A 45,385-nucleotide genomic window follows, 5' to 3' on the forward strand; every position below is an offset into this window, starting at 1 on the left:
CGGTCTTGTAAAGACGATTCACCATCCGCGAATCGTACCTCAACTTCCCGAAATCCGCGAAATTCTTGCCCAGCCTGTTCGCTCCATCCGGGCTACGGAGCTATTTCGATTGTCATACGCGGGCTTGACCCGCGTATCCATCGATCTTCGCAAAGGCGCTTTGTTCAAAGATGGATTGCCGGGTCAAGCCCGGCAATGACGAAGACGGCCTCACGCCCCGTTGAGGAATTGCAGCGGGTCGACCGGGGATGATCCCTTGCGGATCTCGAAGTGAAGCTGCGGCGAAGTCACCTCTCCCGACTGGCCCGACTTGGCAATCACCTGACCGCGCTTGATCGTATCGCCGCGCTTCACGAGCAGCTCACTCGCATGGGCATATGCGGTGACGTAGCCGTTGGAGTGCCGCACCAGGACCAGATTGCCATACCCCTTCAGTTCGTTGCCGGAATAGGCGACCACACCATCCTCGGCCGCCTTCACCGGCGTGCCCTCGGGCACTGCAAGGTTGATGCCGTCATTGGACTTGCCGTTGGTCTTGGCGCCATAGCCGGTGATCACCTTGCCGCGGGCCGGCCAGCGGAAGGTCGGCAACGAGCTGGTGGTCTCGCTCGGCTTGACCGCCACCGGTTCGGCGACCGGAGCAGGCTGTTCGACATTCGCCGCGGGCTGGACCAGCCGGGCGCTTTGCGGCTGCGCGGTCGCAACCACCTTCGGTGCCGGAGCAGCCGGCACGGGAGCCGGTGCCAATGCGGGTGCCGGCGCTGCGGGCGCAGCCGCGGCCGTCTTGGCGCCCGGGACGGTCAATTTCATGCCAAGGCTGAGCCTGGCCGACTGATCGAGATGGTTGGCCTTCGCAAGCTCGGCCGGCGAGACGTGATGCTGGCGCGCGATGCTGTGCAGCGTGTCGCCCTTGTTGACGTAATGGACGCCTCCGGCCGTGGCTGCGACGGCGACCGGCTTGCTCACCGGCGGCGCGACAGCAGGTGCTGGCGCTGCCGCCACCGCAGCCGGGCGCGGGATGACAAGCTGCTGGCCGGGCGACAGCGCGCGCGGCCCCTTGTAGCCGTTGGCGCGCAGGATTTCGGCGGTCGAGACGTTGTAGCGCTTCGACAACACTTCCAGCGTATCGCTGGTGCCGACGATGATCGTGGTGCCGCCGTGGCCTGCGGGCGCGCGCGCCACCGACTGCGGCACGGTCCCCGTGGCCTCAAGGCGCGGCGGTTGTTGTGGCGGCGCATAGGATGCCACGCCCCGCCCGCCTCCTGACACGCCGGAGTTGGAGACCGGATAGGATTGCGGCGCAGCAACCGGCGGCGGCAGCGGCTGGGATTGATAGGACTGCGACTGCGAATACGGCGATTGCGGCCGCGCATATTGCGGCAGCTCACGCCGCTCGACCGGCTGCTGCGGCACCGAGCCGGTCGCCTGAGGCTCGAAGGCGAAGGGATTGTTGGAATAGGAGTTTTGCGAGAAGCGCGTCGACATGTCGCCGCTGCACCCGGCAAAACCGACCGACATCAGCGCCAGCACCGCCACCTGCGGGACGCGGCGCGAGCGAAGCAACTCGACGACAGCGGACATGGTTACACACTCGTACGCAACAAAATACTGTTTTGAGTAAACACGTACCGAGTAAACAAGCGCTTAACCTTCGGAATAAGGTATTGGCGCGAGGCAGCAATCCCCAGACTCTACAGTTCCCGCGCCACCCCCGGCAGGGCCGGCACGAAGCGCACGTCGACCAATTCCTTGCGCTCGAAGCCGGTCTCGGTCCTGATCACCCGGACCAGCGTCTGGGTACCATGGTGTGGGCCGACCGGCGCGATCAGGATGCCGCCGACCTCGAGCCGCTGCAAAAGCTTCTCCGGAATCTGCTCCATCGCGGCGGTGACGATGATGCGGTCGAAATCGCCGGCGCCGGCGGGCACGTCGAAGCCATCGCCGAGCATGACCTCGATATTGTAATAGTCGAGCTTCTCCAGCCGCTGGCGGGCGGTATCGGCCAATGTCCGGTACCGCTCGATCGTCAGCACATGCTTGCACAGCCGCGAGAGGACCGCGGCATGGTAGCCGGAGCCGGTGCCGATCTCGAGCACCCGGTGCTCCCGGTTGAGCTGGAGCTGTTCGGTCATGTAGGCGACGACGAAGGGCTGGCTGATGGTCTGCCCGCAGGCGATGCCGAGCGCGCTGTCGCGGTAGGCATGGTCGCGGTCATTGGCCGCGACAAAGCGCTCGCGCGGCACCTCCTCCATCGCACGAAGCACCGACTGGTCGCTGATGCCGCGCCGCCTCAGCGCGAGCTGAAACATCATTTTCTCGGGCGGCTCAGATGTGCTGGCCATAGCGGGTCTCGTAAGCTTGCTGCGCGGCACGGTTGCCGAGCACGATCCTAGCCGATTAATGCCACACCAACTCGAAATCCCGCGTTGAGGAAAATTTCCCTCACGATCGCGTTCCCTCCCCGGAACCATAGCCATGACGCGGCGTTGGCGAGCAAGTATTTTATTCCCCATATGATCGGCGACGACGCACGATCGAGGCTCTGTGAGGCGAGCATGAGCGCGAACGTTTACGTTGCGCCTGCGGGAGATATTTGCGAACGTGGCGCGGGGACAGGCAAGGATTCCGACATGACTACCGCACGGCCTGAGGGCTGTTCTGTGTTTCTCGTCGAAGACGAGGTCATGATCCGGATGATGGTCGCCGACATGCTGGAAGAGCTGGGTCACAGCGTGGCGGCCGAGGCCGGGGAAATCTCAGAAGCGGTCAAGCTCGCGCAGTCGACCGAGTTCGACCTCGCGATCCTTGATGTCAATGTCAACGGCAAGGTGATCACACCCGTCGCCGAACTGATCAACGCGCGCAACCGTCCCTTCATTTTCGCGACCGGCTATGGCTCTTCGGGCCTGCCGGAGGAATATCGCGATCGCCCCGCGCTGCAGAAGCCATTCCAGCTTGAAACGCTCGCCCAACTGATCGACAGCACGCTCAAGAGCGCACCGGTCTAGCATTCACAAGGCAAATCCGTAGCCCGGATGGAGCTATTTCAGCGTCGACGTCAGCGCTTCCGAGAATGCCTCATCGGTGCGGTCGAGCCGCAGCGGCGTGACCGACACGTAGCGCGCCGCAAGCGCCGCGAGATCGGTGCCTTCCGCCGGCGTGTCCATCATCGCCGTGCGCTCAAAACCGATCCAGAAATAGGGATTGCCGCGGCCATCGCGGCGCTCATCGATCTTCAGGAAACCGAGATTGCGCTTGCCCTGCCGGGTGACGCGGATGCCCTTGACGTCCTCCGGCACGCAGGCCGGGAAATTGACATTGATCACCGTGTTCTTGGGAATGCCGGCATCCATCACCTTGCGCACGATGTCGGGACCGAATTGCAGCGCGGTGTCCCAGAGCGGCTTTTCACGGGTCTCGAGGCTGAATTCCTGCGACAGCGCAAATGACGGCAGGCCCAGTATGGTGCCCTCGAGTGCGCCGGCGATGGTGCCGGAATAGACCACGTCCTCGGCGACGTTGCGGCCCTTGTTGACGCCCGACAGCACGAGATCCGGCAGTTTGGGACCGAGGATATGGCGTGCGCCCATGATCACGCAGTCCGTCGGCGTCCCCCGGACGGCAAAGTGGCGCGGACCGATCTCGCGCAGCCGCAAGGGATCGTTCAGCGACAGCGAATGCGACACGCCGGACTGGTCGAGCTCCGGAGCCACGATCCAGACGTCGTCGGACAAACTGCGCGCGATCTGCTCGACGACCTTCAACCCCGGCGCGTGGATGCCGTCATCATTGGTGCAGAGAATTCGCATCCGTTCAAAATGCCCTGTTCGATCGCCTGTCTTGCCAAAGGTCTTAACCGGCAAACGCCGCAGAGGCAAACCCCGGCGATTTGCGGGTTGTTACCGCTTCATCCGGACACGCCAGGGACGCAGGAATTTGGCGCTGCCGGCGATCCGAAGCTGAAATCCTGTGGTTTTCTGCGGTGGCGGCTCACCGGCTCCAGTGGTCGCTACCTCCACTTTCCCGGCGACCGGCGGCGGCTCGGCCGCCGAATCGACCTCAGCGGTTACAGGCGGTTTCGTGTGGCGCTGCCGCGCGACCCAAAGCCCTTTGCCAAAATCGACCGGATCGAACCATGTCTGCGCGCCCAGATCGCCCGCGAGCCCCTCGTCCCAGAGCCGTGCGATCTCGATATCGAACTTTCCGCCGTGCCGTTGATCGATCAGTTGCATCCCGAAACCGGTGACGGCCCACTGCCGTCCGATCCAGTAGATGTCGCGATGCAGCGCCATCTTGCAGGTTCACTTCACTTGTCGTGCTCGATCACTTTCAAGCCGCCCATATAGGGCTGCAGCACGTCGGGAACGGCAATCGAGCCGTCCTGCTGCTGATAGTTTTCCATCACGGCGATCAGCGCTCGGCCGACCGCGGTGCCGGAGCCGTTCAGCGTGTGCACGAAGCGTGGCTTGCCGTCACTGGGGCGGTAGCGCGCATCCATTCGCCGGGCCTGGAAATCGCCGCAGACCGAGCAGCTCGAGATCTCACGATAGGCGCCGCCATCGCCCTGACTTGAGAATTGTCCTGGCATCCACACTTCGATGTCGTAGGTCTTCTGCGCGGAGAAGCCCATGTCGCCGGCGCACAGCGTCATCACGCGATAATGCAGGTCGAGCTGGCGCAGCACTTCCTCGGCGCAAGCCAGCATGCGCTCATGCTCGTCGCGACTGGTCTCAGGCGTCGTGATCGAGACCAGCTCGACCTTCGTGAACTGGTGCTGGCGGATCATGCCGCGCGTGTCGCGGCCGGCGGCGCCCGCTTCGGCGCGGAAGCAGGGCGTGAGCGCGGTCAACCGCATCGGCAGCTCTTTTTCGTCGACGATGGATTCGCGGACGAGATTGGTCAGCGAGACCTCGGCGGTCGGGATCAGTCCGAGACGCTCGCTCTTCAGCCGCTCTTCACCGGCAGTCAGCAATTCGCCCTTGATCGCCCAGAACTGGTCGTCCTCGAATTTCGGCAATTGCCCGGTGCCGAACATCACCTCGTTGCGCACCAGGAGCGGCGGATTGATTTCGGTGTAGCCGTGCTCATTGGTGTGCAGGTCGAGCATGAATTGCCCGATCGCCCGCTCCAGCCGCGCCAATCCCTTCTTCAGCACGACGAAGCGCGCGCCCGACAATTTCGCGGCCGCTTCGAAATCCATGTAGCCGAGAGCGCCGCCGAGATCGTCATGCGGCTTCGGCGCAAAACCGTACTGTCGCGGCGCGCCGAAGAGGTGGTGCTGCACGTTGCCGTGCTCGTCGACGCCATCAGGCACATCGTCCGCGGGCAAGTTCGGAAGCGCGGCGAGTTGCGTGTTCAATTCCTCATCGGCCACCTTCGCGGCGGCCTCGAGCTCCGGCAGCGAGGTCTTGAGCTCCGCGACTTCAGCCATCAGCTTCGCCGCGCGCGCCTCGTCCTTGGCTTTCTTGGCTTCGCCGATCTCCTTGGACGCCGCATTGCGCCGTGCCTGCGCCTGCTCGGACGTCAGAATTGCCGCGCGGCGTTTCTCGTCGATCGCAAGCAACGACGGCGACAGGGGCGCAAACCCGCGCCGTTTCATTCCGACGTCGAAAGCCTCGGGATTGTCGCGGATCGCTTTGATGTCGTGCATGACCACATTCCTACGTCATGGCCGGGCTTGTCCCGGCCATCCACGCCTCGATTGCAAGGTCTGTAAAAGACGTGGATGCCCTGGACAAGCCCGGGCATGACGAATAACGCCCTACTCGGCCGGATTGGTGGCGCTGGGTGTGCCGCCGGCCGAGGTTCGGGCGGCGGCTGCCTTCTTCTCCACCACGCGCACGGCGATGATGGCGCCCTCGTAGAGCGCCAGCAAGGGGATCGCGAGCGAGGCCTGGCTCAGCACGTCCGGCGGGGTCAGGACCGCGGCAATGATGAAAGCGATGACGATGAAATAGCGCCGCTTCTCGCGCAGCATCTGCGAGGTCACGATGCCGATGCGGCCAAGCAGCGTCAGGATCACCGGGAGCTGGAAGGCGATGCCGAAGGCGAAGATCAGCGACATCATCAGCGACAGATATTCGCCGACCTTCGGCAGAAGCTGGATCTGCGCGGTCTCCGCGCCGCCCATCTGCTGCATGCCCAGCGAGAACCGCACCAGCATCGGCAGCACCACGAAATAGACCAGCATCGCGCCGGCCACGAAGAACACGGGAGTGGCGATCAGATATGGCAGGAACGCGTTGCGCTCGTGCCGATAAAGCCCGGGCGCCACGAACTTGTAGATCTGGGTTGCGACGATCGGGAACGAGATGAAGCCGGCGCCGAACAGCGCAAGCTTGAGCTGGGTGATGAAATATTCCAGCAGCGCGGTGTAGATGAATTTCGAGTTCTCAGGCCCGGCGACCCAGACGAACGGCCACACCAGCACGTTGTAGATCTGCTTGGCGAAGAAGAAGCAGAAGATGAAGGCCACGCCGAATCCAAGCAGCGCCTTGATCAGCCGCGAGCGCAGCTCGATCAAGTGGTCCATCAACGGCGCCTTGCTGGCTTCGATGTCTTCGGCGCTCATGACGCTTTGGCGCTCTTTTGCACGTCGGGCACCTCAGGCGTGTCCTGCGGCGTTGCCGGCTGCGGCTCAGCCTCTTTGACAATCGCGAGCGGCTCGTTCGCCGCCGCGTGCGCTTCGGCTTCCACAAAGGTCTCCGGCGTAGGTGCGGCCGGCGTCGTTGGAATTACCGGCGTATCACCCGGCGATGCCGGCGGCAGAGCGGCCGGCGCATCCGCAGGCTTGGCCTCCGCGGGCTTCTCGATGTCGCCGATCTGCAGGGCGTCGTTCACGTCCTTCTGCAGTGACGTCATGACATTCCCGCTGGTAATGCCCGTGGCGGCTTCCCTGACGTCGTCAAAGCCCTTCTTGAGCTCGGCCATCTCGGCCTCGCGCATGGCTTCCTGGAACTGGCCCTGGAATTCAGCAGCCATCCGGCGTGCCTTGCCCATCCACTGGCCCACCATCCGGAGCACGCCGGGGAGTTCTTTCGGGCCGATGGCGATCAGCGCGACGACCGCGATGACGACCAGTTCACTCCACCCGATGTCGAACATGAAAGATTCCGCTCACGCGCGCAAACAACCCCGGCCCTTGTAACAGGATTTGGGGTCGCACGTGTTTTTTCTCAACGAACGTCCATAGCGTTTTCAGGCGACGTGGTCACCGGTTCGCGTGAAGAAAACGCGTCAGACAAGCCTTAGACAGCCTTGCTGCCGACGTCCGACCGTGCTGCCGACGGCGCCGCATTGTGATCAATGGACTTCACCGGCTCGGCGGGCTTTTCTGCAGTCTTGTCATCGTCCTGCATGCCCTTCTTGAAGGCCTTGATGCCCTGCGCGACATCGCCCATCAGGTCGGAAATCTTGCCGCGGCCAAACAGCAGCAGGACCACTGCGATCACGACGATCCAGTGCCAAATGCTAAGCGAACCCATCCTGCAAACCCTCCAAACGTGACCGGCGCACCGGCCTAAGCTTCGAGCGGAAAGTAGGCCCGCAGGGCGTCAAAAACAAGGACTCAAGCCGCGGCAAATCGCTGTCGCGGCTACGCAATATTGCTACCGTTAACCTGCGGCGTTCCGGCTGCGGGGGTCAGGCTGAATCCTTGCCATCACCCTCTGAAGGGCCACCGCCCTCTGAATCCGAATCCTTGCCGCCGCCCTCTTCGGGCTCGGCAACCGGCGCCAGGAACAGTTCCAGATTGTCGCCGGGCTCGAGCGGATCCTCGTCCTCGCGAAGCGTCGGATCGTCCGATGGCGTCGGAACATTGAAGCCGGACGGCAGGCGCGAATCCAAAAGACCGGTTCCCTTCAGCTCGTCGAGACCGGGCAGGTCGCCGAGCGCCTCCAGGCTGAACTGCGAGAGGAACGCTTCCGTCGTGCCGAAGGTGAGCGGCCGTCCCGGCGTCTTGCGGCGCCCGCGGGGGCGGATCCAGCCGGTTTCCAGGAGCACGTCGAGCGTGCCCTTGGAGGTGACCACGCCGCGGATCTCCTCGATCTCGGCGCGGGTCACCGGCTGGTGATAGGCGACGATCGCCAGCACCTCGATCGCCGCGCGCGAGAGTTTCTTCGTCTCCGTGGTCTCGCGCGTCATCAGCCAGGCGAGATCACCTGCGGTGCGGAAGGTCCATTTGTTGGCGACACGCACCAGATTGACCCCGCGCGGGGCGTATTCCGCCTGCAGTTGCGCCAGCGCGGCCTTGACGTCGACGCCCTCGGGCATGCGCTTGGCCAGGGTGGCCTGGTCGATCGGCTCGGCGGAGGCGAACAGCAGGGCTTCCAGAAGCCGCAATTCCTCGGGCCGCGCCTGCGGATCGGTGACGTGCTCCTCGGCATCTTCCATGCGCTTTTCCGCCAGGCTTGCCATGGCTCGGTCTCCTTCTTCCACTTACTCAGCCGTAATGTCCGGCGCGGTGGCACCGGGCACTTGCGGCAAACGCTTACGAAAATAGAGCGGCGCGAACGCTCGGCTCTGGTTCAGCTCCATCTCGCCTTCCCGCACCAATTCCAGCGCGGCGGCGAAACTCGACGCGAACACGGTCGCCCGCTGCGACGGTTCGACGACGTAGTCCATCAGGAATTCGTCGAGGCAATTCCAGTGCTCGTTATCGGCCGCACCGACGAGGCGTTCCAGCGAGGCGCGCGCTTCGGCAAGCGACCACACCGTGCGCTTGGTCAGATGCACGCTGGCCAGCACCCGCTGCTGGCGCTGCACGGCGTAAGCCGTGAGCAGGTCGTAGAGCGTCGCGGTGAATTTCGGATGCTTGATCTCGGCGATGGACTCCGGATTGCCGCGCGGAAAGATATCGCGCTGGAACTGCGGCCGGTTCATCAGCCGGTTCGCCGCTTCCCGGATCGCCTCGAGCCGCCGCAGCCGGTCGGCAAGCGCGGTCGCCATCTCCTCGGCGCTCGGCCCTTCCGCTGCGGGCGGCTCCGGCAACAACAGCCGCGATTTCAGGTAGGCGAGCCAGGCCGCCATGACCAGATAATCGGCGGCAAGCTCCAGCCGGATCTTCCGCGCCGCCTCGATGAACTGCAGGTACTGGTCCGCGAGCGCCAGGATCGAGATCTTGGACAGGTCGACCTTCTGCTGCCGCGCGAGCGTCAGCAGGAGGTCGAGCGGGCCCTCATAGCCGCCGACGTCGACCACCAGCGCCGGTTCGTCCTCGCTGATTTCAGCCGGCCGGCCGGTCTCAAACGACAGAATTTCCGCGGTCATGCCGTACCTACTTGTCCTATCAAGGCATCCAGTTCGGCCCGTGCCGCCAGCCGGTCGAACGGAAGCGGCGGTTTCCGTGCTGCCAGCGCGCGCTTGGCGCGCTCCAGCGCCTCGCCGGTCAGTTCCGGCGTTTCGCGCGCAACTTCGCGCACCTCGTCGAGCTTGCCGTTGCAGTGCAGGACCATGTCGCAGCCTGCGCTAATGATCGCCCGGGTCCGCTCGGCGATCGATCCCGAGAGCGCGTTCATGGACACGTCATCACTCATTAACAAACCCTGGAACCCGATACCGTCGCGAATCACCTGTTGGATGATTGTCGCAGAAGTCGTCGCCGGTTGGGCGGGGTCCAGCGCACTAAACACAACATGTGCAGTCATCGCCATCGGCAGGTCCGCAAGCGGCCGGAATGCCGCAAAGTCGGTCCGTTCCAGTTCGGGCCTGGCCGTATCGACGGTCGGCAGCCGGAAATGGGTGTCCGCCGTGGCCCGTCCGTGACCTGGTATATGTTTCAGCACCGGTAAAATACCACCCTGCTCTAATCCGTCCGTCACGGCGCGGGCAATGGCGGCCACCTTGGCTGGATCGGTTCCATAGGCGCGGTTGCCGATCACGGCGTCGGCGCCCTCAACCGGCACATCCGCCAGCGGCAGGCAGTCGACGGTGATCCCGAGATCCGCCAGATCGGCGGCAATCAGCCTCGCGCTGAGCCGCGCGGCGGCAAGCCCGAGCTGCGAATCGCGATCGTACAACGCTCCAAACGCCGCCCCGGCGGGATAGACGGGCCAATGCGGCGGTCCAAGCCGCTGCACCCGGCCGCCCTCCTGATCGATCAGGACCGGCGCGTCGGGTTGACCTACGACGGAGCGGCATTCACGAACAAGTGCAGACACTTGATCCGGAGTGTCAACGTTCCGCTTGAACAGGATGAAGCCCCACGGCCGTTCAGCGCGAATGAACTCGCGCTCGGCATCGGTCAGCTCAAACCCGGATACGCCCGTGATGAATGCGCGGTTTACCATGCGGCCGATTAGGCCGCATGTGTCCTGAGGGTCAAGGAAACCGCCGTTAATTTCTTTGGATGAGGCATTGCGGTCCGCCGGCAGCCTTCAGGCTGTTGCAAACCTGCGTGGCCTGATCCACGGAACTGAACGGACCGGCGAACGCTCGGTAGTACACCCCCTTCTCGCCGAGATCGACGCGCTTCACGACCAGCGACTGCGATCCGAGCACGCTTGGATACTTGCCCTGCAGCGCCTTGTAGGAGGCCTGCGCATCGGCCTCGTTCCGCTGCGAGGAGACCTGAACCACATACCCTCCGCTGCTCACGCTCGCGGTGGGATTGGTCGAAGCGACACGGGTTGGCGCCGGATCGGGCTGCGGCGCCCCGGGTGCCAGCGACATCGGCGTGTTGGCGCTCGCGTTGGCCGATTGCGGGTTGCCATGGGACGGGGTCACCGACGCAGTCCGCATGACAGGCGCTGACTTGGCTGGCGGAGGCGGCGCCGACGCCGGCACGCCGGCATCTGCCGAATCGCCCTTGACCGAAAGCGTCCGGATCCGCCGCGGCTCATTGTTCGGCAGCGTACCGCTCGTGGTCAGCGGCGAAGCTGCCGAGGGAGCGACGCTCGCCACCGGCGGCGGGTTGGCATTCTGGTTCAACGGCGGAAACACCACGCGCGGACCGGTATTGGAGGTGACGTCGACCGGCGTCTCCTCCCGCGAGATGAGCTTTTCCGTGCCGTTGCCGGACGCCATGCGGTCTGGCGCCTTGCCGGCACCGTCAGGCTGCGACATGATCTTGGTCGGGCTGTTATCGGCCTTGATGATCGGCGGCTCGCCGCTGCGGGGCGACCCCACATAGGTCCGGTAGCCAAAGGCTGCGCCGGTGCCCACCACCGCGAGCGCTAGCACGGCCCCTACCGTCATCAGTCCGCTGCTACGCTTCCGCGGCGGAGGCTCCTCGTCTTCGTAAGCGGCGCTCTGATAGGCGTAGGGATCGTCGGGATACGCCGCTTCGCGCTGAAAATCCTGCTCGCCGGCTTCGATCTGGCCATAAAGCGCATCGTCGTAACGCGATGGATCAAGCTGCTGCGCCGGCTCCTCGAGCGGCAACTCCTCGCGATATTCCGGCACCGGCGCGCGATATTCCGGCGTCGGCACCGGCGCCGCTGCGTGCTGCGCGGTGTAGCGATGCAGCGGGTGCACGGCGCTCGGCTGAATATCCGGCTCTTCGTAGTCCTCCGATGGCGCAGCATAGTCCTGCGACGGCGCAGCATATTGCTGCGGCGGCGCGACCTCATGGCGGGCGCGCTGCATCCAGGGCGGTGGGCTGGCCGGCAGGTCCAACTCCTCATCCTCAGCCTGCGGCTGATAGGTCTGCGGCCGGACATTGGCCCGCGACTGCAGGGGATGCGGCGCCGGCTGCGGCTTGGGCGGAGTGGTGGCAAACGGATCGGCTTGTCCGATCAGCCGTGCCAGTTCGGCCAGCGGGTCGTTTTCGGCCCGACCCGTGGCATTGGTGCCGCGATCGTAGTCGAGATCGGCGGGAAAAGTTCGGTTTTGATATCGATCAGCCATCGTGATCTTGCATCCCCTTCGGGACAGCGCCAAGTCGCCTGCAACTTCCTGGTGCGAACGAGTTGGTCCCTGCCAAGTACCCCCACGATCCCCATCGCGAGAGGCTTCGCCCCTGCTGCTACCGCATCTCGGTTGGGGCGTGGACGCCTAGAACAGCTAGACCCGATGCCAGAACCGAGACAACGCCCTGAACCATTGCCAGTCGCGCCCTTGTGATCTCTGCATCATTATTCATAATGAAGCGTAAATAGGGCAGATCGCCCCCTTTGTTCCACAGCGCGTGGAACTCGCTGGCCAAATCATACAGATAAAAGGCGATCCGGTGCGGCTCGTGTGCGACGGCCGCAGCCTCGATCATGCGCGGATAGAGCGCCAACTGCTTGAGCAGGCTGAGTTCTGCCGGATCGGACAGCCGCTCCAGCGCCGCCCCCGAAAGATAATCCCGCCGCGCGCCGTCCTCGTCCGGCAGATCGGGCAAAACCTCCTGCCGCGCGTTACGGAAGACCGAATGGCCGCGGGCATGCCCATACTGGACGTAGAACACGGCATTGTCCTTGGTCTGCTCGATCACCTTGGCGAGGTCGAAATCGAGCACGGCGTCGTTCTTGCGGAACAGCATCATGAAGCGCACCGCATCCGAGCCGACCTCGTCGACGACTTCGCGCAGCGTCACGAACTCGCCGGCGCGCTTCGACATCTTCACCGGCTCGCCGTCGCGCAGCAGCCGGACGAGCTGCACGATCTTCACGTCGAGCTCCGCCTTGCCGGCGCTCACGGCCTTCACCGCCGCCTGCATGCGCTTGACGTAGCCGCCATGGTCGGCGCCGAACACATCGATCAGATTGTTAAAGCCGCGCTCGAACTTGTTGCGATGGTTGGCGATATCCGACGCGAAATAGGTGTAGGTACCGTCCGACTTGATCAATGGACGATCGACATCGTCACCATAAGCGGTGGCACGGAACAGCGTCTGCTCGCGGTCCTCGTAATCCTCGACCGGCTTGCCTTTCGGCGGCGGCAGACGTCCCTCGTAGATGTCACCCTTGTCACGCAGGAAATCGATGGTCTCGGCGACCTTGTTGTTGCCGGTCTCGATCAGCGAGCGTTCGGAGAAGAACACGTCGTGCTTGATGTTGAGCGCGGCGAGATCGTCCTTGATCTCGGCCATCATCATCGCGATCGCCTTGTCGCGCACGATCGGCAGCCAGGCGGCCTCGCGCATCGAAAGCAGCTTGTCGCCGTATTCCCTGGCAAGCGCCTGCCCCACCGGCTTCAAATAGTCGCCGGGATAAAGCCCCTCCGGGATCGCGCCGATGTCCTCGCCGAGCGCCTCGCGGTAGCGCAGATAGGCCGAGCGCGCGAGGACGTCGACCTGCGCGCCGGCATCGTTGACGTAATATTCGCGGGTGACGTCGAATCCAGCGAACTCCAGCAGGCTGCAAAGCGCATCGCCGAACACCGCGCCGCGGCAATGGCCGACATGCATCGGTCCGGTCGGGTTCGCCGAGACGTACTCGACATTGACCTTCTCGTTGCCGCCCATCGCGCTGCAGCCAAAGCCCACCCCCTCGCGCAGGATCGTGCGCAGCTCGCCGATCCAGACGTGCGGCTTCAAGGTGAGATTGATGAAGCCGGGACCTGCGACGTCGACGGACGCCACCAGTTCGTCTTCCCGCAGCTTCGCCGCGATCTTCTCGGCGAGATCGCGCGGCTTGGCCTTGGCCTCCTTTGCCAGCACCATCGCCGCGTTGGTCGCCATGTCGCCATGGCTGGCCTCCCGCGGCGGCTCGACCACAATGCGCGAAAAATCGATGCCTTCAGGCCATTGGTCCTCAGCCGCGAGCGCGGCACAGATCGCCCGCACGCGCGCGAGCACATCGGCAAAAAGGTGCGAAGAAGCAGGTTTGTCGGCCATGGGCGCCGCCTAACGCAAATCCGGGGTCGAGTCAAAAAGCCTGTTATGCTCGATCAGGGCGTAGCGGTCGGTCATTCCGGCAATGAAATTACCGATCCGCCTGGCGCGTTCCGCCTCGGTCTCCGCCTCCCTACCCCCCACCCACTCGGGCGGCAGGTCGCCCGGGGATTGCCGGTAGCGCGCGAATAGGTCGAACACGATCTGTTCGGCGTCGTCCATCACCCGCATGACCCGCTGGTGGCGGTACATCCGCTGCCAGAGGAAGCTCTTGATCTCCGCCTCCTCCTCGGCCACGGCCGGCGGAAACGCAATCAGCGGCCCATTGTGACGGCGCACGTCGTGAGCGGATTGCGGCTGTGCGGCTTCGAGCCGCCGGCCCGCTTCGGCGAATACCGCGCTGATGAAATGCGAGATCAACTCGCGCACCAGTTCCGCGCCACGCCGGACTTCGTCCAGAGCCGGATAGTGCCGGTCGATTTCCGTGATGATCTCCGCGGTCAACGGCATCACCTTGAGTTCGTCGACCTTGAACAGCCCCGCGCGCAGGCCGTCATCAATGTCGTGGGCATCGTAGGCGATGTCGTCGGCGAAGGCCGCGACCTGGGCTTCGAGCGAGGCAAAACTCCATAGCTCCAGATCGTAGGTCCTGTTGTACTCGAAAATACCGATAGGGATGCCGCCTGTCTCGCGGTAGCGTCCGGCCGGCGCACCGTCGCGCTCGGTCAGCGGGCCGTTGTGCTTGACGATGCCCTCAAGCGATTCCCAGGTGAGATTGAGCCCGTCGAATTCCGGATAGCGGTGCTCCAGCGCGGTAACCATGCGCAGCGTCTGCGCATTGTGATCGAAGCCGCCATGGGGTTTCAGGCACCTGTCCAACGCCCGCTCGCCGGCATGGCCGAACGGCGGGTGTCCGAGGTCATGCGCCAGCGCCAAGGTCTCCGTCAGGTCCTCGTCCAGCCCGAGTTGGCGGGCCAGCGCACGGGCGATCTGTGCAACTTCCAGCGAATGGGTCAGCCGCGTGCGGTAGTGGTCGCCCTCGTGGAACACGAAGACCTGGGTCTTGTACTTCAGCCGCCGGAACGCAGTGGAATGGATCACCCGGTCGCAATCCCGGCGGAAGGCGCTGCGGGTCTTGCTCGGGGCCTCCGCGAACAGCCGCCCGCGGCTGCGATCGGGGTCGCAGGCATAGGGCGCGCGGGGAGCAGCCATTCCGACCGACACGGTATTTTAGTCCTTATCCATTTGATTCCGCTTCCTTCCGCACTTAACTATGGTGAGGGCGGGATACCAAATGAATTGGGTATGACGCTGCCAGCATGATCCGGAAAAGTGGATACCGGTTTTCCCTCGCGACAAACGCGGAGCGTCTGCGCGGAGATCGTGCTCAAATGATAAGGCTTCGGAGCTTGCCATGACTGATTCTGTCACCATCACCGAGCGGGCCGCCCGCCGGATCGGTCAAATCCTCAAGAGCGAGGGTGACGGTGCGATGCTGCGCATTTCGGTCGAGGGCGGCGGCTGCTCCGGCTTCCAGTACAAGTTCGACGTCGATCGCGCCAAGGCGGAAGACGATCTTGTGATTTCCCGTGAGGAGGCGGTGGTGCTGGTCGATCCGGCCTCCGCGCCGTTCCTGGCGGGGTCCGAGGTCGATTTTGTCGACGATTTGATCGGCGCCTCGTTCCGCGTGGTGAATCCGAACGCGACCGCCTCCTGCGGCTGCGGCACCAGTTTCTCGATCTGATTTTTCTCTCAGCGGCTGGCGAACAGCGCCCGCGCATTGCCGTGCGCGATCTTTGCGGCGATGTCGGGCGGTAGCTGATCGAGCCAGGCGCGGTAGCTGGCCATGATGTCGCCGTAGCTTGCCCAGCGTTCCGGCACCCAGGTGTCGGAGCCCAGCAGGAAGCGGTCGGGGTAGCGCTCGAACAGCGTCCGCCATTCCGTCGTCAGCTTCCCTGCCCCGTCGACGATGCCGCCGCGGTAGGACAGCTCACCCCACAGGTTCGGATATTTGCCGAGCATCGCGGCGACGCGATCGGTCGGCAGGCCAAAGCCGGTATGCGCCCAGATGATCCTGGCGCGCGGATTGTGCCGCATCAGGATCTCGACAGCCTCCTGATCAGCGTGCGCGTGCAAATAGAGATCGTGGTCGACTGCGAAATCGACGGTCTTCTTCACCCACTCGGTGTCAGCCGCTTTGCCCGACAAATGGAATTCGCCGATACCGCGATAATAGCCGCGCTTGAACTCCTGCTGCACGAGGTCGAAGATCGCGGGATCGCCAAACCAGGTCTGGATGTCGGCACGCACGCGGTAGGGCCGCAGGAACGGCACCACCTCGAGGCCATCAGCCTTGGCATCGACCAGCGCATGCGTCCCGGTATTGGGACGGCTGGTCGCGATGATGCCGGTGATGCGGTGCTTCCTGAACAGCGCCAGCACTTCATCGAGCTTGTAGGTGGGCGTCGGCTCCCAATTGTAGTGCAGATGCGCGTCGAAGATCTCGATCGGCTCGGCCGCGCGGGTGGGTGCGCCGATCGTTGCGAACCACAGTGCGGCGGCAAATCCCGCCGCCCACATTGCACGGGGAAGCAGCATCACTCCGCCGCCACCACGTGCGGCCGATCCTCGCCACCTTCCTCCTGCGGCTCGAGCCTGCGGCGCAGCCGACGGTCGATGCGGTCGAGATAGATGTAGATCACCGGCGTGATGAACAGCGTCAGCAGTTGCGAGACACAGAGTCCGCCGACCACGGCCACACCGAGCGGCTGGCGCAGCTCGGCACCCGCGCCGGCGCCGAGTGCGATCGGCAGCGTGCCGAAGATCGCGGCAAAAGTCGTCATCATGATCGGACGGAAGCGCAAGAGTGCGGCTTCGCGGATTGCGTGTTCGGCGCTCAAGCCCACGCGACGACGCTCGAGCGCGAAGTCGACCATCATGATTGCGTTCTTCTTGACGATCCCGACCAGCATCACGATGCCGATCATGGCGATGACCGACAGCTCCATGTTGAACAGCATCAAAGTCAGGATCGCGCCGATACCGGCCGACGGCAGGCCGGAGATGATCGTGATCGGGTGGATGAAGCTCTCGTAGAGAATGCCGAGGATCACGAACGCCGCGAACACCGCGGCGAGGATCAGCACGCCCTGCCCCCGCAGCGAATCCTGGAACACCTGCGCGGTGCCGGAGAAGCCGGTCGCGATCGTCGCCGGCAGGTTCGAGCTCTGCTCCAGCGCCGTGATCTGGTCGACCGCATAACCCAGCGAAGTGCCGGGCGCGAGGTTGAACGAGATCGTCACCGCCGGCTGCTGGCCCTGGTGGTTGATCTGCAGTGGCCCGACCGACGGCACCAGCCTTGCGACAGCATCCAGCGGAATGGTCTGGCCGTTCCCCGTCTTCATGTAGAGCTTGGACAGATTGGACGGATCGACCCGGAACTCCGGCTGCACCTCCAGGATGATCTGGTAGTCGTTGGAGGGCATGTAGATGGTGCCGACCTGGCGCGCGCCATAGGCGTTGTAGAGCTGGTTACGCACCTGATCGACGGTGACGCCGTAGACCGCAGCCTTCTCGCGGTCGATGTCGACCGTCATCTGCGGGTTCTTGATGTAGAGATCGGTGGTGACGTCGAGCAGGCCCGGAATCTTCTCGATCTTGTCGCGCAGGTCAGGCGCGATCCGGTACAGCGACTCGGTATCACCGCTCTGCAGCACATATTGATACTGGCTCTTGGAGACGCGGCCGCCGATGTTGAGGTTCTGGACGCTCTGGAAGAATGCCTGCATGCCCGGGATGGCGCGGGCCTTCTGGCGCAGCCGTCCGATCACAACGCTAGCGTTGTCGCGCTCCTTCTGCGGCTTCAGTGCGATGAACAGGCGGCCGTAATTCGCGGTCGGGTTGGGGCCGCCGGAACCGACGGTCGAGTTGACGTAGTCGATCGCAGGGTCGGTCCGAAGCACGTCGACCAGCGCCTGCTGGCGCACCTTCATCGCTTCGAATGACGTGTCGGTCGCAGCCTCGGTCACGCCGATCAGGAAGCCGGTGTCCTCCTGCGGGAAGAAGCCCTTCGGCACGATCATGTAGAGATAGAAGGTGCCGGCGAGCGTCGCCAAGGTGACCGCGAGCATCAGCGCCTTTTTCGCCAGCACCCAGTCGAGCGCCCATTCATAGGCCCGCAGCAAGGCGTCGAACATCGCCTCGAACGCCCGCAGCACGACATTCGGGCGCTTGGTCTCGTCATGGGCGCGCAGCACGCGCGCGCACAGCATCGGCGTCAAGGTCAGCGAGACGAACCCGGACACGATGATCGCGATCGAGATCGTCACCGCGAATTCACGGAATACGCGGCCGACGATGCCGCCCATCAGGAGCACCGGGATGAACACGGCGATCAGCGAGAAGGTGATCGAGATGATGGTAAAGCCGATCTCGCGCGCGCCCTTCAGTGCCGCCTCGAACGGTCGCATGCCGCGCTCGATGTGGCGGACGATGTTCTCCAGCATGACGATGGCGTCGTCGACCACAAAGCCGACCGACAGCGTCAGCGCCAGCAGCGTCATGTTGTTGACGGAGTAATCCAACGCGTACATCGCGGCGAAGGTGCCGAGCAGCGAGATCGGGACCGCGAGCGCCGGAATGAAGGTGGCCCACAGCGACCGCAGGAACAGGAAGATCACCAGGATGACCAGCGCGATCGCGATCAGCAGGGTTTCCTCGACGTCGTTGACCGCCTGCCGGATCGAGACCGAGCGATCCATCATCACCTGCATGGTCACCGAGGGCGGGATCGAGGCACGCAGTGCCGGCAGCTTCGCCAGCACGGAATCGACCACCGCAACCGTATTGGCGTCGGGCTGCTTCTGGATCGCGAGCACGATCGCGCGCTCGTCGTTCAGCCAGGTCGCGACCTTGTCGTTCTCGACGCTGTCATAGACCTTTGCGATTTCATCGAGTCTGACCGGCGAGCCGTTACGCCAGGCGACATAGATCTGCCGGTAGTCGGCTGCCTTGTCCATCTGGCCGGAGGCCTGCAGCGCGACGTCCTGCTTCGGCCCGTTCAGCGTTCCGACCGGGGTCGAGGAATTCGCGCGCGACACCGCGGTCCTGATGTCCTCGAGCGACACCCCGCGCGCCGCCGCGGCCACGGGGTCGGCCTGGACCCGGATCGCGAATTTCTGAGCGCCGTAGATCAGGACCTGGGCGACGCCCGGAAGCTGCGACAGCGCCTGGCCGATGGTGATGTCGCCATACTCGTTGACGGCCGAGAGTGGCAGCGTCGCCGAGTTCAGTGAGATGAAGAGAATCGGGAAGTCCGCAGGGTTCACCTTGCGGAAGCTCGGCGGTGTCGTCATCTCGATCGGCAGCCGGCGCTGCGCGATCGTCAGCGCGGTCTGCACGTCGAGCGCCGCGGCATCGATGTTGCGGTTGAGATCGAACTGGATGGTGATGACGCTCGTGCCCTGCGAGGAGTTCGAGGACATCGAGGATATGCCCGCGATCGTCGAGAGCTGCCGCTCGATGATGCCGGCGACCGAGGCCGCCATGGTGTCGGCGCTCGCGCCCGGCAGGGTCGCGGTCACCGCAATGGTCGGGAAATCCACTTTCGGCAGCGCCGAGACCGGCAACAGGCGGAAGCCGAAGATGCCAAAGGCGATGATCGCCGCGGTGATCAGCGTCGTCATCACCGGTCGCCGGATGCAAAGTTCGGGCAGCGACATCGCTCACGCCCCGGCCTTGCGGGCGCGCGGCTCGGCCCGCGTGCCGTCCGACAACAGCAACTGGCCGTCGACGACGACGTCCTCGCCGCCGGAGAGCCCCTCGGCGATCACCGAGAAGCCGCCGAAGGTGCGGTCGACCTTGACCGGCATGACCTTGGCCACGCCGTCCTTCACGGCGAAGACATAGTTGCCGTTCTGGCTGCGCTGGACCGCGACTGTCGGAACCACCACGGCATCCTCGTTACGGATGATCAGCTTGGTCTGCACCAGAATGCCCGGCCACAGGGTCTCATTTCCATTGTCCATGATGCCGCGGACGGTCACCATGCCCGTGGTCGAGTCCACCGTGTTCTCGACCATCGCGACCTTGCCCTCTTCCGAGCGCTTGTGCCCGGGGACGGTCGCGATCACCTTGGAATCGCCTTTCGCCATCGCGTCGCGGAGGTCGACCAGCACGCGCTGCGGAATCGCGAAGGTCACGTAGACCGGCGCCATCTGGTTGATGGTCGCGAGCGGCTGGGTGTCGGCGGGGCGCACGAAATTGCCGACCTTCACATTGGCGGCGCTGATGCGGCCCGCGAACGGCGCGCGGATGACAGTGTAGCTTTTCTGGACCCGCAAATTTTCCAGTGCCGACTGGTCGGCCTTGATGGTTCCGATCAGGATGTCGGACTGGGTCTTGGCGTTGTCGACATTGACCTGGGTGGTCGCGCCCTTGGCGACGAGATCGTTGTAGCGGCGGAGATCGCGCTGCGCGCCCTCGAGCTGGGCCTGGTCCTTGGCCAGCACACCCTCCGCCTGCTCGATCTGGGCGTCGATTTGCCGCGCGTCGAGCGTGAACAAGAGGTCGCCTTCATTGACCTTGGCGCCGTCCTCGAAATGCACGCCAATGATCGTGGTCTCCAGCCGTGACTTCAGCGCCACGCTGACAATCGGCGTCACTGTTCCGATGGCGTCGACATCGACGGGCACCGAACGCCGCTCCGCCTTGGCGAGCTCGACCGAAACCGCGCGCGGCCGCTGGGGCGCCTGCGCGCTCGCGCCACCACCGGCGAGCCACGAAGAGCGGGTGGCGTAGGCGGCCACGGCAACGATGCCGATGACGCCTGCAACGAGGATCAAATTTCTTTTCTTCATGCTTTTTGCTCGTCCGCCGGCCCGCAACGGCCGTGACGACCCAATCCTGCCCCTGCCAGCCCCTCGACGGCGCATTTTGCGCCATTAATTCTTAAATCGTTATCACAGCCCTGCGGCACATGGTATGCCAACGGCCGAAATTGTGGCTACGACTTAGGTCCCCTTCATGCGCATCGCGACGTGGAACGTCAATTCGATCCGGCAGCGGCTCGAGCTCCTCCTCACTTGGCTTAAGGAGTGCTCCCCCGACATCGTCTGCCTGCAGGAAATCAAATGCACCGACGAAGCGTTTCCGCGGCTGGAGATTGAATCGCTCGGCTACAACGTCGTCACCCACGGACAAAAGACCTTCAACGGCGTCGCCCTGCTCTCCAAGCTGCCGTTCGACGAGACCAAGTCGGGCCTCGCCGGCGATGATGAGGATGCCCACGCCCGCTTCCTCGAAGGCGTCGTCACCCACAAGCACGGCGTGCTCAGGATCGCCTGCCTCTATCTGCCCAATGGCAACCCGGCGAATAGCGACAAATATCCCTACAAGCTCAAATGGATGTCGAGGCTTCTTGAGTATTCGAGGGAGCGACTTAAAGCGGAAGAGCCACTGATCCTTGCCGGCGACTTCAACGTGATCCCGGCGGCGTCGGACGTCTACAACCCGCCGGCCTGGGTGGAAGACGCCCTGTTTCGCCCGACCACCCGCGAAGCGTTCCAGTCCCTGCTCGGCCTCGGCCTGACCGACGCGCTGCGCGCCGTCACTGACGCGCCCGGCCAGTACACGTTCTGGGACTATCAGGCAGGAGCCTGGCAGAAAAACTGGGGCCTGCGGATCGATCACCTCTTGATGTCGCCCCAAGCCAGCGACCGGCTGACCCATATCGGGGTCGACAGCTACGTCCGTGCCTGGGAAAAACCGTCAGACCACGTGCCGGTGTGGGCCGATCTCGACTTCGAGGCTGCGTAAAAACGGCACTCTCGCCCTCCCCGCTAACGCAAGAGGAAGTGCGGCATCCAATCGCGGAGGATGCAATGCGACCCAATCTCGGCTAGTCGCGGCGGCCCTGCACCCAGTGCTCGAGCATCTGCAGCGCCATCGCACGGTCGTCGTCGGAGGCCTTGGCGAACGCGCGGTTATAGCTTTCCTTGATCCACATCTCGTCGGGAGCGGCGCTGTCGCGGGCGAGCGTCAGCCACATCAGTCCGCGGGCCCGCTGCGGCGGCAGCCTGTCGCCGTTGAACAGCATCTGGCCGAGCAGCGCCTGGGCCTGGTGCTGGCCCTTCTGGGCCGCAAGACCGAGCCAGCGCGCGCCATAGCGGAAATCTTCCCGCGAGGCGTCCGGCGTCTTCAGATAGAGCCGGGCGAGGTCATACTGGGCGTCGGCATTGCCGAAATAGGACGCGGCATAGGAGAACATCTCCCGCGCCCGGTCGGTGTCCGCCTTGATCTTCGAGTTCGGAATGCCGTTGAGGTAATAGCGCCCCAGCGCCACGAAGGCCTGGGCCACGATCGTCGCCTGCGGCGCCGACGGGCTGTCCTCGGCATGCGCATTGGCGATGCGGCTGAAATATTCGAAGGCGCGCAGATCGTCCTGGGCGACACCGTCGCCTTCGGCATACATCCGGCCAAGCTTCCACTGGGCGACGGGATGGCCGCCCTCTGCGGCAAATTGCAGCGACGAGAAGGAACTCGTGGAATTGGCGGCGTTCGCCGTGGGCGGCGGAACCGCGATCCGCTTCAATCCGCCCCCAGCGCTGGGCTGAGGGGAAACCATCGGCAGCGTGGCGTCCGACGGATTGACCGGGGCGCCGTCAAACGCGAATCCGGGGCCCGCCACCGGAATGGCCCCTAAAATCAACGCAATAATCGTACGCTCAAATGTCCGCATAACACTGTTTCTCGTGCGCGCCACCCGGATGGGTGATCGCGCCATCCACCGCAGGCCCGACCTGCTGGGCATACTTCCACAGCGCACCAGATGTCTGGTTAGTCGCGCGAGGAGCCCATTTGGTCTTGCGTTCGGCGAGCTCGGCGTCGCTCAACTTTACGTTAAGAGTCCCGGCCACCGCGTCGATCTCGATGATGTCGCCGTCCTGAAGCAGCGCGATCGGTCCGCCGATGGCGGCTTCCGGCCCGACATGGCCGATGCAGAAGCCTCTCGTGGCGCCCGAGAACCGGCCGTCGGTGATCAGCGCGATCTTGCCGCCCATGCCCTGCCCGGTCAGCGCCGCCGTCGTTGCCAGCATTTCCCGCATGCCCGGACCGCCCTTCGGCCCCTCATAGCGGATGACGATGACCTCGCCTTCCTTATAGGTCCGCTTCTGGACCGCCTCGAAGGCGTCCTCCTCGCGGTCGAAGCAACGGGCAGGCCCGGTAAACTTCAAGTTCGACATGCCCGCGACCTTCACGATCGCTCCTTCCGGCGCAAGATTACCCTTCAAGCCGACGACACCGCCGGTGACGGTGATCGGCTTGTCCGCCGGACGGACCACGTCCTGATGCGGATTCCATTTCACGCTTTTGAGGTTTTCGGCGATCGTTCGGCCCGTCACGGTCAGGCAATCGCCGTGGAGGTAGCCGTTATCGAGCAGCGTCTTCATCAGCAGCGGGATGCCGCCAGCCTCAAACATGTCTTTGGCAACATAACGGCCGCCCGGCTTCAAATCAGCGACATAGGGAGTCTTTTTGAAGATTTCCGCCACGTCGAACAGATCGAACTTGATGCCGCATTCATTGGCGATCGCCGGCAGATGCAGCCCGGCATTGGTCGAGCCACCGGAGGCCGCGACCACGGCCGCAGCGTTCTCCAGGGATTTACGGGTGATGATGTCGCGCGGCCGGATGTTCTTGGCGATCAGCTCCATGATCTTCTCGCCGGCGGCGGCGCAGAACGCGTCGCGGATCTCGTAAGGCGCCGGCGCCCCGGCAGAATACGGGAGTGCGAGCCCGATCGCTTCCGACACGGTCGCCATGGTGTTGGCGGTGAACTGGGCACCGCAGGCACCGGCCGAGGGACAGGCCACCCGCTCGATCTCATCAAGGTCGGCATCCGACATGGTGCCCACCGAGTGCTTGCCGACGGCTTCGAACATGTCCTGGACGGTGACCTGCTGGCCGCGGAAATTGCCGGGAAGAATCGAGCCGCCATAGATGAAGATCGAGGGCACGTTGAGGCGGACCATCGCCATCATCATTCCGGGCAGCGACTTGTCGCAGCCGGCGAGGCCAACCAGAGCGTCATAGGCGTGGCCGCGGACGGTCAGCTCGACCGAATCGGCGATGCATTCCCGAGATGGCAGCGACGAGCGCATGCCGTCATGGCCCATGGCGATGCCGTCGGTGACCGTGATGGTGCAGAATTCGCGCAGGGTGCCGCCGGCGGAGGCCACGCCCTTCTTCACCGCCTGAGCCTGGCGCATCAGCGAGATATTGCAGGGCGCGGCTTCGTTCCAGCAGGAGGCCACGCCGACGAACGGCTGGTGGATCTGCTCGGTGGTGAGCCCCATGGCATAGAGATACGAGCGGTGCGGGGCGCGCTCGGGGCCCTCCGTCACGTGGCGGCTTGGCAGCCTGTTCTTGAGATTGGTCTTGGCGTCCATCGCGAACCCAGTTTCCCTAGCCATCTCTGCCTTGACCCGGGAAATGGTGATCTTCCCTTCGCTTCGCGAGTGCCGTGGCTTTAGCCTTACGAAGCATCATTTCATGCAGGGGTGTGGCCAAAAAGCGGCGCATGCAACACCCGGCTGATCAAACGGTTAAATCTTAGAGAACTGTTGCCTCATCGCAATAAACGTTGCCCCGCAGCAACCATTTGGACGGGTTCCTGGCGCCTAGCAGGCGTTTTTTGGGCACGCGACTGGCATCACAGGAGAAGCAATTCTGGCCACGTAGTGGGTTTGGCTTCGCCCGACTCATCCGGCGATTCTCGCTCTGTGGTCGCTGCCAAAGCGAGGTCCCATAACGACCAGAGGTTGACGTGATGCTAGCAAGCGGCCACCCGCTCGGCGCATCACCAGCGCCTGTAGTTATGGATCCTGGTCAAGCCAGGGACAGTTCTCCCCTCTCCGCTGTCATCGTCCGCGAAGGCGGACGATCCAGTATTCGACAGCAGGCAGTGCTTGCGTTCGGACGCCGCCGGTTACTGGATGCCCGCCTTCGCGGGCATGACGCTGGAGGAGGAGGCGAGTTCCCCTTCTCGCGAGGCGATGCGCCCGAGGTTACACCTCGCTTCACCTCTCTTTGGCCAAGATTGTCGGCTGAGTTCGCGCCGCTCGCGTCTGTTCGGTGGGAAGCATCACACGACGACGCGATCATTGGCAGATGCGAAGTTCCATCTCGATCAGTCCGCAATTCAACCGCGGTTAGAGTTCCATTCACGTCAGCGTTTTTTGCGCTCTGTGGCTTGAGCGCGACAGTTGCGAATCGACGCTGTGATAACCTTAGGTCACTCAAGCCGCACGGTTTGCGACTTGGTTTGTCTAATGGTTCGCAGGGGGACCATGGAATGAACCAGTGCTTACGTTCGCTGTCTTGTCTCCTCACCGTGGCTGTGCTCGCGCTATTCTCGACGGATGCGACGGCACGCTCGAGCCACAAGCAAGCGCACATCAAGAAGACGAACGACGCGAAGGCGACGAAGGGGCGCAACCAGCGTGATGCCTCAGTCGGAAAACGCGGACGTGGCAAGCACGCCGATGCGCGCCGCAAGTCGAAGAAATCGAAAGACGCATCCGCGAAGGAAGCTCCTGCGCCGACGCCGGCACTGTCAGGCGATCTCGCACTGGTCAAAGACGGGATCGATCTGGCGCGCAAGGCGAAGACGGAAGAGGCGACCGCCACCAGAGACAAGATCACCGACCCGGCGGGCCAGAAGCTGGTCGAATGGTACATCCTGCGCCACACGGAGACGACGGCGAATTTCAGCCGCTATGTGGCGTTCATGGCCGCCAATCCGGATTGGCCGAGCATGGCGCTATTGCGCCGCAAGGCCGAGGGGCGGCTGTGGCAGGAGCGCAGCGACGCGGTCACGGTTCATCGCTTCACCCGCGATCGGCCCACCAGCGCCAAGGGCAAATTCGCGCTGGCGCGGGTGCTCCTGACCGAAGGCGACCGCGATGGAGCTGCGCGTCTGGTGGGCGACGCCTGGCGCTCGGATGAATTGTCGGATCGGCTGGAAGGCGACGCGTATGAGCTGTTCGGCGATCTCCTCACCCGCGAGGATCACCGCGCGCGCATGGACAAGCGGATCGGCGCCAAGGATCTTGCCGGCGCCAAGCGCGCGGCGCAACGGCTTGGCAGCGACGAGCTTGCGATCGTGAAGGCCTGCGGCGCGGTGGCCGCGAAATCGAGCAAGGCGCTCGACCAGCTCAACGATGTCGCGACTGAGGCCCGCAAGGATCTCGGCTACACGCTTTGCCGCCTGCAGTGGCTGCTCGGCGAGAACCGGGTTGATGACGCAGCGGACCTGGTGCTATCAGCCGCGCCCGAGACCATGGCGCTGCAGGACACCGATCAATGGTGGCGCGAGCGGCGCTCGCTGGCGCGCAAGCTGCTCGATCAGGGCAAGTTCCAGACCGCATACCAGGTTGTCGCCGCCGCCGCGCTGCCGGCCAACGAATATTACCGTGCTGATTTCCACTCCACGTGCGGCTGGATCGCCTTGCGCTATCTCGACGATCCCGTGACGGCGGCGACGCATTTCGCGCGCATCGACGAAGGCGCGGCAAATCCGATCGTGCTGGCGCGCGCCAACTACTGGCGCGGCCGCGCCGCCGAAGCGCTCGGAGAAAAGGACGCGATGCGCGCCAGCTTTGAGGCTGCCGCGCGCTACCCGACCGCCTATTACGGACAGCTCGCGCGCGCCAAGCTCGGCCTTGATGCGATCGAGCTGCGGGCGCCCTCGCCTGCTGCTGCCGCCGACGATACGGCTGCCGTAGACGAGCGCGTGCACGCCGCCGATATGCTCTACCAGATCGGCGAACGCGACGTGGTGCTGTATTTCGCCGCCGATCTCGGCGAGCAGAGCACGGATGTCCCCATGCTCAACGCGCTCGGCGAGCTCACCGCCCGCCGCAACGATGCGGCCACCATGCTGCAGCTCGGCAAGCTGGCGCTGGGGCGCGGCCTTGCACTCGATCAATACGCCTTCCCGACCATCGGGATCCCCCAACATACCCAGGTCGCGCCCGAGATCGAGCGCAGCATGATCTATTCGGTGGCGCGCACCGAGAGCGCGTTCGATCAGCGCGACAAGTCGCCGGCCAATGCCGTCGGCCTGATGCAGGTGACGCCGGAAGCCGGCCGCGACACCGCCAAGCGCTTCGGCGTGACCTATGACTGGGACCGGATGGTTTCCGATCCCGTCTACAACACCCAGATGGGCGCCGCCGAGCTCAGCGCGCTGCTCGCAGATTACAAGGGCTGTAACATCATGACGTTCGCCGGCTACAACGCCGGCCGCGGCCGGGTCCGCGACTGGGTGAAGGCCTATGGCGACCCGCGCGATCCGAACGTGGATCCGGTCGATTGGGTCGAGCGCATTCCGATCTCCGAGACGCGCAACTATGTGCAGCGCGTGATGGAGAACTTGCTGGTCTACCGCGAGCGCTTTAACAGCAGCACGGCGGTGGCAACAAAGACCGATCAACGCGTGGTTACGCAGGAGACGAACGCCGCGGCACCGGCGACCGCGGCTGCAGGCGCTGCGCAGTGATTTCCGTTGCGGCTCGCGCTCTGCCAGACCTTCATGGTGAGGAGCGCGCAGCGCGTCTCGAACCATGAGGCCCCTATCTGGCCCGCGGCGGCCCATCCTTCGAGACGCCTGCTTCGCAGGTTCCTCAGGATGAGGATCTCACGTGCGGCAGCGCGCGAGCTTCGTAGCCCGGGTGGAGCGTCAGCGTAACCCGGGGCCGCTCGTACACGTTGATGGAGGTGTCCCGGGTTGCGCCTCGCTTCACCCGGGCTACTCGCTACGATTTCAATCCACCTTCACGTCGGCGGCTTTGATCATCGGCCACCATTTTGCGATCTCGGCCTTCTGCCAGGCGCCGAGGGCTTCGGGCGCGAGCTGGTTCTTCGGCGGCATGCGCAGGCCGAGGTTTTCGAGCTGCTTCACGACCGCGGAATCGTTCAGCGCCTCCACCGCCGCGGCATTCAGCTTGGCGACGATCTCCTTCGGCGTACCCTTGGGTACCCAGAGGCCGGACCACAGCGTCATGTGGAAGCCCGGCAGGCCGGCTTCATCGGTGGTTGGGACCTCGGCCGCGGAGTCGACGCGCTTGTCGTCGGTCACGGCATAGGCGCGGATGGTGCCGCCGCGGACCTGGTTGATCGAGTTGGAGGTCTGATCGATCATGATGTCGATCTGTCCCGCGACAAGGTCGTTCAACGCCGGCGCTGTCCCGCGATAGGGCACATATTGCAATTTGATGCCGGCGACGTTCTCGAAATAGAGCCCGGCGATGTGGCTGCCGGAGCCGGCGCCCGCAGTGCCCGCGGTCGGCGGCGACGGGCGCGACTTCAGCCAGGCCAACAATTCGCTCAGCGATTTGGCGGGGATCGCATTCTTGCTGACGATGATCATCGGGTTGCTCGGCAGCAGCACCACGGGATCGAGATCGGCGACGAGGTCATAGCCGAGCTTGTAGACGGCGCCGTTGGCGACATGCGTGCCGAGATGGCCGAAAGAGATGGTGTAGCCGTCCGCCGGCGAGCGCACCGCGCGGCCGACGCCGATCGAGCCGCCCGCCCCCGTCACGTTCTCGATCAGGAGGGTCTCACCGAGCGAGGCCTTCATCCGCTCGGCGAGGATACGCGCCATCGCATCCGACGGCCCGCCAGCCGAGAACGGCACGATGACGGTGATCGGATGCGAAGGATAGTTTTGGGCGACGGCGGTGCCGCCGAACAAGAGAACTGCCAGCATCGCCAGAACTATTCTTCGCATCGCTCCCTCCCCTGTAAAGAAAGCCGTGCTCGGCTTGTTCTTATTTGGACATGGTCAACTCAACAGAACGGCCCCCGCTTTTTTCTAATTCCTTAGAATTGCGCGAAGTCGATCGGCTTGAAACGATCGAGCGTGCGCGTGACCGGCGGCAGCGGATATTTAAGGCCTGTCGCGCAATTGAACAGCATCACGCGATCGTTTTTCGTGACGCGTCCGTCGGCGAGGCTTTGCTTGTAGGCGGCGTAAGTGGCCGCGCCCTCGGGGCAAAGCAACAGCCCCTCCTCGCGCGCGACTTCGCTCAGCGCAGCAGAAATCTTCTCGTCATCGACCGCAATTGCGAAACCTTTGCTCTCGCGGACCGCGCGCAGGATCAGAAAATCTCCGATCGCCTGTGGCACGCGGATGCCGGAGGCGATGGTGTGCGCGTCTTCCCAGCGTGTCGCATGCTCGGTGCCTGCTTCAAAAGCACGCACCATCGGCGCGCAGCCGGAAGCCTGCACCGCGACCATGCGCGGGCGCTTGCTGCCGATGAAGCCGATCGCCTCCAGTTCGGCAAAGGCCTTCCACATGCCGATCAGGCCGGTGCCGCCGCCGGTCGGATAGAAGATCACGTCGGGCACGTCCCAGCCGAGTTGTTCGGCGAGTTCGAGCCCCATCGTCTTCTTGCCCTCGATCCGGTACGGCTCCTTCAGGGTCGACGTGTCGAACCAACCGACCTTGGCCTTGCCCTCGCCGACGATCTTGCCGCAATCGTCGATCAGGCCGTTGACGCGATAGACGGTCGCGCCCTGCAGCTCGATCTCGCTGACATTCACCTCCGGCGTGTCGGCCGGGCAGAAGATCGTGGTCTTGATGCCGCAAGCGGTAGCGTAAGCGGCGAGCGCAGCACCGGCATTGCCGTTGGTCGGCATCGCCATGTGCTTGATGCCGAGCGCCTTGCCCATCGACACCGCCATGACAAGCCCGCGCGCCTTGAACGAGCCGGTCGGCAGCCGCCCCTCGTCCTTCACGATGATCTCGCCGCCGCCGAGCTTGGCGCCGAGCTTCGACAGCCGGATCAGCGGCGTCGTCACCTCGCCGAGGCTGACGATGTCCTTGCACTGGCGCACCGGCAACAATTCGCGATAGCGCCACATCTCGGCGGGACGCTCCTTCAGCGCATCCTTGCTCAGCGCCTTCTTCACGCCCGCAAGGTCGTAGCGCACCAGAAGCGGCTTGCCGGCCTTGGAGAGGTTGTGCACCTGGTCGGCGGGATAGTGATCCCCCTCCATCGCGCATTCGAGATGGGTGACGAAGGTCGGGCGTTCGATGGTGAGGTTGTCGTTGTCTTTCACGATTCGCCGTCCCTTCCGTTACATGTTGAGGACGCGCCCATAGGCGTCCAGCACCGCTTCCTTCATCATCTCCGACAGCGTCGGATGCGGGAAGATGGTGTGCATCAGCTCTTCCTCTGTCGTCTCGAGGTTCATCGCGATCACATAGCCCTGGATCAGCTCGGTGACCTCCGCGCCGACCATGTGGGCGCCGAGAAGCTGGCCGGTCTTCTTGTCGAAGATCACCTTGACCATGCCCTGGTCCTCGCCGAGCGCGATCGCCTTGCCGTTGCCGACGAAGGGGAAGCGGCCGACACGAATGTCGCGTCCGGCTTCCTTGGCCTTGGCCTCGGTCATGCCGACGGACGCCACCTGCGGATAGCAATAGGTGCAGCCGGGGATCATGTTCCTGTCCATCGGGTGCGGATGCAGGCCCTTGATCGCCTCGACGCAGATGATGCCCTCATGCTCGGCCTTGTGCGCGAGCATCGGAGGACCGGCGACGTCGCCGATCGCATAGATGCCGGGGACGTTGGTCCGGCAATAACCGTCGATGGCGATGATGCCGCGCTCGGCCTTCACGCCGAGCTTCTCCAGCCCGATGCCTTCGACATTGCCGACCACGCCGACGGCCGAGATCACGCGGTCGAACTCGATGGTCTGCGGCTTGCCCTTGCCGTCGTCGATGGTCGCGACCACGCTGTCGCTCTTCTTGTCGAGCTTTGTCACCTTGGTGTTGGTGAAGATCTTGATGCCCTGCTTCTCGAACGCCTTGTGCGCGAATTTCGCGATTTCGGTGTCCTCTACGGGCAAGATCTGCGGCAGCACTTCGACGACCGTCACCTCCGCGCCGAGGGTGCGATAGAACGAGGCAAACTCGATGCCGATCGCGCCGGAGCCGATCACCAAGAGCGATTTCGGCATCTTGTCCGGCACCATCGCCTCGAAATAGGTCCAGACCAGCTTCTTGTCGGGCTCGAGTCCCGGCAGCACGCGCGGCCGCGCGCCGGTCGCGATGATGATGTGTTTTGCCTGGTAGGTCCCCTCACCGAGCGCGCCCTTCGGCGCCTCGACGGAAGACTTCTTGACCGTCAGCTTGCCGGGCGCATCGATCGTCGCTTCACCCCAGATCGTCGTGATCTTGTTCTTGCGGAACAGGAAGCCGACGCCATCGTTCAGCCGCTTCACCACGTTGCGCGAACGCTGCACCACCGCCTTCGGATCGAACGAGATGTTCTCCGCCGACAGCCCGTAGTCCTTGGCGTGCTGCATCAGATGATAGACTTCCGCCGAGCGCAGCAGCGCCTTGGTCGGGATGCAGCCCCAATTGTTGCAGATGCCGCCGAGATAGGCCTTTTCCACCACCGCAGTCTTGAAGCCGAGCTGCGCCGCGCGGATCGCGGTGACATAGCCGCCGGGGCCGGCGCCGATGATGATAACGTCGAAGGAAGTGTCAGCCATCACAAATCCGATCTAGCCAGAGCAACCAGGAATCCGGTCCATCCAAGCGCAAGCAGCCCGGCGCCGCCCAGCATGATCCGGAACTGGGTCGTCGATGCCAGATCACGCGCGCGGACGATCAGCGCAGCAATCGCCAGCGCTATTGCAAGAACATAGGGACCATAGAGCAATGCGTTAGACGTCACGCATCACACCATCATCATGACGGGGTTTTCGATGAGCTGCTTGAAGGCGCCGATCAGCTCGGCGCCGAGCGCGCCGTCGATCGCGCGATGGTCGCAGGACAGCGTCACGCTCATGATGCTGGCGATCTCGATCTTGCCATTGCGCACCACCGGCCGTTCCTCGCTGGTGCCGACGGCGAGGATCGTCGCATGCGGCGGGTTGATCACGGCGGTGAAGTGGTTGATGCCGTACATGCCGAGGTTGGAAATGGCGGTGGTGCCGCCCTGATACTCTTCCGGCTTCAGCTTGCGCGCACGGGCGCGGGCGGCAAAATCCTTCATCTCGCTCGATATGACCGACAGCGTCTTGGTTTCCGCTTTCCGGATGATCGGCGTGATCAGGCCGCCCGGCATCGCCACCGCCACGCCGATGTCGGAATGCTTGTGCTTGACCATGCCGCCTTCGGTCCAGCTCACATTGCAGTTCGGGATCTTCTGCAGCGCGACCGCCATCGCCTTGATGACGAAGTCATTCACCGAGAGCTTGTAGAGCGGCTTCTTATCGGCATCCTTCGGGGCGGCGGCGTTGATCTCCTCGCGGGCGGCGAGCAGCTTGCCGATGTCGCAGTCGATCGTCAGATAGAAATGCGGGATCTGCTGGATCGACGCGGTCAGGCGCTGCGCGATGGTGCGGCGCATGCCGTCATGCGGCACGATCTCATAAGAACCCGGCTCGAACAGCGCGAGGATCTGCTGATCCGACATTGACGGCGCGATCGACGGCGTCGTGCTGGGCGCGGCCGGCGGCGCCTTCAGGCCCTTGCCGGATTTCGCCTCCTCGACGTCGCGCGCGATGATGCGGCCGTGCGGCCCGGTGCCGTTGATGCGCCCGAGCTCAATGCCGGCTCCCTTGGCAAGACGGCGCGCCAGCGGCGACGAGAAGATGCGGGCGTGGCCGTTGCCCTGGGGCACCGGTGCTGCGGTTTGCGGCGCGGGTGCCGGGGCTGCAGCAGGCGCTGCAGCTTTCGGTGCCGGCGCCGGTTGGGCGGGGGCCGGCGCAGGCGCCGGTGCTGGAGCGGGCCTTGCGGCAGGCGCCTCAGCGGCTTTCGGCGGTGCAGCGCCTGCGCCGCTCGCTGCCGCCTTCACGTCCTCGCCGTCGCCGGCCAGCACCGCGATCACGTCGTTGACCGGGACGTCCTGCGTACCCTCAGGCACCAGGATTTTGGCGATGGTGCCCTCGTCGACCGCCTCGACTTCCATCGTCGCCTTGTCGGTCTCGATCTCCGCGATCACATCGCCGGACTTGACCTTGTCGCCCTCCTTCTTGAGCCATTTGGCCAGATTGCCCTTCTCCATGGTAGGCGACAGCGCGGGCATCAGGATGTTGATGGGCATGGTGACCTCACAAAGCTAACTTTTGCATGGCGGCTTCCGTCGCGTGAGGAAACCTGCCGGAATCGTGTGGGCGGATCGGTGTGGGCGGAAGAGCCTCAATTGCCGATATCGCCCTGCCAGGTGCGCTCGTTGGCGGGATCCGAGCGCCAGTTCTTCATCATGTCGATCGACCTCGTGTCGGCAAGATCGATGAAGGGAATGCCGAACTGCGTCAGGATGTCCTTGCTGCCCGGGAACGTCACGGACTCCCCGATCACCAGGAGCTTCAGCTTGAACAATCCGATCGCGCCGGCGCACATCGAGCACGGCGACAGCGTCGTGTACATGACCGTATCATGGAACGAGGTCAGGCCGGCGTCGCGCAGGCACGACATCTCGCCGTGCAGGATGACGTTCTTCTCCTGCATCCGCCGGTTATGGCCGCGCGCGATGATCTTGTCGTCGCGCGTCAGCACCGCGCCGATCGGCAAACCGCCCTCGGAGATCCCGATCTCCGCCTCGCGGATCGCCTCCGCCATGAAGTCGTAGTGGTATTGCTCGACGGTCACGATCAATGCCCCTGTTTCGATCGCGGCGTGGTGCTGCCCGGATCGGTCGGCCGCGCGACCTCAGCCTGGAACATGTCGATAATGCGGGCGAGCGCCTCTTCCTCGGTGTACTCGCTCTCGCGTGCATAGGCGCGTGCGGCATGGCGCGCGATGTCGACCAGCATCAGGCCCCACGTATCCGGCTCCTCGAAGGCGCGCTGGAACGCGATGGAAAGCCCGCCGTCGACGACAAAGGCGCGCAGCACCTCGATCGCGTCGTCGCGACCCATCACGTCAGGCGGTAATGGCTGTTCCTGCGGCCCTACCATGCGTCACCGGTAACAAACGGCCTTGGCGGCTTCCACCACCTCGGCGACCGAAGGCAAAGCCATCTTCTCCAGATTGGCCGCGTAGGGCATCGGCACGTCCTTGCCGGATACGCGCGTAACGGGCGCATCCAGATAATCGAAGGCATGCTCCATGATACGGGCGGCAACCTCGGCGCCGACGCCGCTCTGCTGCCAGCCCTCCTCGACCGTCACCGCGCGGCCAGTCTTCTTCACGGACTCGACGATGGTCTCGGTGTCCATCGGGCGCAGCGTGCGCAGGTCGACCACTTCGGCCTCGATACCTTCCTTGGCCAGCTCATCGGCCGCCTTCAGCGAATAGGTCATGCCGTTGGACCAGGAGATGATGGTGACGTGCTGGCCTTTGCGCGCCACGCGCGCCTTGCCGATCGGCACGATATAGTCGTCGAGCTTCGGCACCTCGCCGGAATGGCCGTACAGCACCTCGTTCTCGAGGAAGATCACCGGATTGGGATCGCGGATCGCGGATTTCAAGAGGCCCTTGTAGTCGGCGGCCGAGAACGGCGCGATCACCTTCAGCCCTGGGATGTGCGAGTACCAGGACGAATAATCCTGGCTGTGCTGGGCCGCGACGCGGGCGGCGGCGCCGTTCGGCCCGCGGAACACGATCGAGCAGCCCATCTGGCCGCCGGACATATAGAGCGTCTTGGCCGCCGAGTTGATGAGCTGGTCCATCGCCTGCATGGCGAAATTGAAGGTCATGAACTCGACGATCGGCTTGAGGCCCGCCATCGCCGCGCCGATGCCGATGCCGGCAAAGCCATGCTCAGTGATCGGCGTATCGATCACGCGCCTCGCGCCGAACTCCTGCAACAGCCCCTGGCTCACCTTGTAGGCGCCCTGATATTCGGCGACCTCTTCGCCCATCAGGAAGACATCCGGATCGCGCCGCATCTCCTCCGCCATCGCGTCACGGAGCGCTTCGCGGATGGTCTGCGTGATCATCTCGGTGCCGGCGGGCACCTCGGGCTCAGGCTCGCTGACGGCCTTCGGTGCGGCCGGCACTTTCTCTTCTGCCTTGGGCGCAGGTGCTTCGGCCTTGGCCTGTGCGGGAGGCGCGGACTCGGCAGCCTTCTCCTGCTTCGCGGGGCTTACGGCCTTGGCGAGATCGGCAGCACTCTCGCCGTCGGCCAGGATGGTTGCGATCGGCGTGTTGACGGCGACGTCGGCGGTGCCTTCCGGGATCAGGATCTGGCCGAGCGTGCCCTCATCGGTGGCCTCGACCTCCATGGTGGCTTTGTCGGTCTCGATCTCGGCGATGACGTCACCCGACTTGATCGGCTCGCCTTCCTTCTTCAGCCACTTGGCGAGGTTGCCTTTCTCCATCGTGGGAGACAGCGCAGGCATGAGAACTTGAATGGGCATATCGGCTCCCGGATACTCTTTCGTATTCAGTCTGCGCTTAGCGGTAGACGTCGGTGTAGAGCTCGGACGGATCGGGCTCGGGATCGTGCTGCGCGAAGTCGGCGGCGGCATTGACGATATCGCGCACCTCGGCGTCGATTGACTTCAAGTCCTGCTCGCTGACATTGGCGGCGAGCAGGCGGTTGCGGACCTGCTCGATCGGGTCATGGTCATGGCGGACCTTCTCCACCTCCTCACGCGTCCGATACTTCGCCGGATCGGACATAGAGTGGCCGCGATAGCGGTAGGTCTGCATCTCCAGGATATAGGGGCCCTTGCCGGCGCGGCACCAAGCGACCGCCTCGTCGCCTGCCGCCTTCACCGCGCGCACGTCCATGCCGTCGACCTGCCGGCCCGGAATGTTGAAGGAGGCGCCGCGCTTGGAGAAATCGGTTTGCGCCGAGGAGCGCGCCACCGAGGTGCCCATGGCATAGCGATTGTTCTCGATGATGTAGACCACCGGCAGCTTCCACAGCTCGGCCATGTTGAAGCTTTCATAGACCTGGCCCTGGTTGGCGGCGCCGTCGCCGAAATAGGCAAGGCTCACGAAATCGTTTTCACGGTAGCGGTTGGCGAAGGCGAGCCCGGTGCCGAGCGAGACCTGCGCACCAACGATGCCGTGGCCGCCGTAGAAGTGCTCGGCCACGCTGAACATGTGCATGGAGCCGCCCTTGCCCTTGGAATAGCCGCCGCGGCGTCCGGTCAGCTCGGCCATCACGCCCTTGGCTTCCATGCCGCAGGCCAGCATGTGTCCATGGTCCCGGTAGCCGGTTATGACCTGGTCGCCCTTCTTCAGGGTCATCTGCATGCCGACGACGACGGCTTCCTGCCCGATATAGAGATGGCAGAAGCCGCCGATCGCGCCCATGCCGTAGAGCTGGCCGGCCTTCTCCTCGAAGCGCCGAATCAGGAGCATGTCGCGCAGTGCCTTGAGTTCCTGCTCCTTGGTGAATTCCGGCGGGGAGCTGTCCCCCTTCTCCTGCCCTGCTTCCTTTGTGACGCTTTTCTTGGGTGCGGCCATGGCATTTCCGGATGAGAGGGGTGATTTGGCCCTCTCTATCCCAACTCAAACGGCCGGGGAAGGATTGCGTGATGTCGCACGGCAATTGCTATGCCGCAGTGCAGCGGAGATCAAAATATTACTATCGATTGATGCGTTTGTTCGGAATTTCATTGCGTGACAACGGCGCGGGCAGACGCCGCGCCGTCATCACGCCCCCGTATCAGAAGAAGCCGAGCTTCTTGGGGCTGTAGCTGACCAGGAGATTCTTCGTCTGCTGGTAGTGGTCGAGCATCATCTTGTGGGTCTCGCGGCCGATGCCCGACTGCTTGTAGCCGCCGAACGCCGCATGCGCCGGATAGGCGTGGTAGCAGTTGGTCCAGACGCGGCCGGCCTGGATCGCCCGCCCAAATCGGTAGCAGCGATTGGCATCGCGGCTCCAGACGCCGGCGCCAAGGCCGTAGAGCGTGTCGTTGGCAATGGCGAGCGCCTCCTCATCGGTCTTGAACGTGGTCACCGACACAACCGGGCCAAATATCTCCTCCTGGAAGATCCGCATCCGGTTGTTGCCCTCGAACACGGTGGGCTGGACATAGAAGCCGCCTTCGAGATCGCCACCCAGCATAGCGCGGGCACCGCCGGTCAGGAGCTTGGCGCCTTCCTTCTGGCCGATGTCGATGTAGGAGAGAATTTTTTCCAACTGCTCGTTCGAGGCCTGGGCGCCGATCATGGTGGCGGGATTGCGCGGGTCGCCCTGCTCGATCGCTGCGACGCGCTTCAGCGCCTTCTCCATGAAGCGCTCATAGATCTGTTCCTGCACCAACGCCCGGCTCGGACAGGTGCAGACTTCGCCCTGGTTCAGCGCGAACATCACAAAGCCCTCGATCGCCTTGTCGAGGAAATCGTCGTCTTCCGCCGCCACGTCCTTGAAGAAGATGTTCGGCGACTTGCCGCCGAGCTCGAGCGTGACCGGGATCAGGTTCTGGCTGGCGTATTGCATGATCAGCCGTCCCGTCGTGGTTTCACCCGTGAAGGCGATCTTGGCGATCCGCGGGCTCGACGCCAGCGGCTTGCCAGCCTCGAGCCCGAAGCCGTTGACGATGTTGAGGACGCCTGATGGCAGCAGGTCGGCAATGAGCTCGATCCACACCATGATCGAGGCCGGGGTCTGCTCGGCGGGCTTCAGCACCACGCAATTGCCGGCGGCAAGCGCGGGCGCCAGTTTCCAGCACGCCATCAGAAGCGGAAAGTTCCACGGGATGATCTGGCCGACAACGCCAAGCGGCTCATGAAAGTGATAGGCCACCGTGTCGTGGTCGATCTCGGCGAGACTCCCCTCCTGCCCGCGCACGACGCCGGCGAAATAGCGGAAATGATCGATCGCGAGCGGCACGTCGGCGGCGCGGGTCTCGCGGATCGGCTTGCCATTGTCCCAGGTCTCGGCGATCGCGAGCCGCTCCAGGTTCTCCTCCATGCGGTCGGCGATCCGGTTGAGGATGTTGGCTCGTTCCGCGACGCTGGTCCGCCCCCACGCGTCCTTGGCGGCATGTGCGGCATCGAGCGCGAGCTCGATGTCCTGCGCATCCGAGCGCGCGATCTTGCAGACCACCTTGCCGGTCACCGGCGAGGCGTTGTCGAAATATTTACCCGAGCGCGGCGCGACCCATTTGCCGCCGATGAAATTATCGTAGCGCTCGGCAAAGGGATTCGTCGACGTCGTGAGGAATTCAGGCTTGTTCATGCTTCACTCCCGCTGTTGTTTGATTGCTGACCGCCGCCGGCTCATGCCGCGCGATGGCAGGAAAAACATGTCGGGCGGAAGCAAGGATGTCAGCGGGGTGGCATCAGAACACGACGCCAACCTGTCGCAGATTTGCGACACTCAGAACGCGGGGACCGACGCGTTTCATTCTGGAGGACGATAGGGCTGCGTGAGCTTCCAGAAACTTCTCTCGAAGCGCAGATAAACCGCGAGGACAGCGAGTGCCGCCATCCAACCTCCAGATTGCCCTTACCATTCTGAATCCGTAAGAGTAGTGCTCATCAAAAGGATTACCGGTTTGAGCACTTTAGATCCCAGTGACAGTTCTCAGCTTTCGGTTCTCGCCGAAGAGATTCGTCATTTCCGGAAGAAGAACAACTTCTCGCTCGAACAGCTCGCCGAGGCGTCCGGTGTCAGCCGCTCCATGATCTCCAAGATCGAGCGCTGCGAGACGGTTCCCTCCACGGTGATCCTGTCCAAGCTGGCGGAAGCTCTGGGCGTCACGTTCTCCCAACTGATGGCGCCCGCGGTCGAACGCGAGATCGTTTATATCCCGGCCGCCCGCCAGCCGATCCTGAGGGACGAGGAATCCGGCTTCCTGCGGCGGTGTATTTCTCCGGTGCTTCCCGGGCGCGGGATCGACTGGGTGCTCAACACGCTGCCGCCGGAAGCGGAAACCGGAACCTTCGTGGCCCATCGCCGGGGCGTGGAGGAGTACATCTTCGTGCTGCGCGGACGGATGCGGGTCTCGATCGGCGATCAGCGCGTCAATCTCAATCAGGGGGATTCCCTTTATTTCCAGGCGGATGCCGACCATTCGTTCCTCAATCTCGGCAAGACGCCATGCGAGTATTTCCTCGTGATCGACACCGCGAAGGTACGATCGTGATCCACTGAAGTGGAAACTAATCTCCTATCCGCGTCGTGATCCGCCGTGACCGATGCCGCGGCCAAAGCTGCTTTTTCAGTCACTTCGGTCAATTGATGGGCGTCGGCGCGCCGTCGCAGGCGCCTTGCCGTACTCGCATGCAGCGCCGAATTTGCGGGCTTTTTTGGCGCCAGCAGCTTCCAAATTCATCAAAGCATTCGAGCTTGCGAAAAAGCTCAGCGTTTTCGGCGGAGGAATTCCGGCACACCGCTTGCATCCACTACTTTAGAAAAATCTCTCATAAACGGGAACTGTGTTCCCCGGGGTTTTTTGAGGAGTTGGAAATGAGCATTGCTGCGACCATATCTGACGCCCGAACGGCTGGCTCCAAGATGCGATCGATCGTGATTGCGAGCAGCGTCGGCACCATCATTGAGTGGTATGACTTCCTGATCTATGCGACCGCTGCGGCGCTCGTGTTTAATAAGACGTTCTTTCCGACCATTGATCCGCTGACGGGAACGCTTGCCGCGCTCGGCACTTACGCCGTCGGCTTTGTGGCCCGCCCGCTAGGCGGCGCGCTGTTCGGGCACTTCGGCGACCGGATGGGGCGCAAGTCGATGCTCGTGCTCACGATGTTCATCATGGGCCTCAGCACGTTCTGCATCGGGTTACTGCCGAACTACGCCTCCATCGGTGTGCTCGCCCCCATCCTCCTGATCCTGCTGCGCATCATTCAAGGCATCGGCCTTGGCGGTGAGTGGGGCGGCGCCTCGCTGATGGTCATCGAGCATTCGCCCGCCGACAAGCGCGGCTTCTACGGCAGCTTCGTGCAGATCGGTTTTCCCATCGGCCTGGTGCTGGCGACGCTGGTGTTTGCGCTGGCGACGAAGCTTCCCGAGGCCGACTTCCAGGCGTGGGGCTGGCGCATTCCGTTCCTGGCCAGCGTCCTTCTGCTCGCGCTCGGTACGTTCATCCGCTCGCGGGTTCCGGAGACACCGGTCTTCGAGAAGATGAAGGCCACCGACTCGTTCTCGAAGAATCCGTTCGGCGAGGCTCTCGGCAAAAACTTCAGGACGTTCCTCATCGCCGTCGGCCTGAAGCTGTCCGAAGTGTCCTGGGTCTATATGCTCACGGTGTTCGTGGTCGTGTACGCCACAACGACACTGGCGCTGCCCAAGCAGATGATGCTCGATGCGGTGATGTATGCCGCATTGTTCGAGCTGATCACGCTGCCTCTGTTCGGCTGGCTGTCGGACAAGATCGGTCGCCGCGTGTTCTTCATCCTGGGCGCACTGTTCACCATCGCTTTCGCGTTTCCCCTGTTCTGGATGCTGGAAACCAAGAGCGTCGCCACGGTGACGCTGGCCATCATCATCGCCATGAATTTCGGGCACGGCATGATGTTCGGACTGGAATCCACCTACTTTCCCGAACTGTTCGGGCCGCGGGTTCGCTACAGCGGCGCTTCGTTCGGATTTCAGGCGGCGGCCGCCATCGGCGGCGGATTCTCGCCGATCATCGCTACGGCGCTGGTCGGTTACTTCGGCGGCACCGCGGGCGTCTCGGTGATGATGATCGGCATCGCCATCCTGACGCTGTGGGCGGCCTTTGCCGCGCGGGAAACCAAGGATGACACTATCGGCTGAAGCGGAAAAGCTCCATGCTGTTTGGAATCTTCATCTACGACGGCGTCGAGCCGATTGATCTCGCAACCTTCGGCGTGCTGTCCATGGCACGCCGGATCGTTCCTCGCATCCGCATCTGCACCATCGCGCCGAAGGCGGGTATCGTCCGCCTGTCCAATGGTCTCGACGTCATCGCGCAGTTCGGCATCGACGATGCGCCGGTGTGCGATGTCGTCATCGTGACCGGCGGTCCGGGATGGGAGCAGCAGGCCGTGTCGGAGACAACCCTGGACTACATCCGGCGCGTCCATGCCTCGACGCAGGTGGCCTCCGTCTGTACGGGCGGCATGATCCTCGCGGCCAGCGGCGTGCTCGACGGCATCGCCGCCACCACGAAACGCGCGATCGCGCCACCGGAGGTATCACCGCTCGGGCGGATGCGCAGCACGTATCCGCAGATCGATGCGCAGGAGGCTCCCATCGTCGACAGCGGTGCGGTGGTGACGGGCGGAGGCGTGTCGCTCTGCATCGACACCACGCTGCACATCATCCAGCGCATGCTGGGTGAAGCCGTCGCCAGCGAAACCGCGCGCATCATCGAGTATCAGCGCGCACGCAAAGCCAACATGAACCGCGAGGAATTTCTCGCGGGATAGACCTCGACTCGAACGTCAGAAAAAGAAAGCGAAGACCACATGACTACCAAATTCCTCGTCAGCACCGACAAGGCCGCGCCCGCGGCCGGTCCGTATTCGCAGGCCGTGCGGACCGACCAACTCGTGTTTGCGTCCGGGCAGCTTCCGATCGATCCTGCAAGCGGGACGATTCCGGAGGGCATCGAACAGCAGACACGCCAGTCGCTGGCCAATTTGTCCGCGGTGCTGGAAGCAGGCGGCGCTTCCTTCGAGAGCGTCGTCAAGACCACGGTGTTCCTGAAGAACATGGACGACTTCGCCGTGATGAACGGGATCTACGCCGAGTTCCTCAGCTATGCGCCGCCGGCGCGTTCGACCATCGAGGTCGCGCGGCTACCGAAGGATGCGTTAGTGGAAGTCGAAGCCATTGCGCTACGCACCAAAGGATAAGCCATGAACATGCGTTCGCCAGGGCGGCCGCCGCCGAAGATGATCGAGGCGTTCGCGCATCCCGCAGGTTCGGTCGCCGTCACCAAAGACGGCGGCGCCACGCAGTGGCGCGGCGTCCTGCTGCACATCCACATCGCGCCAAGCGCCAGCTACGAGATGGAGGAGCTTGCCGAGGCGGAATGCGTGGCGGGACGGGGGATCGTTGGCGACCGTTACTATAACGGTCTCGGCACCTATTCGCCGAAGCCTGATGTACGCGAGCTCACGCTGATCGAGCAGGAAGCGCTGGATGCTATCTCCCGCAACGATCCTCCCTTGCAGCAGGCGCCGATCACGCTGGAGCCGCGCGACCACCGCCGCAATCTGACAGTGAAGGGCGTGCCGCTGAACCATCTCGTCGGGCGGCGTTTTCGCGTCGGCGACGTGATCCTGCGCGGCGGGCGGCTGAACTTTCCGTGCAAGTACCTGGAAGAGCTTTTGGGTCTGCCGGTCTTCCTCCCGCTCTACAATCGCTCCGGACTGAACTGTGGCATCGAGCGTGGCGGCATCATCCACCCAGGCGACAAGATCGAGTTGTTAAGCCCATGACAGCACGTTTGATCATGAAGCTGCGTGTTGAGAATCTGAGCTTCTCGACACCGGACGTTGTTCACCTGAAGCTCGTTCATCCCCTGCGGCCGGCTCTGCCTGAATGGAGCGCGGGTGCCCATGTCGACATGCGCCTGCCCGACGGGCGCGTGCGGCGATACTCCTTGTGTGGCGATCCAGCCGACACCGCGCGCTACGAGATCGCCATCAAACGGGAGGCGAACGGCCGTGGCGGCTCGGTGTGGGCGCACCAGACACTGAGAGAGGGCTGCGAAGTCCACATCTCCGCGCCGCGCAACAATCTTCCTCTAACGTCGGACGGCGAACGCTATGTCCTGATTGCGGGCGGGATCGGCATCACGCCGTTGCTGGCGATGGCGCGCAGCCTGAAGCAGTGGGGCAAGGCATTTACGCTCCACTATTGTGCGAGGTCGCCGTCCGAGGCGCCGCTGCTCGCTGAACTGGTGCAGGTCTGCGGCGATGATCTGCAATGCTGGTTCTCCAAACACGGCGAACGGTTCGATCCGGCAGTGATCGGTCCACACAGTCCCAGCACCCACGTCTACATCTGTGGGCCGCAACGGCTGCTTGATGCTGTGCAGTCGTCGCTGTCGGAATGGTCCGAGGAGCAGATTCACTGCGAACATTTTCAGATGACGGTGGATGAGAACTTCAAGCCCGAGCCGTTCGAGGCCACCGTGGCGTCCACCGGGCAGCGGATTCTGGTGCCTGCGGATAAGTCGTTGCTCGATGTGCTGCGCGAGCATGATTTCCCGCTGCCGTCGTCCTGCGAGATGGGCGTCTGCGGCTCCTGCGAATGTGGCTATCGCGACGGCATTGTCCTGCATCGCGACAAGGTGTTGCCGACGTCGAAGCGGCAGGACCGGCTGATGCTATGCGTCTCGCGCGCTCGGGTGAGTGTAACATTGGAGCTGTAGTGAAGGTTCCTTCACGCGCACCAAAGGAGGCGGCTTCATCGCAGCATCGGAACCTTCCCTTTGCAAGGTCGCCTCCTGTTTCAGAATCGATATGACATGCGGCTAGGCTTCGCCGCTTCTGACCCGTAGCCGATATGTGCGGCCGCGCCGTTGACGTTGCCGCCCTCACCTTCCTTCGAGCATTTCGACGAGCTGAACGAGATTGCCGCATGTGTCGTCAAAGACAGCCATTCTGACGGGGCCAGCATCCATCGGCTGTACCGTGAATTCGACACCGAGGTCGCGCAATCTCTCGAACTCTTTTTCGAGATCATCCACTTTGAAGGACGCTGCAGGAATCCCATCGTTCACAAGCGCAGATTTGTATGGCCCAACGGCGGGGTGCTCACTCGGCTCAAGCAGGAGCTCCGTTCCTTCCGGTGCCTCCTTCGACACAACAGTCAGCCAGCGATGATCGCCGCCAAGCGGGATATCGTGCTTCACGATGAAACCCAGCTTCTCCGTGTAGAAATCCAGGGCTTTGGCCTGATCGTCAACGAAGACGCTCATGACATAGATCCTCATGTTCCACTCCCTTTTTTCAGATGCTTGTTGAGCCAGGCGTCGGCGGCTTTCCGCAGAGGCGCAGTGTCGAGAGTATGCATCTTGGTGCGCCCGCTCCAATGCGTCTGGACAAGCCCAGCCCTCTCCAGCATGTCGAGGTGCTGCGAGATCGTTTGTCGCGACAGGCTTCTGCCATCCTCTGCGACCGACGAAGCGCAGATCTCAAACAAGGACTGCGCGGGACGCTTCGCCAAGCGATCAAGGATGCGGCGACGCACGGGATCGCCGAGCGCCTTGAAGACATTGTCGAGCTGGTCGTCGTCCACCCGGATCAAAATGCAGTAATTTTACTGCATGTCAAGTTGCGCGCCGCAAGGGAACAGCGACCATATGTCTCTGAGTGATGCGATGACGCGCGCAGCCTGACCGTATCGTTCGACCAAGAGTTCTGTCAGGCAAGCGACTACTGCTGCGCGACAAGTTGTCCTCGCGGAAATGGCTACCCTATGGTTGAAATTTGAGCTAAGCTATACGGATTGTCGCAGGGCAAAATTGCAGGACGCGAAGACAAAATTCGATTGTACCCAGAACATCAGCAAGGGCGATCCGCGGGACGATTTACCAGTCCGGGCTCGACCTCGCCGATCTCGGCCAATACCGCGGCTGCGATCGCGCAATTCGATAGGCATCTGTAGTCGATCAGTCTGTCGTCGAAGAGGACGATCCCATTGCTGCGCCTGGACGCGCTGGAATGGGCCGATTTGTAGAGAAGCGTGCTGAAATACGCCGATTGAGTCACACCATGCTTGCAGCGTGAACCAGCACACACACCGGCGACGGATCACGTTGTAAAATACACGCGCCGTTTTTTCTGCGTACGGCTGCGTACTGCATGGATAACAGTTCGGTTCATGCCGGTGTGCGCCTCAAAGGCCGAAGACGCAATCGCTTGCAAAATAGCTATTGGGTGACACGGGAGTGAAATAGACGGTCAAGGAAAGGACTACTGATCGTCTATCAGATGAAACAGTTTATTTGGCCCGACACTCACGCATGATCGGGCCTTACCAGTTGATTTGTGCCGGGGAGTCGTTTTGTGGACAACACGACGAAGCCGACCCTGCATGACACCCTGAAGCCTGATGTGGCGTCTCGCTCTGAAAGCCACAAGGTACAGGGCGATCTGGCTGCATCGGCCAACTACTTTGTTGTGGATCCGGTTTTTTTGGCCACTGCCTCAGTGCAGCCGTACCAACGGGCGCACCACGATCCGATCTTTCGGCCGCTTAGAATCTACACACTCGATCCAACGGCAAGTCGCCTGGATGGCGCAGTGGCTACGATAAACGTCCCATTCGAACAATTGAGCTCGGGTCCAGTGGGCAGCATCCTGGAAGTGGTCGATTGGGACCAAACGACCGGGCAGTCCAACGAGCCGGTGGACTTGGACAATCCTCGCATCCTGATGGAGAGCGGACGAGTCCCCTCGCCGTCCGACCCCATGTTCCGGCAACAAATGGTCTACGCCGTCTGTGCGTCCACCTACTATGCCTTCCGGCGGGCGCTTGGCCGCGATCCGTGCTGGGGCTTCCGTGCCAAGCCCGGCCAAGCTTATCCAAAGCTCAGGATTCGACCGCAGGCGTTCTGCGACCGCAACGCCTACTACGATCCGTCAGCAGGTGAACTCAAGTTCGGATACTTCAGTGCCGATGGTTGCATGTTTCGCGGGATCGTGAGCACGGATTTCAGGGGATCGTGAGCAGAGATTTCAGACGATCGTGAGCACGGATT

The 45,385-nt window shown here is 63.4% G+C and carries 43 protein-coding genes; 12 read left to right on the forward strand and 31 right to left on the reverse strand.

The window, feature by feature from the left end:
• Positions 1–199: hypothetical protein (locus tag AAFX91_RS10710; protein ID WP_394566425.1), on the forward strand; the 199-nt coding region annotated here is incomplete at its 5' end.
• 11 nt (positions 200–210) lie between these two features.
• Here AAFX91_RS10710 and AAFX91_RS10715 read toward each other — a convergent pair.
• Together AAFX91_RS10715 and AAFX91_RS10720 are read right to left on the reverse strand one after the other, a co-directional pair.
• On the reverse strand, positions 211–1,581 hold the full coding sequence (locus AAFX91_RS10715) for a peptidoglycan DD-metalloendopeptidase family protein (RefSeq protein WP_394566426.1): 1,371 nt from the start codon (positions 1,579–1,581) through the stop codon (positions 211–213).
• A 110-nt stretch (positions 1,582–1,691) separates the two neighbouring features.
• Positions 1,692–2,342: a protein-L-isoaspartate(D-aspartate) O-methyltransferase gene (locus tag AAFX91_RS10720; RefSeq protein ID WP_207234475.1), complete on the reverse strand. Its 651-nt coding sequence runs from the start codon at positions 2,340–2,342 to the stop codon at positions 1,692–1,694.
• A gap of 288 nt (positions 2,343–2,630) precedes the next feature.
• On the opposite strand from AAFX91_RS10720, the gene AAFX91_RS10725 reads away from it, so the two are divergent.
• The gene (locus AAFX91_RS10725; protein ID WP_028165592.1) at positions 2,631–3,008 is read left to right on the forward strand and encodes a response regulator; all 378 of its coding nucleotides are present in this window, start codon (positions 2,631–2,633) and stop codon (positions 3,006–3,008) included.
• 33 nt (positions 3,009–3,041) lie between these two features.
• On the opposite strand, the gene surE is transcribed toward AAFX91_RS10725, so the two are convergent.
• From surE to AAFX91_RS10785, 12 genes are all read right to left on the reverse strand, one after another.
• The gene (gene surE / locus AAFX91_RS10730) at positions 3,042–3,809 is read right to left on the reverse strand and encodes a 5'/3'-nucleotidase SurE (RefSeq protein ID WP_130579169.1); all 768 of its coding nucleotides are present in this window, start codon (positions 3,807–3,809) and stop codon (positions 3,042–3,044) included.
• A gap of 90 nt (positions 3,810–3,899) precedes the next feature.
• Positions 3,900–4,292, reverse strand: coding sequence for a hypothetical protein (locus AAFX91_RS10735; protein WP_130579167.1), 393 nt, complete (start codon positions 4,290–4,292; stop codon positions 3,900–3,902).
• A 14-nt stretch (positions 4,293–4,306) separates the two neighbouring features.
• The gene (gene serS / locus AAFX91_RS10740) at positions 4,307–5,650 is read right to left on the reverse strand and encodes a serine--tRNA ligase (RefSeq protein ID WP_394566427.1); all 1,344 of its coding nucleotides are present in this window, start codon (positions 5,648–5,650) and stop codon (positions 4,307–4,309) included.
• 111 nt (positions 5,651–5,761) lie between these two features.
• Complete coding sequence (gene tatC / locus AAFX91_RS10745) at positions 5,762–6,571, reverse strand: twin-arginine translocase subunit TatC (RefSeq protein ID WP_130579163.1); 810 nt, start codon at positions 6,569–6,571, stop codon at positions 5,762–5,764.
• Complete coding sequence (gene tatB, locus AAFX91_RS10750) at positions 6,568–7,104, reverse strand: Sec-independent protein translocase protein TatB (protein ID WP_130579161.1); 537 nt, start codon at positions 7,102–7,104, stop codon at positions 6,568–6,570. Before tatB ends, tatC begins: the two co-directional genes overlap by 4 nt.
• A gap of 143 nt (positions 7,105–7,247) precedes the next feature.
• A complete protein-coding gene (locus AAFX91_RS10755; RefSeq protein ID WP_130579159.1) occupies positions 7,248–7,484 on the reverse strand; it encodes a twin-arginine translocase TatA/TatE family subunit in 237 nt (78 codons plus the stop codon).
• 157 nt (positions 7,485–7,641) lie between these two features.
• Positions 7,642–8,415, reverse strand: a complete 774-nt coding sequence (gene scpB, locus AAFX91_RS10760; protein WP_394566428.1) for an SMC-Scp complex subunit ScpB — start codon at positions 8,413–8,415, stop codon at positions 7,642–7,644.
• A 21-nt stretch (positions 8,416–8,436) separates the two neighbouring features.
• Entirely contained in the window at positions 8,437–9,267 is an 831-nt protein-coding gene (locus tag AAFX91_RS10765) for a segregation and condensation protein A (protein ID WP_394566429.1), read from the reverse strand.
• Entirely contained in the window at positions 9,264–10,286 is a 1,023-nt protein-coding gene (nagZ, locus tag AAFX91_RS10770) for a beta-N-acetylhexosaminidase (RefSeq protein ID WP_394566430.1), read from the reverse strand. Before nagZ ends, AAFX91_RS10765 begins: the two co-directional genes overlap by 4 nt.
• A 46-nt stretch (positions 10,287–10,332) precedes the next feature.
• Complete coding sequence (locus AAFX91_RS10775; RefSeq protein ID WP_394566431.1) at positions 10,333–11,844, reverse strand: SPOR domain-containing protein; 1,512 nt, start codon at positions 11,842–11,844, stop codon at positions 10,333–10,335.
• A 118-nt stretch (positions 11,845–11,962) separates the two neighbouring features.
• Positions 11,963–13,759 (reverse strand): arginine--tRNA ligase, encoded by a 1,797-nt coding sequence (gene argS / locus AAFX91_RS10780; protein ID WP_394566432.1) that lies wholly within the window; start codon positions 13,757–13,759, stop codon positions 11,963–11,965.
• 9 nt (positions 13,760–13,768) lie between these two features.
• On the reverse strand, positions 13,769–14,980 hold the full coding sequence (locus tag AAFX91_RS10785) for a deoxyguanosinetriphosphate triphosphohydrolase (RefSeq protein ID WP_394566433.1): 1,212 nt from the start codon (positions 14,978–14,980) through the stop codon (positions 13,769–13,771).
• A 190-nt stretch (positions 14,981–15,170) separates the two neighbouring features.
• Here AAFX91_RS10785 and erpA point away from each other — a divergent pair, with 190 nt between their 5' ends.
• Positions 15,171–15,500, forward strand: a complete 330-nt coding sequence (gene erpA, locus AAFX91_RS10790) for an iron-sulfur cluster insertion protein ErpA (protein ID WP_027579088.1) — start codon at positions 15,171–15,173, stop codon at positions 15,498–15,500.
• A gap of 8 nt (positions 15,501–15,508) precedes the next feature.
• Here erpA and AAFX91_RS10795 read toward each other — a convergent pair whose 3' ends face one another.
• From AAFX91_RS10795 to AAFX91_RS10805, 3 genes are read right to left on the reverse strand one after another with little or no spacing between them, the layout of a single operon-like run.
• Entirely contained in the window at positions 15,509–16,354 is an 846-nt protein-coding gene (locus AAFX91_RS10795; RefSeq protein ID WP_394566434.1) for an amidohydrolase family protein, read from the reverse strand.
• A complete protein-coding gene (locus AAFX91_RS10800; RefSeq protein ID WP_130579147.1) occupies positions 16,354–19,476 on the reverse strand; it encodes an efflux RND transporter permease subunit in 3,123 nt (1,040 codons plus the stop codon). The genes AAFX91_RS10795 and AAFX91_RS10800 overlap by 1 nt, the downstream gene beginning before the upstream one ends.
• Positions 19,477–19,479: 3 nt before the next feature.
• Entirely contained in the window at positions 19,480–20,613 is a 1,134-nt protein-coding gene (locus tag AAFX91_RS10805; RefSeq protein ID WP_394566435.1) for an efflux RND transporter periplasmic adaptor subunit, read from the reverse strand.
• A 166-nt stretch (positions 20,614–20,779) separates the two neighbouring features.
• Between AAFX91_RS10805 and xth the strand changes: the two genes are divergently transcribed.
• Positions 20,780–21,571, forward strand: coding sequence for an exodeoxyribonuclease III (gene xth / locus AAFX91_RS10810; RefSeq protein WP_394566436.1), 792 nt, complete (start codon positions 20,780–20,782; stop codon positions 21,569–21,571).
• Between the two features lie 82 nt (positions 21,572–21,653).
• Here xth and AAFX91_RS10815 read toward each other — a convergent pair whose 3' ends face one another.
• Positions 21,654–22,493: a tetratricopeptide repeat protein gene (locus AAFX91_RS10815; RefSeq protein WP_028165610.1), complete on the reverse strand. Its 840-nt coding sequence runs from the start codon at positions 22,491–22,493 to the stop codon at positions 21,654–21,656.
• Positions 22,480–24,204, reverse strand: a complete 1,725-nt coding sequence (gene ilvD / locus AAFX91_RS10820) for a dihydroxy-acid dehydratase (RefSeq protein ID WP_394566445.1) — start codon at positions 24,202–24,204, stop codon at positions 22,480–22,482. The genes AAFX91_RS10815 and ilvD overlap by 14 nt, the downstream gene beginning before the upstream one ends.
• A gap of 905 nt (positions 24,205–25,109) precedes the next feature.
• Here ilvD and AAFX91_RS10825 point away from each other — a divergent pair.
• A complete protein-coding gene (locus AAFX91_RS10825) occupies positions 25,110–27,317 on the forward strand; it encodes a transglycosylase SLT domain-containing protein (protein ID WP_394566437.1) in 2,208 nt (735 codons plus the stop codon).
• A 264-nt stretch (positions 27,318–27,581) separates the two neighbouring features.
• On the opposite strand, the gene AAFX91_RS10830 is transcribed toward AAFX91_RS10825, so the two are convergent.
• The 10 genes from AAFX91_RS10830 to adh form a co-directional block, all read right to left on the reverse strand.
• Entirely contained in the window at positions 27,582–28,550 is a 969-nt protein-coding gene (locus tag AAFX91_RS10830; protein WP_130579139.1) for a tripartite tricarboxylate transporter substrate binding protein BugD, read from the reverse strand.
• A gap of 92 nt (positions 28,551–28,642) precedes the next feature.
• On the reverse strand, positions 28,643–29,884 hold the full coding sequence (locus tag AAFX91_RS10835) for a threonine synthase (protein ID WP_394566438.1): 1,242 nt from the start codon (positions 29,882–29,884) through the stop codon (positions 28,643–28,645).
• An 18-nt stretch (positions 29,885–29,902) separates the two neighbouring features.
• Positions 29,903–31,324 (reverse strand): dihydrolipoyl dehydrogenase, encoded by a 1,422-nt coding sequence (gene lpdA, locus AAFX91_RS10840; RefSeq protein WP_130579135.1) that lies wholly within the window; start codon positions 31,322–31,324, stop codon positions 29,903–29,905.
• Positions 31,324–31,509: a hypothetical protein gene (locus AAFX91_RS10845; RefSeq protein ID WP_028167551.1), complete on the reverse strand. Its 186-nt coding sequence runs from the start codon at positions 31,507–31,509 to the stop codon at positions 31,324–31,326. The genes lpdA and AAFX91_RS10845 overlap by 1 nt, the downstream gene beginning before the upstream one ends.
• Before the next feature lie 3 nt (positions 31,510–31,512).
• Entirely contained in the window at positions 31,513–32,883 is a 1,371-nt protein-coding gene (locus AAFX91_RS10850; RefSeq protein ID WP_394566439.1) for a pyruvate dehydrogenase complex dihydrolipoamide acetyltransferase, read from the reverse strand.
• A gap of 95 nt (positions 32,884–32,978) precedes the next feature.
• Complete coding sequence (locus AAFX91_RS10855) at positions 32,979–33,431, reverse strand: nucleoside deaminase (RefSeq protein ID WP_130581730.1); 453 nt, start codon at positions 33,429–33,431, stop codon at positions 32,979–32,981.
• A 2-nt stretch (positions 33,432–33,433) separates the two neighbouring features.
• Positions 33,434–33,739: a DUF5076 domain-containing protein gene (locus tag AAFX91_RS10860; RefSeq protein WP_282527076.1), complete on the reverse strand. Its 306-nt coding sequence runs from the start codon at positions 33,737–33,739 to the stop codon at positions 33,434–33,436.
• A 3-nt stretch (positions 33,740–33,742) separates the two neighbouring features.
• Positions 33,743–35,143: a pyruvate dehydrogenase complex E1 component subunit beta gene (locus AAFX91_RS10865; protein ID WP_130581732.1), complete on the reverse strand. Its 1,401-nt coding sequence runs from the start codon at positions 35,141–35,143 to the stop codon at positions 33,743–33,745.
• A 37-nt stretch (positions 35,144–35,180) separates the two neighbouring features.
• Positions 35,181–36,203: a pyruvate dehydrogenase (acetyl-transferring) E1 component subunit alpha gene (gene pdhA, locus AAFX91_RS10870; RefSeq protein ID WP_130581733.1), complete on the reverse strand. Its 1,023-nt coding sequence runs from the start codon at positions 36,201–36,203 to the stop codon at positions 35,181–35,183.
• Positions 36,204–36,405: 202 nt separating this feature from the next.
• The gene (adh, locus tag AAFX91_RS10875) at positions 36,406–37,923 is read right to left on the reverse strand and encodes an aldehyde dehydrogenase (RefSeq protein WP_394566440.1); all 1,518 of its coding nucleotides are present in this window, start codon (positions 37,921–37,923) and stop codon (positions 36,406–36,408) included.
• Between the two features lie 319 nt (positions 37,924–38,242).
• Here adh and AAFX91_RS10880 point away from each other — a divergent pair, with 319 nt between their 5' ends.
• The 6 genes from AAFX91_RS10880 (at position 38,243) to AAFX91_RS10905 (ending at position 43,051) form a co-directional block, all read left to right on the forward strand.
• Positions 38,243–38,833: a helix-turn-helix domain-containing protein gene (locus AAFX91_RS10880; RefSeq protein ID WP_282527073.1), complete on the forward strand. Its 591-nt coding sequence runs from the start codon at positions 38,243–38,245 to the stop codon at positions 38,831–38,833.
• Between the two features lie 323 nt (positions 38,834–39,156).
• Positions 39,157–40,461, forward strand: a complete 1,305-nt coding sequence (locus AAFX91_RS10885) for an MFS transporter (RefSeq protein ID WP_282527072.1) — start codon at positions 39,157–39,159, stop codon at positions 40,459–40,461.
• A 14-nt stretch (positions 40,462–40,475) separates the two neighbouring features.
• Positions 40,476–41,096, forward strand: coding sequence for a DJ-1/PfpI family protein (locus AAFX91_RS10890; RefSeq protein ID WP_130581737.1), 621 nt, complete (start codon positions 40,476–40,478; stop codon positions 41,094–41,096).
• 39 nt (positions 41,097–41,135) lie between these two features.
• The gene (locus AAFX91_RS10895) at positions 41,136–41,525 is read left to right on the forward strand and encodes a RidA family protein (protein ID WP_394566441.1); all 390 of its coding nucleotides are present in this window, start codon (positions 41,136–41,138) and stop codon (positions 41,523–41,525) included.
• 39 nt (positions 41,526–41,564) lie between these two features.
• Positions 41,565–42,113, forward strand: a complete 549-nt coding sequence (locus AAFX91_RS10900; RefSeq protein WP_207234584.1) for an MOSC domain-containing protein — start codon at positions 41,565–41,567, stop codon at positions 42,111–42,113.
• Positions 42,110–43,051, forward strand: coding sequence for a PDR/VanB family oxidoreductase (locus AAFX91_RS10905; protein ID WP_394566442.1), 942 nt, complete (start codon positions 42,110–42,112; stop codon positions 43,049–43,051). Before AAFX91_RS10900 ends, AAFX91_RS10905 begins: the two co-directional genes overlap by 4 nt.
• Before the next feature lie 165 nt (positions 43,052–43,216).
• Here AAFX91_RS10905 and AAFX91_RS10910 read toward each other — a convergent pair whose 3' ends face one another.
• Positions 43,217–43,615: a VOC family protein gene (locus AAFX91_RS10910; protein ID WP_282527069.1), complete on the reverse strand. Its 399-nt coding sequence runs from the start codon at positions 43,613–43,615 to the stop codon at positions 43,217–43,219.
• Positions 43,612–43,920, reverse strand: a complete 309-nt coding sequence (locus tag AAFX91_RS10915) for an ArsR/SmtB family transcription factor (protein ID WP_394566443.1) — start codon at positions 43,918–43,920, stop codon at positions 43,612–43,614. The genes AAFX91_RS10910 and AAFX91_RS10915 overlap by 4 nt, the downstream gene beginning before the upstream one ends.
• Before the next feature lie 770 nt (positions 43,921–44,690).
• On the opposite strand from AAFX91_RS10915, the gene AAFX91_RS10920 reads away from it, so the two are divergent.
• Positions 44,691–45,353 (forward strand): hypothetical protein, encoded by a 663-nt coding sequence (locus AAFX91_RS10920; protein ID WP_394566444.1) that lies wholly within the window; start codon positions 44,691–44,693, stop codon positions 45,351–45,353.
• Positions 45,354–45,385 lie beyond the last annotated feature (32 nt).

Source organism: Bradyrhizobium sp. 31Argb (assembly GCF_043638955.1).
Classification (GTDB): Bacteria; Pseudomonadota; Alphaproteobacteria; order Rhizobiales; family Xanthobacteraceae; genus Bradyrhizobium.

Bases quoted from the DNA above. Each gene is read 5' to 3' on its own strand.
- adh (WP_394566440.1), bottom strand. From the start codon at position 37,923: ATGAACAAGCCTGAATTCCTCACGACGTCGACGAATCCCTTTGCCGAG.
- AAFX91_RS10720 (WP_207234475.1), bottom strand. From the start codon at position 2,342: ATGGCCAGCACATCTGAGCCGCCCGAGAAAATGATGTTTCAGCTCGCG.
- AAFX91_RS10725 (WP_028165592.1), top strand. From the start codon at position 2,631: ATGACTACCGCACGGCCTGAGGGCTGTTCTGTGTTTCTCGTCGAAGAC.
- AAFX91_RS10885 (WP_282527072.1), top strand. From the start codon at position 39,157: ATGAGCATTGCTGCGACCATATCTGACGCCCGAACGGCTGGCTCCAAG.
- AAFX91_RS10775 (WP_394566431.1), bottom strand. From the start codon at position 11,844: ATGGCTGATCGATATCAAAACCGAACTTTTCCCGCCGATCTCGACTAC.
- AAFX91_RS10890 (WP_130581737.1), top strand. From the start codon at position 40,476: ATGCTGTTTGGAATCTTCATCTACGACGGCGTCGAGCCGATTGATCTC.
- AAFX91_RS10865 (WP_130581732.1), bottom strand. From the start codon at position 35,143: ATGCCCATTCAAGTTCTCATGCCTGCGCTGTCTCCCACGATGGAGAAA.
- AAFX91_RS10910 (WP_282527069.1), bottom strand. From the start codon at position 43,615: ATGAGGATCTATGTCATGAGCGTCTTCGTTGACGATCAGGCCAAAGCC.
- argS (WP_394566432.1), bottom strand. From the start codon at position 13,759: ATGGCCGACAAACCTGCTTCTTCGCACCTTTTTGCCGATGTGCTCGCG.
- tatB (WP_130579161.1), bottom strand. From the start codon at position 7,104: ATGTTCGACATCGGGTGGAGTGAACTGGTCGTCATCGCGGTCGTCGCG.
- AAFX91_RS10850 (WP_394566439.1), bottom strand. From the start codon at position 32,883: ATGCCCATCAACATCCTGATGCCCGCGCTGTCGCCTACCATGGAGAAG.
- lpdA (WP_130579135.1), bottom strand. From the start codon at position 31,324: ATGGCTGACACTTCCTTCGACGTTATCATCATCGGCGCCGGCCCCGGC.
- AAFX91_RS10815 (WP_028165610.1), bottom strand. From the start codon at position 22,493: ATGCGGACATTTGAGCGTACGATTATTGCGTTGATTTTAGGGGCCATT.
- AAFX91_RS10905 (WP_394566442.1), top strand. From the start codon at position 42,110: ATGACAGCACGTTTGATCATGAAGCTGCGTGTTGAGAATCTGAGCTTC.
- AAFX91_RS10830 (WP_130579139.1), bottom strand. From the start codon at position 28,550: ATGCGAAGAATAGTTCTGGCGATGCTGGCAGTTCTCTTGTTCGGCGGC.
- AAFX91_RS10735 (WP_130579167.1), bottom strand. From the start codon at position 4,292: ATGGCGCTGCATCGCGACATCTACTGGATCGGACGGCAGTGGGCCGTC.
- serS (WP_394566427.1), bottom strand. From the start codon at position 5,650: ATGCACGACATCAAAGCGATCCGCGACAATCCCGAGGCTTTCGACGTC.
- nagZ (WP_394566430.1), bottom strand. From the start codon at position 10,286: ATGGTAAACCGCGCATTCATCACGGGCGTATCCGGGTTTGAGCTGACC.
- surE (WP_130579169.1), bottom strand. From the start codon at position 3,809: ATGCGAATTCTCTGCACCAATGATGACGGCATCCACGCGCCGGGGTTG.
- AAFX91_RS10900 (WP_207234584.1), top strand. From the start codon at position 41,565: ATGATCGAGGCGTTCGCGCATCCCGCAGGTTCGGTCGCCGTCACCAAA.
- AAFX91_RS10795 (WP_394566434.1), bottom strand. From the start codon at position 16,354: ATGCTGCTTCCCCGTGCAATGTGGGCGGCGGGATTTGCCGCCGCACTG.
- AAFX91_RS10715 (WP_394566426.1), bottom strand. From the start codon at position 1,581: ATGTCCGCTGTCGTCGAGTTGCTTCGCTCGCGCCGCGTCCCGCAGGTG.
- AAFX91_RS10895 (WP_394566441.1), top strand. From the start codon at position 41,136: ATGACTACCAAATTCCTCGTCAGCACCGACAAGGCCGCGCCCGCGGCC.
- tatC (WP_130579163.1), bottom strand. From the start codon at position 6,571: ATGAGCGCCGAAGACATCGAAGCCAGCAAGGCGCCGTTGATGGACCAC.
- erpA (WP_027579088.1), top strand. From the start codon at position 15,171: ATGACTGATTCTGTCACCATCACCGAGCGGGCCGCCCGCCGGATCGGT.
- xth (WP_394566436.1), top strand. From the start codon at position 20,780: ATGCGCATCGCGACGTGGAACGTCAATTCGATCCGGCAGCGGCTCGAG.
- pdhA (WP_130581733.1), bottom strand. From the start codon at position 36,203: ATGGCCGCACCCAAGAAAAGCGTCACAAAGGAAGCAGGGCAGGAGAAG.
- AAFX91_RS10805 (WP_394566435.1), bottom strand. From the start codon at position 20,613: ATGAAGAAAAGAAATTTGATCCTCGTTGCAGGCGTCATCGGCATCGTT.
- AAFX91_RS10860 (WP_282527076.1), bottom strand. From the start codon at position 33,739: ATGGTAGGGCCGCAGGAACAGCCATTACCGCCTGACGTGATGGGTCGC.
- AAFX91_RS10800 (WP_130579147.1), bottom strand. From the start codon at position 19,476: ATGTCGCTGCCCGAACTTTGCATCCGGCGACCGGTGATGACGACGCTG.
- AAFX91_RS10755 (WP_130579159.1), bottom strand. From the start codon at position 7,484: ATGGGTTCGCTTAGCATTTGGCACTGGATCGTCGTGATCGCAGTGGTC.
- AAFX91_RS10825 (WP_394566437.1), top strand. From the start codon at position 25,110: ATGAACCAGTGCTTACGTTCGCTGTCTTGTCTCCTCACCGTGGCTGTG.
- AAFX91_RS10765 (WP_394566429.1), bottom strand. From the start codon at position 9,267: ATGACCGCGGAAATTCTGTCGTTTGAGACCGGCCGGCCGGCTGAAATC.
- ilvD (WP_394566445.1), bottom strand. From the start codon at position 24,204: ATGGACGCCAAGACCAATCTCAAGAACAGGCTGCCAAGCCGCCACGTG.
- scpB (WP_394566428.1), bottom strand. From the start codon at position 8,415: ATGGCAAGCCTGGCGGAAAAGCGCATGGAAGATGCCGAGGAGCACGTC.